This is a genomic window from Paraburkholderia sp. J10-1, from assembly GCF_905220165.1.
In the GTDB taxonomy this organism is placed as follows: domain Bacteria; phylum Pseudomonadota; class Gammaproteobacteria; order Burkholderiales; family Burkholderiaceae; genus Paraburkholderia.
In genome coordinates this window covers 57,672-113,763 of record NZ_CAJMYW010000003.1, presented here as the reverse complement: position 1 = coordinate 113,763, position 56,092 = coordinate 57,672, and the positions used below count along the sequence as shown (strand labels likewise).

The 56,092-nt window shown below is 64.6% G+C and carries 53 protein-coding genes (2 of these 53 only partly in view); 23 read left to right on the top strand and 30 right to left on the bottom strand.

Going from position 1 to position 56,092, the window contains the following annotated elements; genetic code table 11:
• The 4 genes from U5A65_RS13120 to U5A65_RS13105 all read right to left on the bottom strand — a co-directional run.
• Positions 1–331, bottom strand: partial view of an MFS transporter gene (locus U5A65_RS13120; protein WP_321915472.1) — the start only. Its footprint begins 1,115 nt before the window's first position; the window shows 331 of its 1,446 coding nt (coding positions 1–331); its start codon is at positions 329–331; the stop codon falls past the left edge of the window.
• 243 nt (positions 332–574) lie between these two features.
• Entirely contained in the window at positions 575–1,852 is a 1,278-nt protein-coding gene (locus U5A65_RS13115; RefSeq protein WP_321946494.1) for an SUMF1/EgtB/PvdO family nonheme iron enzyme, read from the bottom strand.
• A gap of 134 nt (positions 1,853–1,986) precedes the next feature.
• Positions 1,987–2,742, bottom strand: a complete 756-nt coding sequence (locus U5A65_RS13110) for a helix-turn-helix domain-containing protein (RefSeq protein ID WP_415764778.1) — start codon at positions 2,740–2,742, stop codon at positions 1,987–1,989.
• Positions 2,743–2,924: 182 nt separating this feature from the next.
• Positions 2,925–3,386 carry a universal stress protein gene (locus tag U5A65_RS13105; protein ID WP_321915470.1) on the bottom strand — a complete coding sequence of 154 codons (462 nt, stop codon included), beginning with the start codon at positions 3,384–3,386 and terminating at the stop codon, positions 2,925–2,927.
• Between the two features lie 328 nt (positions 3,387–3,714).
• Here U5A65_RS13105 and U5A65_RS13100 point away from each other — a divergent pair, with 328 nt between their 5' ends.
• Positions 3,715–5,277, top strand: a complete 1,563-nt coding sequence (locus tag U5A65_RS13100) for an MFS transporter (protein WP_321937228.1) — start codon at positions 3,715–3,717, stop codon at positions 5,275–5,277.
• Between the two features lie 139 nt (positions 5,278–5,416).
• Here the strand turns inward: U5A65_RS13100 and U5A65_RS13095 are convergent, their stop codons facing one another.
• Positions 5,417–6,007, bottom strand: coding sequence for an acyl-homoserine-lactone synthase (locus tag U5A65_RS13095; protein WP_321915469.1), 591 nt, complete (start codon positions 6,005–6,007; stop codon positions 5,417–5,419).
• A gap of 168 nt (positions 6,008–6,175) precedes the next feature.
• Here U5A65_RS13095 and U5A65_RS13090 point away from each other — a divergent pair, with 168 nt between their 5' ends.
• Positions 6,176–6,490 carry an XRE family transcriptional regulator gene (locus U5A65_RS13090; protein WP_415764775.1) on the top strand — a complete coding sequence of 105 codons (315 nt, stop codon included), beginning with the start codon at positions 6,176–6,178 and terminating at the stop codon, positions 6,488–6,490.
• On the opposite strand, the gene U5A65_RS13085 is transcribed toward U5A65_RS13090, so the two are convergent.
• Together U5A65_RS13085 and U5A65_RS13080 are read right to left on the bottom strand one after the other, a co-directional pair.
• Positions 6,474–7,178: a LuxR family transcriptional regulator gene (locus U5A65_RS13085; protein WP_321946733.1), complete on the bottom strand. Its 705-nt coding sequence runs from the start codon at positions 7,176–7,178 to the stop codon at positions 6,474–6,476. The two genes, U5A65_RS13090 and U5A65_RS13085, sit on opposite strands and share 17 nt — an antisense overlap.
• A 463-nt stretch (positions 7,179–7,641) precedes the next feature.
• Positions 7,642–8,103, bottom strand: coding sequence for a DUF3005 domain-containing protein (locus tag U5A65_RS13080; protein WP_415764773.1), 462 nt, complete (start codon positions 8,101–8,103; stop codon positions 7,642–7,644).
• 306 nt (positions 8,104–8,409) lie between these two features.
• Between U5A65_RS13080 and U5A65_RS13075 the strand changes: the two genes are divergently transcribed.
• Positions 8,410–8,643, top strand: coding sequence for a hypothetical protein (locus U5A65_RS13075; protein ID WP_321915468.1), 234 nt, complete (start codon positions 8,410–8,412; stop codon positions 8,641–8,643).
• A gap of 122 nt (positions 8,644–8,765) precedes the next feature.
• Complete coding sequence (gene epsC, locus U5A65_RS13070; protein WP_321946493.1) at positions 8,766–9,695, top strand: serine O-acetyltransferase EpsC; 930 nt, start codon at positions 8,766–8,768, stop codon at positions 9,693–9,695.
• Between the two features lie 49 nt (positions 9,696–9,744).
• Here epsC and folE read toward each other — a convergent pair whose 3' ends face one another.
• Together folE and U5A65_RS13060 are read right to left on the bottom strand one after the other, a co-directional pair.
• Entirely contained in the window at positions 9,745–10,410 is a 666-nt protein-coding gene (folE, locus tag U5A65_RS13065) for a GTP cyclohydrolase I FolE (protein WP_321937146.1), read from the bottom strand.
• A gap of 93 nt (positions 10,411–10,503) precedes the next feature.
• Positions 10,504–11,427, bottom strand: a complete 924-nt coding sequence (locus U5A65_RS13060; RefSeq protein ID WP_321915465.1) for a LysR family transcriptional regulator — start codon at positions 11,425–11,427, stop codon at positions 10,504–10,506.
• Positions 11,428–11,756: 329 nt separating this feature from the next.
• On the opposite strand from U5A65_RS13060, the gene U5A65_RS13055 reads away from it, so the two are divergent.
• The 5 genes from U5A65_RS13055 to pcaC all read left to right on the top strand — a co-directional run bounded on the left by U5A65_RS13055 (position 11,757) and on the right by pcaC (position 15,848).
• On the top strand, positions 11,757–12,464 hold the full coding sequence (locus U5A65_RS13055) for a 3-oxoacid CoA-transferase subunit A (protein WP_321915464.1): 708 nt from the start codon (positions 11,757–11,759) through the stop codon (positions 12,462–12,464).
• A 17-nt stretch (positions 12,465–12,481) separates the two neighbouring features.
• Positions 12,482–13,141 carry a 3-oxoacid CoA-transferase subunit B gene (locus U5A65_RS13050; RefSeq protein WP_321946492.1) on the top strand — a complete coding sequence of 220 codons (660 nt, stop codon included), beginning with the start codon at positions 12,482–12,484 and terminating at the stop codon, positions 13,139–13,141.
• A gap of 132 nt (positions 13,142–13,273) precedes the next feature.
• A complete protein-coding gene (locus U5A65_RS13045; RefSeq protein ID WP_321946491.1) occupies positions 13,274–14,641 on the top strand; it encodes a 3-carboxy-cis,cis-muconate cycloisomerase in 1,368 nt (455 codons plus the stop codon).
• A 29-nt stretch (positions 14,642–14,670) separates the two neighbouring features.
• Entirely contained in the window at positions 14,671–15,459 is a 789-nt protein-coding gene (gene pcaD / locus U5A65_RS13040) for a 3-oxoadipate enol-lactonase (RefSeq protein WP_321937149.1), read from the top strand.
• Positions 15,459–15,848, top strand: a complete 390-nt coding sequence (gene pcaC / locus U5A65_RS13035) for a 4-carboxymuconolactone decarboxylase (RefSeq protein ID WP_321915460.1) — start codon at positions 15,459–15,461, stop codon at positions 15,846–15,848. The genes pcaD and pcaC overlap by 1 nt, the downstream gene beginning before the upstream one ends.
• A 40-nt stretch (positions 15,849–15,888) precedes the next feature.
• Here the strand turns inward: pcaC and U5A65_RS13030 are convergent, their stop codons facing one another.
• The 3 genes from U5A65_RS13030 to U5A65_RS13020 all read right to left on the bottom strand — a co-directional run bounded on the left by U5A65_RS13030 (position 15,889) and on the right by U5A65_RS13020 (position 18,836).
• Positions 15,889–16,956: an NAD(P)/FAD-dependent oxidoreductase gene (locus U5A65_RS13030; protein ID WP_321946490.1), complete on the bottom strand. Its 1,068-nt coding sequence runs from the start codon at positions 16,954–16,956 to the stop codon at positions 15,889–15,891.
• 53 nt (positions 16,957–17,009) lie between these two features.
• Complete coding sequence (locus tag U5A65_RS13025) at positions 17,010–17,258, bottom strand: hypothetical protein (RefSeq protein ID WP_201695812.1); 249 nt, start codon at positions 17,256–17,258, stop codon at positions 17,010–17,012.
• 249 nt (positions 17,259–17,507) lie between these two features.
• Positions 17,508–18,836 (bottom strand): aspartate aminotransferase family protein, encoded by a 1,329-nt coding sequence (locus U5A65_RS13020; RefSeq protein ID WP_321946489.1) that lies wholly within the window; start codon positions 18,834–18,836, stop codon positions 17,508–17,510.
• A gap of 170 nt (positions 18,837–19,006) precedes the next feature.
• Between U5A65_RS13020 and U5A65_RS13015 the strand changes: the two genes are divergently transcribed.
• On the top strand, positions 19,007–20,410 hold the full coding sequence (locus U5A65_RS13015) for a PLP-dependent aminotransferase family protein (RefSeq protein WP_321946488.1): 1,404 nt from the start codon (positions 19,007–19,009) through the stop codon (positions 20,408–20,410).
• 9 nt (positions 20,411–20,419) lie between these two features.
• On the opposite strand, the gene U5A65_RS13010 is transcribed toward U5A65_RS13015, so the two are convergent.
• Complete coding sequence (locus U5A65_RS13010; protein ID WP_321946487.1) at positions 20,420–22,795, bottom strand: DNA polymerase II; 2,376 nt, start codon at positions 22,793–22,795, stop codon at positions 20,420–20,422.
• Positions 22,796–22,876: 81 nt separating this feature from the next.
• On the bottom strand, positions 22,877–23,494 hold the full coding sequence (locus tag U5A65_RS13005; RefSeq protein WP_321915455.1) for a LysE family translocator: 618 nt from the start codon (positions 23,492–23,494) through the stop codon (positions 22,877–22,879).
• A gap of 310 nt (positions 23,495–23,804) precedes the next feature.
• Between U5A65_RS13005 and U5A65_RS13000 the strand changes: the two genes are divergently transcribed.
• Together U5A65_RS13000 and U5A65_RS12995 are read left to right on the top strand one after the other, a co-directional pair.
• Entirely contained in the window at positions 23,805–24,716 is a 912-nt protein-coding gene (locus U5A65_RS13000; protein WP_321946486.1) for a lysozyme inhibitor LprI family protein, read from the top strand.
• Positions 24,717–25,034: 318 nt separating this feature from the next.
• The gene (locus U5A65_RS12995) at positions 25,035–25,715 is read left to right on the top strand and encodes a VIT1/CCC1 transporter family protein (protein ID WP_321915453.1); all 681 of its coding nucleotides are present in this window, start codon (positions 25,035–25,037) and stop codon (positions 25,713–25,715) included.
• Between the two features lie 152 nt (positions 25,716–25,867).
• Here U5A65_RS12995 and U5A65_RS12990 read toward each other — a convergent pair whose 3' ends face one another.
• Together U5A65_RS12990 and U5A65_RS12985 are read right to left on the bottom strand one after the other, a co-directional pair.
• Positions 25,868–26,824 carry a cation diffusion facilitator family transporter gene (locus U5A65_RS12990; RefSeq protein WP_321915452.1) on the bottom strand — a complete coding sequence of 319 codons (957 nt, stop codon included), beginning with the start codon at positions 26,822–26,824 and terminating at the stop codon, positions 25,868–25,870.
• 98 nt (positions 26,825–26,922) lie between these two features.
• Entirely contained in the window at positions 26,923–28,338 is a 1,416-nt protein-coding gene (locus U5A65_RS12985) for a basic amino acid/polyamine antiporter (RefSeq protein WP_321946485.1), read from the bottom strand.
• Positions 28,339–28,630: 292 nt separating this feature from the next.
• On the opposite strand from U5A65_RS12985, the gene U5A65_RS12980 reads away from it, so the two are divergent.
• From U5A65_RS12980 to U5A65_RS12970, 3 genes are all read left to right on the top strand, one after another.
• Positions 28,631–29,092 (top strand): hypothetical protein, encoded by a 462-nt coding sequence (locus tag U5A65_RS12980; protein ID WP_321915450.1) that lies wholly within the window; start codon positions 28,631–28,633, stop codon positions 29,090–29,092.
• A 62-nt stretch (positions 29,093–29,154) separates the two neighbouring features.
• Positions 29,155–30,579, top strand: coding sequence for a basic amino acid/polyamine antiporter (locus U5A65_RS12975; RefSeq protein ID WP_321915449.1), 1,425 nt, complete (start codon positions 29,155–29,157; stop codon positions 30,577–30,579).
• Positions 30,580–30,744: 165 nt separating this feature from the next.
• Complete coding sequence (locus U5A65_RS12970; protein ID WP_233271811.1) at positions 30,745–31,935, top strand: arginine deiminase; 1,191 nt, start codon at positions 30,745–30,747, stop codon at positions 31,933–31,935.
• Between the two features lie 179 nt (positions 31,936–32,114).
• Here the strand turns inward: U5A65_RS12970 and U5A65_RS12965 are convergent, their stop codons facing one another.
• Complete coding sequence (locus tag U5A65_RS12965; RefSeq protein ID WP_321915447.1) at positions 32,115–32,885, bottom strand: IclR family transcriptional regulator domain-containing protein; 771 nt, start codon at positions 32,883–32,885, stop codon at positions 32,115–32,117.
• A 96-nt stretch (positions 32,886–32,981) separates the two neighbouring features.
• The gene (gene shiA, locus U5A65_RS12960) at positions 32,982–34,295 is read right to left on the bottom strand and encodes a shikimate transporter (protein ID WP_321915446.1); all 1,314 of its coding nucleotides are present in this window, start codon (positions 34,293–34,295) and stop codon (positions 32,982–32,984) included.
• A 291-nt stretch (positions 34,296–34,586) separates the two neighbouring features.
• On the opposite strand from shiA, the gene U5A65_RS12955 reads away from it, so the two are divergent.
• Positions 34,587–35,702 carry a 4-hydroxyphenylpyruvate dioxygenase family protein gene (locus U5A65_RS12955; protein ID WP_321915445.1) on the top strand — a complete coding sequence of 372 codons (1,116 nt, stop codon included), beginning with the start codon at positions 34,587–34,589 and terminating at the stop codon, positions 35,700–35,702.
• 55 nt (positions 35,703–35,757) lie between these two features.
• Here U5A65_RS12955 and U5A65_RS12950 read toward each other — a convergent pair whose 3' ends face one another.
• From U5A65_RS12950 to U5A65_RS12920, 7 genes are all read right to left on the bottom strand, one after another.
• Complete coding sequence (locus U5A65_RS12950; protein WP_321915444.1) at positions 35,758–36,747, bottom strand: LysR substrate-binding domain-containing protein; 990 nt, start codon at positions 36,745–36,747, stop codon at positions 35,758–35,760.
• Positions 36,748–36,830: 83 nt separating this feature from the next.
• On the bottom strand, positions 36,831–37,580 hold the full coding sequence (gene hutC, locus U5A65_RS12945; RefSeq protein ID WP_321946484.1) for a histidine utilization repressor: 750 nt from the start codon (positions 37,578–37,580) through the stop codon (positions 36,831–36,833).
• A gap of 13 nt (positions 37,581–37,593) precedes the next feature.
• Positions 37,594–39,210: a histidine ammonia-lyase gene (locus tag U5A65_RS12940; protein WP_321915442.1), complete on the bottom strand. Its 1,617-nt coding sequence runs from the start codon at positions 39,208–39,210 to the stop codon at positions 37,594–37,596.
• Between the two features lie 25 nt (positions 39,211–39,235).
• The gene (locus U5A65_RS12935; protein ID WP_321915441.1) at positions 39,236–40,027 is read right to left on the bottom strand and encodes an ABC transporter ATP-binding protein; all 792 of its coding nucleotides are present in this window, start codon (positions 40,025–40,027) and stop codon (positions 39,236–39,238) included.
• A gap of 25 nt (positions 40,028–40,052) precedes the next feature.
• Positions 40,053–40,799, bottom strand: coding sequence for an ABC transporter permease (locus U5A65_RS12930; protein WP_321915440.1), 747 nt, complete (start codon positions 40,797–40,799; stop codon positions 40,053–40,055).
• Positions 40,800–40,816: 17 nt separating this feature from the next.
• A complete protein-coding gene (locus U5A65_RS12925) occupies positions 40,817–41,548 on the bottom strand; it encodes an ABC transporter permease (protein WP_321915439.1) in 732 nt (243 codons plus the stop codon).
• Positions 41,549–41,621: 73 nt separating this feature from the next.
• Positions 41,622–42,473: a transporter substrate-binding domain-containing protein gene (locus U5A65_RS12920; protein ID WP_321915438.1), complete on the bottom strand. Its 852-nt coding sequence runs from the start codon at positions 42,471–42,473 to the stop codon at positions 41,622–41,624.
• Positions 42,474–42,894: 421 nt separating this feature from the next.
• On the opposite strand from U5A65_RS12920, the gene U5A65_RS12915 reads away from it, so the two are divergent.
• Together U5A65_RS12915 and U5A65_RS12910 are read left to right on the top strand one after the other, a co-directional pair.
• The gene (locus U5A65_RS12915) at positions 42,895–44,190 is read left to right on the top strand and encodes an MFS transporter (RefSeq protein WP_321946483.1); all 1,296 of its coding nucleotides are present in this window, start codon (positions 42,895–42,897) and stop codon (positions 44,188–44,190) included.
• 58 nt (positions 44,191–44,248) lie between these two features.
• Positions 44,249–45,460, top strand: coding sequence for a M20 aminoacylase family protein (locus tag U5A65_RS12910; RefSeq protein WP_321915436.1), 1,212 nt, complete (start codon positions 44,249–44,251; stop codon positions 45,458–45,460).
• 14 nt (positions 45,461–45,474) lie between these two features.
• On the opposite strand, the gene U5A65_RS12905 is transcribed toward U5A65_RS12910, so the two are convergent.
• Positions 45,475–46,200, bottom strand: a complete 726-nt coding sequence (locus U5A65_RS12905) for a helix-turn-helix domain-containing protein (protein ID WP_321946482.1) — start codon at positions 46,198–46,200, stop codon at positions 45,475–45,477.
• Between the two features lie 142 nt (positions 46,201–46,342).
• On the opposite strand from U5A65_RS12905, the gene U5A65_RS12900 reads away from it, so the two are divergent.
• The 3 genes from U5A65_RS12900 to U5A65_RS12890 all read left to right on the top strand — a co-directional run bounded on the left by U5A65_RS12900 (position 46,343) and on the right by U5A65_RS12890 (position 49,779).
• Positions 46,343–47,764, top strand: coding sequence for an MFS transporter (locus U5A65_RS12900; RefSeq protein WP_321915434.1), 1,422 nt, complete (start codon positions 46,343–46,345; stop codon positions 47,762–47,764).
• A 106-nt stretch (positions 47,765–47,870) separates the two neighbouring features.
• Positions 47,871–48,275 carry a DUF302 domain-containing protein gene (locus U5A65_RS12895; RefSeq protein ID WP_321915433.1) on the top strand — a complete coding sequence of 135 codons (405 nt, stop codon included), beginning with the start codon at positions 47,871–47,873 and terminating at the stop codon, positions 48,273–48,275.
• A 169-nt stretch (positions 48,276–48,444) separates the two neighbouring features.
• Positions 48,445–49,779, top strand: coding sequence for a multidrug efflux MFS transporter (locus U5A65_RS12890; protein ID WP_415764760.1), 1,335 nt, complete (start codon positions 48,445–48,447; stop codon positions 49,777–49,779).
• A 183-nt stretch (positions 49,780–49,962) separates the two neighbouring features.
• On the opposite strand, the gene U5A65_RS12885 is transcribed toward U5A65_RS12890, so the two are convergent.
• Entirely contained in the window at positions 49,963–50,220 is a 258-nt protein-coding gene (locus U5A65_RS12885; protein WP_321915432.1) for a hypothetical protein, read from the bottom strand.
• A gap of 622 nt (positions 50,221–50,842) precedes the next feature.
• On the opposite strand from U5A65_RS12885, the gene U5A65_RS12880 reads away from it, so the two are divergent.
• Together U5A65_RS12880 and U5A65_RS12875 are read left to right on the top strand one after the other, a co-directional pair.
• Positions 50,843–52,525: an alkaline phosphatase family protein gene (locus U5A65_RS12880; RefSeq protein ID WP_321915493.1), complete on the top strand. Its 1,683-nt coding sequence runs from the start codon at positions 50,843–50,845 to the stop codon at positions 52,523–52,525.
• A gap of 184 nt (positions 52,526–52,709) precedes the next feature.
• Positions 52,710–54,143 (top strand): cytochrome-c peroxidase, encoded by a 1,434-nt coding sequence (locus U5A65_RS12875; protein WP_321946481.1) that lies wholly within the window; start codon positions 52,710–52,712, stop codon positions 54,141–54,143.
• A 76-nt stretch (positions 54,144–54,219) separates the two neighbouring features.
• Here U5A65_RS12875 and U5A65_RS12870 read toward each other — a convergent pair whose 3' ends face one another.
• The 3 genes from U5A65_RS12870 to U5A65_RS12860 all read right to left on the bottom strand — a co-directional run.
• Positions 54,220–55,197 carry an alpha/beta hydrolase gene (locus U5A65_RS12870; RefSeq protein WP_321915430.1) on the bottom strand — a complete coding sequence of 326 codons (978 nt, stop codon included), beginning with the start codon at positions 55,195–55,197 and terminating at the stop codon, positions 54,220–54,222.
• A 138-nt stretch (positions 55,198–55,335) separates the two neighbouring features.
• Positions 55,336–55,674 (bottom strand): cupin domain-containing protein, encoded by a 339-nt coding sequence (locus U5A65_RS12865; RefSeq protein ID WP_321946480.1) that lies wholly within the window; start codon positions 55,672–55,674, stop codon positions 55,336–55,338.
• A gap of 9 nt (positions 55,675–55,683) precedes the next feature.
• On the bottom strand, positions 55,684–56,092 hold the 3' portion of the coding sequence (locus U5A65_RS12860) for an OsmC family protein (RefSeq protein WP_321915428.1). The gene runs 20 nt beyond the window's last position; only the last 409 of its 429 coding nucleotides appear in the window; its start codon lies beyond the right edge, outside the window; it ends in the stop codon at positions 55,684–55,686.

The following is a 56,092-nucleotide window of genomic DNA, read 5'->3' as shown; positions in this document are numbered from 1 at the left end:
CGAGACTGCCGAGAAAGAGCGAACCGAAAAACATGCCGACGAAGGCCGAGGCGAGCAGGAGCTTGAACGCGAGGCTGTGCGCATCGAGCCCATACTCGTTTTGCAGCGCGGCGCCGATCGAGCTGACGAGAAAGATCTCGTACATGTCGAAGAAAAGGCCAATGCCGATCACCCACACCACGAAGCGATGCAGCGCGCCCACGGGCATGTCGTCCATGAAGCTGCTGAGCGTGACGCCTTGGGGGCTTTGAAGCGGGGCTTGCGCGGTTAGCGGGCGGCGTGGCGCTTCGCCCGGCGCGCTGCCGCCGAGGTCCAGGGGATGGCTGTTCATGCTGTCTCCAGAATTTTTGATGCCGCGCCATGAGCCGCGGTTGGGGCGCAAATCCGTACGAACGGTACGGAAGAGGCGTGATGGCAAGTGTGGGAGATTTTCGCGAGCGCGAAAATTGAGGATGCGTGAAGCGTGCTTTCCTGCGGGGAAAGGCTAGGTGAGGGGCGGCGGTCCCATCACCCAGACCTGGACTTCGTTACGGCGCGCGCTGCTGCAGCGCTTGCGTTTGAGCAAGGGGATCGATCAATCCCGAACGCAGCGAAAACCCGCATAAACGTATTGGTAGCGCGGCTGGAACCAGTTGCGGAACGTCGGCCGCAACATGCATTGCGCGGTGCGCGGCGACCCGCCTTTCATTGCGTAGTGCTGACCGTCGAAGAAGTTAGCCGAATAGCCCTCGTAGAACGGGAACGCCTTGAAACCGGGCAGCGGCCCGAAGAGCGTGGAGGTCCATTCCCAGCCGTTGCCGTACAGGCCTTCTACGCCCCACGTGCTGGCGCTGTGGGGCGTGGCATCGACGGCCACCGGGTTCCAGTTGCGGAAATCGAAGTTGTCGGTGTGGCCGGGCAGCGCACCGTGCGCCGCACGCTGCCACTGCGCCTCGCTCGGCAGCGCCATGCCGCGCCAGCGCGCAAACGCGCTGGCTTCGGCGTGGCTCACGTACACGGGCCACGCAAGCGGCAAGGCGATGTCTTCGAACATCGTGCGCAGTCGCCAGCCTTCGTGGCCGCGCGACCAGAACACGGGGTGCGCCACACGCGTGCTTTCCTTCCAGGCCCAGTCCGCGTCGTTCCAGAGTTCGCGCCTGTTGTAGCCGCCGTCCTCGATGAATGCGAGAAACGCGCCGTTCGTCACCATGTAGCGGTCGATCTCGAATGCCGGTACGTCGACCTGCTGCTCGCCGAACTCGTTGTCCCAGCCGAATAGTCCACGCTCGGCGGTCATGCCGAGTTCCGTGCGGCCCGCGGGCACCTGCACGGTCCCAGCCTCGACCGTATGGAGCGGGTCGGCGAGTACGCCCGCGGCGGCGGGCGCCTGCTTTTGCTCGAACGGCAACTGGTGGAGCATGTAGGCGAGTGTTTCGACATGCATGAGCCGATGTTCGATTGCGACATTCAGCAACTGACCCGGCGTGTCGTGATTCGAGGCGTCGGGCGGCAAGTCGAGCGTCGCGAGCTGTGCGTCGATGCGGCTGCGGGCGTCGCGTCCGTAGGCCAGGACTTCAGCGAGGTCGGGCCAGTCGGCGGGCTTATCGGTCGGCAGGCCGCCATCGACGGGATCGATGCCGAATGCGAACAGCTGGTCGAGACGCACATCGGCGGTGGGCAGATCGAACAGACGCTTGTCGAAGAGGTTACGGTCAAATGCTTCCAGATGACCGATATAGAACACGATGCGGTGACGTTCGCGAATAGGCCGCTCGTAGAGAAACTCGGGCTTGACGACGTTGAAGAGCGCGTCGCTGGCGCTGCGCGCCGCTTCAAGGCGAGCAGCGAGCGTGGGCGATTGCGGGAGAGGCATTTCGGCGATTCTCCTTGCGTAGGCGTAGAACGAGACTTTAACGCTGCGCAGGAGTTGTGCCAACGGCGATGCCGCGCCGGTGAGGCGCGGCACGGGCAACCCGGGTGGCCGGGCCGCCCGGGGTTTGCCGCGAATTACAGGTGCCGCAGACCTTCGAGATCGATGATGCGGATCAGCTTGCCCTGTGCGTCGATCAGGCCGCGCTTTTGAAATCTCGACAGGGTGCGGCTTACCGTTTCGAGCGTCATGCCGAGATAGCTGCCCATGTCCTCACGCGTCATGCGCAGGTTGAACTCGGCGTGCGAGTAGCCGCGCTGGCCGTTGCGCTCGGACACGTCCAGCAGGAACGCGGCGACGCGTTCGTCGGCGGAGAGCGAGCCGAGCACCATCATTTGCGACGATTCGCGGATAAGCTGCTCGCTCATGAGGCGGTGCAGCCGGTCTTGCATGGCGCCGGTTTCGCGGCACAAATGCTTGAGCGCCGAGTAGGGAATGATGCAGACCGAGCTGTCTTCGAGCGCCACGGCGCTGCAGGTGTGAAAGCCCGTGCTGATGCCGTCGAGGCCGAGCGGGTCGCCGGCCAGGCGCAAGCCGGTGACCTGCTCGCGGCCGTCGCGATGCGCCATGACCGTCTTGAGCGAGCCGGAGCGCGCGACGTAGAGATTGTCGAACGCGTCGCCGGCGCGGTACACGGCTTCGCCGCGCCGTACGCTGCGCGCGGAGCAGATCAGCGCTTCGAGTTTGGGCAGGTCGTCGAGGGTGAGGCCCTGGGGCATGCACAGGTGCCGCATGGCGCAAACCGAACAGCGCGTGGACGTGCGCGGTGCCGTCACGGGCGTGCGATTGCTGCGGCGCACAGTGGTATGGGAAACGACGTTAGGATTCAGCATCGACAATGCTCCTTTGATCTCTGTCCAGGCATTGTCTACCGGGGTCGAATCTCAGATTGGTGGCAAAGTGACGCGCTTTTGAGATGCTTGGTGTTGCGCCTTGTCAGAAGGCGCTTGCGCGCCGTCTGACGGAGCGCAAGCGACTCTTCAATAACGTGCAAAACAGCGTGCACGTAATGTGACTACTGGTCGGCATTTCCCGCGGCTGACGGAATGAGGAGGACAGGCAGGGTGGACTGCCGCACGCAGCGTTCGGCAACGCTGCCGAGAATGAGGCGCTGGAAACCGCGGCGCCCGTGCGTGCCCATGACGATCAGGTCGGAGCCTTCGGTCTTCGCGGCGTTGAGCACGAGCGTCGGGACGTCGTCGAGCGAGGAGGCTTCGCCCGTGAGCATGGCGCCTTGCACGCCGCGCTCGCTCATCGCCTTGTTCATGTCCTCTGCGAGTTCGTTGCCCTGGGCGATCATCTGGTTGCGCAGGATCGAAGGATCGTAGCCGGGCGCGTCGAAATACATGGGCGTGTTCTCGATCACGTAATACGGCTGCAGGGTCGAGCCCATGGCCTTCGCCAGGTCGAGCGCGGCTTCGAACGCGCGGCGCGACGTGGCGCTGCCGTCGACGGCGACAAGAATGCGTTTATACATAAGACCTCCTCTGTGAGTGGGATCGAGAAATCGCGCGGCCTCGGGCGATGCCATGACGAGGTGGGCGCGGCGTGTCGTGACTGTCGAAAAGCTTAATGGATCGCAAGTAAAGATGCAGTCGGACTGTATGAAATGTGGAAGGAGCGGGAAGGAAGATCAAGTGGGTTGCGTCGGAATACCGCAGGGCCACCAGGATTCCATTGGCTATTTCGTCATGTTGCACGCGCACCGTCATACCGCTATCGTTGCCTCTTTTTCGCTGCGCGCAGTCTTCCCTCCCGTGAAATCTTCCTCCGCTAACCTGCCGTTTCGCGACGCGTTGCTGGCCATGCTCGGCATCGGCCTCGTCAACATGCTCGTCGCACTCGATCAAACCGTTGTCAGCACCGCTTTGCCCTCGATCGTCGCCGAACTGCACGGCTTCGAGTTCTATGCCTGGATCGCGAGCGCCTACCTGCTGGCCTCGGTCGTGACGGTGCCCGTGTTCGGCCGGCTCGGCGACTACTTCGGCCGCAAGCGCTTCGTGATTGCCGCCGTGATCGTGTTCACGGTGGCCTCCGTGCTGTGCGGACTCGCGACCGACATGCGTTTTCTCGCGGCGGCGCGCGCGTTGCAGGGCGTAGGCGGCGGGATGATGGTGGGCACGGCGTTCGCCTCGATTCCCGATCTCTTTCCCGACCCGCGCGCGCGGGTGCGCTGGCAGGTCGTCATGGCGGCCGCCTACGGCATCGGCACGGCGGCGGGGCCGTCGCTGGGTGGCTGGCTCAGTGAGCATTTTGGCTGGCGCTCGACCTTTCTCGTCAATCTGCCGGTTGGCGTGCTTGCACTTTATTTCATCTGGGCGCATCTGCCGCGCTACCAGCCGGCGCGTACCGGCGACGTGCGCATCGACTGGACGGGTGCCGCGCTCGTCGCGCTGGTGCTGGGCGCGTTCCAGACCTTGATCGAGGCGGTGCCCAAGAGCGGCCTGACGACGGGCAACGCCGCGCTGGCGGTGGCGGTACTCGCCGGCGCTGCGCTATTGCTCGCCTGCGAACGCCGCGCGACGCACCCGATCATTCCGCTCGACCTGTTCCGCGATCCGCAGCTCGTGACGCTATTTACGCTCTCGACGCTCTCGGGCTTCGTGATGTTCTCGCTGATCTTTTTCGCGCCGCTGCTCCTGCAGGGCGGCTTCGGGCTGTCGCCCCAGCAGGCGGGCCTGCTCGCCACGCCGATCGCCGCCTGTATCGCGCTAGGCAGCCTGATCAATACGCGTATCGTGATCCGGCTGCGCAAGCCCACGACGATTCTGACGGTCGGCTTCAGTCTGCTGGTCGCGGCATCCGCCGGTCTTGCCTTCGCGTCCCGAAACACGGAGCACCTCTGGCTCGAGCTGGCGATGTCGGCCGTGGGTATCGGGCTCGGCTTCATCCTGAACAATCTGAACGTGTTCGGCCAGGAGATTGCCGGGCGCGAGCGCTTCGGCATTACAACCGCCTTGCTGCAATCTACGCGCATGGTTGGCGGCATGCTCGGCACCAGCGTCGTGGCGACGATCGTCAACCATCGCTATGCGGCCGGCGTGGGGGATGCGCTGGCGGTGATCGGCGCGCCACTGCAGCAGCGCTGGCAGCCTCAGCTCGCCGATCCGCGCGTGCTGATCGACCCGTCGCTGCGCGAGGGCCTGGTTGCGCAGATGAAGGCGGCGGGGCTCGACGGCGCGGCGCTGATCGATGCCGTGCGCCACGTGCTGGTCGACGCAATCCATCTGGGAATCGGCCTGACCGGCTGCGCGGCGCTCGCAGCGGCGCTGTGCGTGGGGCGCATTTCCCACATCCGCTTCAGCCGGAGCGCCTCGGTGGCGCAGAAAAGCGGCGAGCCGAGGGCCGACGAGGTCAAAGCCGATTAAGGCCGGGCACGTTTGGGTTCAGGCGGCGCGCCAGGGTGTTTATTTTTAATTTGTCAGACAAAAACAACAGTCCACATCGCTGAGCGCGGAAATCCGCAGCACCCAGCCTGCGCGAATCCGTCTCTGCGCGGCGCCGCGCTCAAGCGGCGTGCGCCATCGCGCCGAATAGCGCGTGGTGCGTTTGCTGGCTCATCGCGATTTCCAGCGCGACGGCATTTTCCACGCCAATGCGCATCGGCGCGCCAAGCCGGGTCAGTTCGATGCCCGTGCGGCGCAGCAGGCGCTCCATGGGCGTCGTGGTGACCGTCACATAGCTGCTGATGCCCGAGCGGTCGGCGAACGAGACAACGGCGCGCATCGCGTTCATGGTCACGTCGGCGAAGCCGAAAGCCTGGTCGTTGCCCGACTCGATGGCGAAGCGGCTCAACTCCCAGATGTTGCGGGCCGTGGGCGCAGCCTTGCCCTGGAGCAGTTGCGGGAAGGTGTCGCGCAACATGTTCGGGCCCTCGGTGGGCATCATGCGCCAGCAGCCGCGCACGTGGCCCGTGCCGTCCTGAATCAGCATGTAATGGGGCCCGAGCGCGTCGTAGCCGTCGATTTCCATCCCCGCGATGGTAGGAATGTCCCAGCCCATGCGGTCGCGGAACACGCGCGCGCGCAGCCGGTACATCTCATTGATGTCCTCATTGTCGAAATCCTGTCTCTGTCCGATCCGTATCGCAGCTTGCATGACAACTCTCCCGATTTGTGTGGAAGCGCGGCAGTACGGTTCGAAAGCTATGCGTTATGAATATAAAAAAACACCTATCTAGATAGGTAGGTGCGCAGATAGGGCCTCTTAAGGAGAATCAGTTCCGCGGCAGTCACTCATCAGGCATATCTGACAGCGAGAGTCATCATGGAACTTATGGGCAATCAATGGCACTCGGGTGCGAGCACCATGTCGTCCTCCGGAGATTTGTCTTCGGTCGTCGACCGCGTCCTGATCATTGCGTATCGGAAGAAGAAGAAAGAAAGCCAGCGCCGCTTCTGGGCGCGCTTCGGCGTGACGCAGTCGCGCGGCAGCCGGTTCGAGTCGGGCGCGGAGATTCCGCCGCCGGTGTCGATCCTGCTCGGGCTGTATTTCAACAAGACGATTTCGGACGGCGACCTTGGCCGTGCCGAGCGCGTGTTGCGCGGCGAAGCACCGATGGTGCTTAGCCCGGGTCAATAAGACCCATCTGCGTCGCAATCACGGCGGCCGCCCGCCGTGAGTTGACGCCGAACTTCCCGCGAATGTTCTTCATGTGGAAGTTCACGACGGCCTCGGAGCAATTCAGGATGTGAGAAATTTCCCAAGTGGACTTGCCTAGCGCAGTCCACTTGAGGCATTCCTTTTCCCGTGGCGTGAGCTTGGGGATCAGCGACTGGGCGTGGTCGGTCAGGTGCCGCTGGCTCGTGTCCAGCACGAGGTCGCGCAGCAGCACGAGATTCGGCAACGCGCGGTTCACGTCCTCCCAGAAGTTGTCCGTGGGATTGGCGTCGTTGACGAAGCACAGCATGCCCACTTCCTGGCGCGGGCCATGGATCGGCAGCGTGATGCCTGCGCGCAGCCCGTACGAGCGGGCCTCCTCATACATCGATTGTTGCTGCTCGGTCGCGAAAAGCTCCGGCGACCAGATGAGCGGCGCCGAGCGCGTTGTGCAATGCGACACGGTAGGGTCGAAGTAGGCCATGCCGTGGTCGTTGTACGTCTGCCGCCAGGCGGCCGAATAGTTCGTGCGGATAAACGCGTCCTCGAGCCTCATGCCCGGGCGCGGCAGGATAGCCAGCATGAGCTGGCTGAATCCCCACGAACTGGCGAGCTTCGCCACCGCGTCGAACCACGCTGCCTCTTCGGGCGCGTCGAGCACGGGCGACATCTGCTCAATAAAATGTAGAGGCACGTTCAACACTCTCCATCAGCGCTGGGCGAGATCGCGGGGCAAGCCCTCAGACACTCGCTCCTCGCTTCTTATGATGTAAGAATTTATCACTAAATTCCTATCCGATCCCCCCTCGTCTGCAATCCTTCCGCCTTGTGGGGTCATTTCTGTCGGATTTCGGTGACATTGGAGAGAATTTCTGCATTTCCTGAACAAGCGCACCGGTCTGCACCAAAGCATTGCACCGGCACTGAAATAAAGCAGGGCGGCATTTCGAAAGCGGCAAAAGCGTGCATCTCGCCGCGATAATGCCGTCGATTTATCCGCTTTCATTTATTTTCAGGCTTTTCATTTCCACTTTTAACCGCACTCGACTGAATACTGGCTGAATCCGCCAGTGCGTCGATATCGCCTGGATAATCGCAAATGGTTCGCCGCACAACGGGCGGCGAACCATCGTTCAGGGCTTGCGCAGCAACTCGATCACGCGCGTCGGCCGCATGTGGTTGAGCGCGAAGTGCAGGCGCCCGGGGTTGCGGCGCACACCCGCTTCGCGCTCGGCGTCGCGCTGCCAGTCGTAGAAGTCGCTGGGCGCTTCAGGCGCGCTCATGCCGAGGTCGACGAGTTCGTATCCGGACTCGAGCGCGATCGGCAGCCGGTGCACGTCCTTGCGGCTGTCAAAGCCCGCCAGGCCGTCCCCGGCTTCGGGCACGCTGTTGACGAGCGTGGCGTTCGTGGTCGTCACTTCGTCCGGGCAGATGTAGCCATCGCCCGCGAGGCGCGCGGCTTCGCGGTTCTTGCCATCGGTGTCGACCGAGCTATCGTGCGTGCGGTCGTTGTGGAGTTCGGCGCTGCGCGGCCGCGACGGCGACGCGCTCACGTCTCCCACATTCGCTTTTTGCATGTCGTCGGGACGATTCATGATTCTTCCTCCTTGGAAGATCGGGGTGCCTGCGTTCAGCAGGCAAGTCCGCAAACGCTGTTCCGCTGCAGCGCCGCACCCTTGAATCGGGGTGAAAAGCAAGCCGGTTCGCCAGGAGAACGCCTCCAGCGATTTTGCATTTTTTTCGTTGGTTTGGCCTTTTTCCCAGGAGTATGATCCTCTTTCAACGAGTTGGCGCGCTTTCGATTAATGGGCCGGGCGAGGGCCCATGGCGTGGCTTTGCCACACGATCCTGAATGCACGCGCCACAAAAAATGGACGAGGCAGTCAGGGCGGGTGACACACATGCACTTCGACGCTGCATTTACGCATCGTGGCTATTTGCTGAATTGCGCACCGGCGCGCGCCGGTGACGGCACATATCAACCTTATGTGGTGATATCGCGATCGAGCGATGGCGAACTCGTCGCCAACCGGTTTTTCCCTGCCGATTTGCGCTTCGCCGATGAAGCGGCCGCTATCGCCCATGCGCGCGACTGGGCCGTGCGCTGGATCGACGCGAGCACGGTCACGCTGTGAACGCGCGCGCCCTGCGGGCGTCGCCCGCCGAGAGCGCTTCGGCGAACTCGCGCAAAACGCGGTAATCTCTGGGGTCGATACACTCACTCCTGCGCAGACCTTGCGTCTGCTGCCGCATCACCATGTCCAAAGCTGCTTCCCCCGACTGGGGCCTGGAACAGATCGTTGCCGATCTGCGTGCGTCGCGTGAAGAACGGCACCGCACGCGCCATCCACTCGGCATTCGCGAATTGCCGTCGCGCGACGCGGTCGTCAACATCGTGGCGGGCCTGCGCGCCGCGCTCTTTCCCACGCACTACGGCGCGCCCGACCTGACCGACGAGAGCATCGACTACTACGTCGGCCATACGCTCGACAGCACCCTGCGGCTGCTTGCCGAACAGATTCGCCGGGCGTTGCGCTTCCTGCCGGAAAACTCGCAGGCGAGCGACGACGAACTGCGCGTGCGCGCATTCGAAGTCGCGCGCGAGTTCGGCCGGCAACTACCCGATATTCGCGCGCTGCTCGTGAGCGACATTCAGGCGGCGTTCACGGGCGACCCGGCCGCGCAGCACATCACCGAGATCCTGCTGTGCTATCCGGGCGTGTGGGCCATGACGCATCACAGGCTCGCGCATGCGCTGCATCGCCTTGGCGTGCCGCTGCTCGCGCGTTTCATCAATGAGATCGCGCATTCGGCCACGGGCATCGACATTCACCCGGGCGCGCAGATCGGATCGAGCTTCTTCATCGATCACGGCACGGGCGTCGTGATCGGCGAGACGGCGATCATCGGCGAGCGCGTGCGCGTGTATCAGGCCGTGACGCTCGGTGCGAAGAGCTTCGCCGCCGACCTCGACGGGGCGCTCGTGAAGGGCAATGCGCGCCATCCGATCGTCGAGGACGACGTGGTGATCTATGCGGGCGCGACGATTCTCGGCCGCGTGACGATCGGGCGCGGCTCCGTGATTGGCGGCAACGTGTGGCTCACGCATAGCGTGCCGCCGGGCAGCAGCGTGCGCCAGGGCAAGATTCGCGAGATCGAGCGGGGCGACGAAAGCCCGATGAAGTGAGGCGGCGAACGGGACATGCCGTCCCGTTCGTTTTCCGCGTGCGGGGTATTCAGGTATTCGCGACGCTCATCGAGCTTGAATTGCCGACGATCGCGAGAAACTCGCGGCGCGTGGAAGGGTCGGTGCGGAACGTGCCGAGCATGCGCGATGTCACCATCTCCACGCCTGCCTTGTGCACCCCGCGCGTGGACATGCATTGATGCGCCGCTTCGAGTATCACGCCCACGCCCTTGGGCTGCAGGATTTCATTGAGCGTGTCGGCGATCTGCGCGGTCATCTTCTCCTGGATCTGCAGGCGCTTCGCGAATGCGTCGACGAGGCGCGCAAGCTTCGAGATGCCTACCACGCGGTGCTCCGGGAGATACGCCACGTGCGCGCGCCCGATGATCGGCACCATGTGATGCTCGCAATAGCTCTCGAAGCGAATGTCCTTCAACACGATCATTTCGTCGTAGCCGTCCACCTCCGAGAAGGTGCGCGACAGGATCTCGCGTGGATCGACCTCATAGCCCGCGAAGAACTCCTCATAGGCACGCACGACGCGGCCCGGCGTATCTATGAGCCCTTCGCGAGCGGGGTCGTCCCCGGCCCAGCGCAGCAGTACGCGCACGGCGTCCTCGGCTTCGGCGCGTGACGGGCGCGTGTTGGACGCTACGGCAGCGCTCGTTGCGCTCTTGCGTGGCTTTGCTTTTCCGGCCTTTTTTTCTTCGCTCATGCATGGGCTCCTGTCATGTGGCGCGACGCCGCTTTGGCGTGCTCCACGAGCGCCCATTGTTTCATGTTTTGTCGTGCTCGGCGCGAGGGGCCATCATTTTGGCCATTCGTCCAGGGCGTCGTTGAAGAGTTCCGCCACGACGCTGCGCAGCCATTCGCCGCGCGGCGCGTTGTGATACTTGCGATGCCAGTGCTGCTTGAGATCGAAGCGCGGCAATGGCAGCGGAGGCTCGACGAGCGTGATCGATGCATGCTCGGACACGTAGGCGAAGCCGATCGCATGAGGCACGGTCGCGATGAGGTCGGAGCGCGTGAGAATGAACGGCAAGCTCATGAAGTGAGGCGTTTCGAGCACCGCGCGGCGGCGCATGCGCCGCTTCTCCAGATACTGTTCCAGCACTTCCTGGCTGCGGCCTTCGGCGCGCACGACGGCATGGCCCATGGCGAGAAACTGCTCGATCGTCATGGCTTTGCCCGCAAGCGGATGGCCGCTGCGCATCATGCAGATGAAGCGGTGCGTGAAGAGGCGCTGCTGGAAGAAGTTGTTGCCGCCTAGATCGGGGAAATAGCCGACCGCGAGATCGATGTCGCCCGACTCGAGGCCGCGCTCGACCTGGCTTGGCGGCAACGACACCGAACGCAGGTTTGCCTTCGGTGCGCGTTGGGCGAACACCTGCAGGAGGCGTGGAAGAAACACGATCTCGCCGACATCGGACAGTGCGATGGAAAACGTGTGGGTGCTCGTGGCGGGATCGAAGTCCTGCGCTTGCAGCATGCCCTTCTCAATACGCACCAGCGCGTCGCGCGCGGCGGGAATGAGGCCGAGCGCGCGCGGCGTGGGCTCCATGCCGCGCGAGGTGCGCACGAAGAGCGGATCGCCGAAATACTCGCGCAGCTTGCCGAGCGCCGTGCTCACGCGCGGCTGGCTCACGCCGAGCCGCTCGGCGGCGCGGCTCACATTGCGCGTTTCCTCCATGGCCACGAGAAAGGGGATGAGATTCAGATCGAGGTCTTGCATGAAGGCGAGGGCGGCGCGGCACTATGTCGAAATCAGATAAAGACTAGTCGACGAATTGGAATTCTGGATATTGGGGTATGTGCCCACGGCCCAGCTACCCTGAAAGCGCGGCAAAAGTGCGTCCATGCACGAGTCCGCGCGTACCAGCGCAGACATGAAGTAGATTGCCTGTGTGGGTAGACCCGTGGGTAGACCCGCCTTGACAAGCGCTTGAATCCACTCCGATAATGCGCTGGACGTTCGCTAAACGAATCAGTGTTCGTATATAGAACTTTTCGCGATCGAGTGACGTGGACCTTCCGCGATGCGCATCGCTTTCAGGAACAGGCATGATCAACAAGATTTTCGACTCGCTTCAAGCCGCCGTGGCCGACGTGCATGACGGCGCCACGGTGATGATCGGCGGCTTCGGCACGGCCGGTATGCCCGCCGAACTGATCGACGCGCTCATCGAGCAGGGCGCGCGCGACCTCACCATCGTCAATAACAACGCAGGCAACGGCGACATTGGTCTTGCCGCGCTGCTCAAGGCGAAGCGTGTGCGCAAGATCATCTGCTCGTTCCCGCGCCAGACCGACTCGTACGTGTTCGACGCGCTCTATCGCGCCGGCGAAATCGAGCTCGAACTCGTGCCGCAGGGCAACCTGGCCGAGCGCATCCGCGCCGCGGGCGCCGGCATCGGCGGTTTCTTCACACCTACGGGCTACGGCACGAAGCTGGCCGAAGGCAAGGAAACGCGCCTGATCGACGGCCGCCACTACGTGCTCGAAGCGCCGCTGCACGCCGACTTCGCGCTCATCAAGGCGTATAAGGGCGATCGCTGGGGCAACCTCGTCTATCGCAAGACGGCGCGCAATTTCGGCCCGATCATGGCGAGCGCGGCGAAGGTCGCCATTGCCCAGGTTTCGGAAGTCGTGCCGCTCGGCGAGCTCGATCCTGAAGTGATCGTGACCCCCGGCATTTTCGTGCAGCGCGTCGTTGAGGTGCCGCAAGCGGCCCATCAAGCGCACGTGCAGCATGGCGGCCAGGCAGCCTGAAGGAACGGAGAGAGGCAATGAAACGACTGAATCGCGATGAAATGGCCAAGCGCGTGGCCGCGGACATTCCCGAAGGCGCGTATGTGAATCTCGGCATCGGCGTCCCGACGCTGGTGGCCAACCACCTCGATCCGAGCAAGGAAATTTTCCTGCACAGCGAGAACGGCCTGCTCGGCATGGGCCCGGCGCCCGCGCCCGGCCGGGAAGACGACGAACTGATCAACGCAGGCAAGCAGCACGTGACGCTGCTCACCGGCGGCGCCTACTTCCATCACGCCGACTCGTTCGCGATGATGCGCGGCGGCCACCTGGACTACTGCGTGCTCGGCGCATTCCAGGTGTCGGTGGGGGGCGACCTCGCGAACTGGCACACCGGCGCGCCCGACGCGATTCCGGCCGTGGGCGGCGCGATGGACCTCGCACTCGGCGCGAAGCAGGTGTTCGTCATGATGGAACTGCAGACCAAGCAAGGCGAAAGCAAGCTCGTGAGCGAATGCTCGTACCCGGTCACGGGCGTGGGCTGCGTGGGCCGCATCTATACGGACCTCGCCGCGTTCGACGTGACGCCCGAAGGCCTCGCCGTGCGCGAGATCTATTCGGACATCGACTTCGACGCGCTGCAGAAGCTTGCCGGCGTGCCGCTGATCGACGCGACGCAAAACCGTCGCGCAGCGTAAACTGTTTGTCGACGTGCGAATTCTTCGCACGTGCGTGGCGCGGCAACCGTCGGCATTCGTCGACGGTTGCCGCGCCCGCTTCGTTCCATCGGTACTCTCTGAACGTCTGCTTATTTCTACGCGCCACACTCCATGATTGAACGCCTCACGAGCCTGATCTGCGGGACCGAGCCGATGAATGCGGTCTGGTCTCCCGAAGCCACGCTGCAACGCATGCTGGACGTCGAGGCGGCGCTCGCGCGCGCCTCCGCTGCGCATGGCGTGATTCCGCAGTCAGCGGTGGCCGCGATCGCCCGGGCTTGCGCGGCGGACCAGCTCGACGCGCCGGCGCTCGCACGCGACGCGGCGCTGGGCGGCAATCTGGCGATCCCGCTCGTCAAGCAGCTCACGGCGCGCGTGAAGGCCGCCGACGCTGAAGCCGCCAAATACGTTCACTGGGGCGCAACGAGCCAGGACATCATCGATACGGCTACCGTGCTGCAGTTGCGCGATGCATTTGCGCTGATCGAGCGAGGTATCGATGCGCTCTGCGCGACGCTCGCGGACCTCGCGCGCGCGCATCGCGCGACGCCGGCGGTAGGCCGCACGTGGCTCCAGCAGGCGCTGCCCATCACGCTCGGAATGAAGTTCGCGCAATGGCTCGATGCCATGCTGCGCCATCGAGAACGACTCGCCGCGCTGCGCGAGCGCGCGCTCGTGCTGCAGTTCGGCGGTGCGGCCGGCACGCTCGCAAGTTTGCGCGACGCGGCGCCGAAGGTGAGCGCCGCGCTCGCGCAAGAACTCGGCCTCGCGTCGCCTGCGCTGCCGTGGCACACGCAGCGCGACCGCATTGCCGAAGCCGCGTCGTTCTTCGGCATGCTCATCGGCACGCTCGGCAAGATCGCGCGTGACATCTCCCTGCAAATGCAGACCGAAGTCAGTGAGCTGGGCGAACCGGCGGCGGCGGGCAAGGGTGGTTCTTCGACCATGCCGCACAAACGCAATCCCGTGGGTTGCGCAGCCGTCCTGACGGCTGCCACGCGCGCGCCTGGCCTTGTGGCAACGGTGTTCGCGGGCATGGTTCAGGAACACGAGCGCGCGCTCGGTGGCTGGCAAGCGGAGTGGGATGCGCTGCCCGATCTCGCGCGCCTCGCCGGCGGCGCGCTCGCGCAGATCGAACAAATCACGGCTGGACTCGAAGTGCGGCCCGAACGGCTCGCGGCGAATCTCGACATCACGCACGGACTCATTCTCGGCGAAGCCGTGATGCTCGCGCTCGGCGACCAGATCGGGCGTCTGGACGCGCATCATCTCGTTGAGCACGCATCGAAATCGGCGGTGCAAAGCGGCCGCACGTTGTATGAAGTCCTCGCGGAGGATCCCGCCGTTACGCGACATCTGGACGAAGCGCGCCTCAAGGCGCTGCTCGATCCGGCCAATTACGTGGGGCAGGCGCACGCTTTCGTCGACGCGGTAGTCGCATCGTACGAAGCGAGTGCAAAACAACGCCCGTCCCATTGATCATAGAAGACACACGAGGAGTAACACGCATGCCTTACGCAGCCGTCAACGACACGCATTTGTTCTACCGCATCGACGGTACGGAGAACCGCTCGGCGCCATGGGTGGTCCTGTCGAATTCGCTTGGTAGCGACGTGTCGATGTGGACGCCGCAAATCACGGCGTTCACGAAGCACTTCCGCGTGCTGCGCTACGACACGCGCGGCCACGGCCACTCGGCAGCGCCGCAGGGCCCGTACACGATCGAGCAACTGACCGGCGACGTGATCGGCCTGATGGACCAGCTCGGCATCGAGCGCGCGCACTTCGCGGGCGTTTCGATGGGCGGTCTGACCGGCGTCGGCCTCGGCGCGCGTTACGCCAACCGTATCGATCGCCTGGTACTCTGCAACACGGCCGCGAAAATCGGCTCGCCGGAAGTGTGGGTGCCGCGCGCAGCGAAGGCTCGCAGCGAAGGCATGCTCGCGCTCGCCGACGCCGTGCTGCCGCGCTGGTACACGCCCGAATTCATCGCGAACAACGCGCTCGTGATGTCGCAAGTGCGCGACGTGTTCGTGCATACCGACAAGGACGGCTATGCTTCGAACTGCGAAGCGATCAACGCCGCCGACCTGCGCGGCGAGGCGCCGTCGATCAAGGCGCGCACGCTCGTGATCTCCGGCACGCACGATCTGGCCGCAACACCCGCACAGGGCCGCGAACTGGCCGAGTCGGTGCCCGGTGCGCGCTATGTCGAACTCAACGCCGCGCATATCTCGAACGTCGAACTGGCGGACGAGTACAACAAGATCGTGGTCGATTTCCTGCTGGAGGCGTGATGAACGACGAAGAACGCTACGAAGCGGGCATAAAAGTGCGCCGCGCGGTGCTGGGCGACGCGCACGTCGATCGCTCGCTTGCCAACCGTACGGAAGTGACCGAGGAATTCCAGAATTTCATTTCGCGCTATGCATGGGGCGAGATCTGGACGCGCGATGGCTTGCCGCGCCACACGCGCAGCTTGCTGACGATCGCGATGATGGTGGCGCTCAACCGCAGCGAGGAACTCGCGCTGCATTTGCGCGCCGCGCGCAACAATGGCGTCACGCGCGACGAAATCAAGGAAGTGCTGCTGCAAACCGCGATCTATTGCGGCGTGCCGGCGGCGAACTCGGCGTTCCATCTGGCAGACCGCATCTTCCGCGAGCAGGACGCTGAACAGGCTTAAGCAGGCCGTTTGAACGCGACGCGGGGCACTCGCCCCGCGTTCAGTCGAACACCGGCGACTCCACGCCGAGCACCTTGTGCAGGCGCGTGCTGGTCGTTGTGTACTGCAGATGGATTTTCTTCTCGGGAAACACATGATGCGCGGCGCCGAATGCGGCGAGCGCGGCTTCGTGAAAACCTGAAAGAATTAGCTTCTTCTTGCCCGGATACGTGTTGATATCGCCGACGGCAAAGATGCCCGGCACGCTCGTTTCGAAGCGCGCCGTATCCACCGGCAACTGCTTGCGCTCGATTTCAAGGCCCCATTGCGCGATGGGCCCGAGTTGCGGCGACAAACCGTAAAACACGAGCACGTAGTCGAGTTCCAGCGAGCGCGTGACGCCGTCGCCGCCCGTCACCTTGATGCGCGTGAGCTTGCCGCCTTCGTCGTCGAAGCCGGTCAGTTGGCCGACGATCGACTGCATGCGCCATTCCTCGCATAGCGCGTGCATTTTCGCGACCGTTGCCGGCGCCGCGCGATAGCCCTCGCGCCGATGCAGCAGGATCACGCTCTGCGCGACGTCCACGAGTTGCAGCGCCCAGTCGAGCGCCGAATCCCCGCCGCCGCACACCACGATGTCCTTGTCGCGAAAGCGTTCGAGATCGCGTACGCGATAAAACAGTTGCGTGTCGCGGTATCGCTCGATGCCACTCAGCTTGAGCGTGCGCGGCTGGAACGAGCCCACGCCCGCCGCGATGAACACCGTTTTCGCAAGAAACTGCGTACCCTTGCTCGTCTGCACGAAAAAGCGGCCGTCCGCGCGCGGCTCGACGATCTGCACTTCCTGGCCAAGGTGGAACGTCGCGCCGAAAGGCTCGATCTGTTTCATCAGCGCATCCACGAGCTGTTGTCCGGTGCACATCAGCACCGCCGGAATGTCGTAGATCGGCTTGTCGGGGTAAAGCTCGGCGCACTGGCCGCCGACCACGGGCAGCGAATCCACTACGTGCGCATGTATTTCCATCAGACCGAGTTCGAACACCTGGAAGAGTCCCACCGGTCCCGCGCCGATGATGAGCGCGTCGGTTTCGATGAGCTGGGGCGAGAAGTGATCGTTGCGCTCGTTCATCGGCGCGCGCTCCTTGCGAGAAGGGGAATCGGCAGGGGCAATGCTCAAGAGTCCTATTCTTCAGGCTGCACGTCGGCGACATAGCGGCGCAGACAGGCGAGCAGGGCGGCTTCCTCGGCGCGGCTCGCAGCGTCGCTGGCCGAACCCGCGTCGCGCTCTTCGCCGAACATGGCTGCGGGCGCGGGGATCGTATCGACCACGCGGCCGTCGCGGAACACGCGGATTTGATGCGTCGCTTCCACATATTCGGCGATCCAGTGGATGCCCTCGATATGCGTGCCGATACGGACTGGCATCTTCATGAGATTCCCTCCTGGCGCAGCGCACGTCGGTCGATGCGCACGCGCCGCAATCGCGATTGCTATGGCGGATAGGGCAACAATACGCCGATGGCGTGTTCCGTGCTTGATCCCGGTCCCTCGCGCGTCCGGCTGCGGAACCTGGCGGCCGAAAAAAGAAAAGGCGGCCCGAACCCGGGCCGCCCTTGCGGCGTATTGCCAAATGAAAGCAGGCGGAAAGCCGGCGCGAGCGATGGCTCGCGCTTTAGCGCATTACTGCACCGTGGCCAGCACGTCGCGCACCGTGCCGAACAGGCGCGCGATTTCCTCTTCCGTCACGATGAGCGGCGGCGAGAACGCGAGAATGTCGCCCGTGAAGCGGATCAGCACACCTGCCTCGAAGCACTTCACGAAAACCTCGTAAGCGCGCGCGCCCGGCGCGCCGTCGCGCGAATCGAGTTCGATGCCGGCAACGAGGCCGAGATTGCGCACATCCTTGACATGCTTTTCGCCGCGCAGCGCGTGTGCGGCGGCCTCGAACTTCGGCGCGAGTGCGTTGGCGCGCTCGAACAGACCCTCACGGCGATACAGGTCCTGCGTCGCGATCGCGGCGGCGGCGGCGAGCGGGTGTGCCGAATAGGTGTAGCCGTGGAACAGCTCGATTGCGCCTTGCGCGCCGGCGTTCACGATCGTGTCGTGAATCGTGCGGCTCGCGGCCACGCCGCCCATCGGCACGGCGGCGTTGTTGATCGCCTTGGCCATTGTGATGATGTCGGGCGTGACGCCGAAGTACTCGCTGGCCGTGGCCTTGCCGAGGCGTCCGAAGCCCGTGATGACTTCGTCGAAAATCAGCAGGATGCCGTGCTTCGTGCAGATCTCGCGCAGGCGCTGCAGGTAGCCTTGCGGCGGAATCAGCACGCCGGTCGAACCCGCCACGGGCTCGACGATCACGGCGGCGATGGTCGAAGCGTCGTGCAGCGCGACGATGCGCTCGAGGTCTTCGGCGAGGTGCGCGCCCCAGCCCGGCTGGCCCTTCGAGAACGCGTTGTGTTCGAGATCGTGCGTGTGCGGCAGATGATCGACGGCCGGCAGCAGCTGGCCCGAAAACGCCTTGCGATTCGGCCCGATGCCGCCCACCGAGATGCCGCCGAAGCCCACGCCGTGATAGCCGCGCTCACGGCCGATCAGCTTGGTGCGCTGGCCTTCGCCGCGTGCGCGATGGTAGGCGAGTGCGATCTTCAACGCGGTGTCGACCGACTCCGAGCCGGAATTCGTGAAGAACACGCGGTCGAGCCCGGCCGGCATGATCTCGGCAACCTTCTGCGCGGCTTCGAACGCGAGCGGGTGGCCCATCTGGAAGGTGGGGGCGAAGTCGAGCTTGGCGGCCTGCTGGGCAATCGCCGCGACGATTTCCTCGCGCCCATGGCCCGCATTCACACACCAGAGCCCCGCGCTGCCGTCGAGCACTTCGCGGCCGTCGGTCGTGCGGTAGTACATGCCCTTGGCCGATTCGAGCAGGCGCGGTGCGGCCTTGAACTGGCGGTTGGCGGTGAAGGGCATCCAGAACGACGAGAGATCGTCGATGACGGGGCGCGAAGTCATGCGTGCTTCTCCTCAGGTGGGTTTGGCTCAACTGTAGCGCCGGGGCTTGAACCACGGCATAGACAGTCTCTATACTGATCTGCAAACCGTGCTGGACAATTCTCGCCAACTGTATTGGTCGGCGCCCGGGTCGTTCGGGTTTTCCCTCGCACTATACGCTTGCTTTTCCCATGATCGAACTCGAACTGGAGCGCGGCCGCGGCGCAGCGACTACGCTGGTCGAGCAGCTCGTACAGGGCTTCACGCGCGCAATCGATGCGCAAACGCTGCGCGCCGGCGCGCTGTTGCCCTCGGTGCGGCAGCTCGCGCAAACGCACGAGCTCTCCACCTATACAGTGACCGAGGCGTACAACCGTCTTGTTTCGATGGGCTTCGTGGTCGCGCGGCGCGGCTCGGGCTATCGCGTGGCGCAGCGCACCGAGTCGGCGCGGGCGAGCGCGGCGGGTTGGCAGCCGCCCACGCTCACGGCCACGTGGCTGCTCTCCGACGTGTTCGCCGATCATTCGGTGCCGATCAAGGCCGGCTGCGGCTGGGTGCCGGGCGAGTGGATCAACGAAAGCGGCCTGCAGCACGCCTTGCGCGCCATGAGCCGGGTGCCGGCCGTGCGTCTTGGCGACTACGGGCACCCTTACGGCTACGCGCCGCTGCGCGAGCGCATTGCGGCGCAGCTGGACCGCCAGGGGCTGCCTGTCGAGGTATCGAACGTCCTGCTTACGCAGGGCGCGACGCAGGGGCTCGATCTGATCGTGCGCACGCTCTTGCGGCCCGGCGACACGGTGCTCGTGGAAGACCCCGGCTACTGCAATCTGCTGCAGATCCTCAAGCTCGCGGGGCTCACGGTGCACGGCGTGCCGCGCACGCCCGCCGGGCTCGACATCGAGGCGCTCGAGCGCCAGGTGGCCGCGCATCAGCCCAAGGCGATCTTCGTGAACACGACGCTGCAGAATCCCACCGGCGCGACGTATGCGATGTCCAACGCGTTCCGCTTGCTGCAGATCGCCGAGCGCCAGCGCATGTGGGTCGTCGAGGACGATGTGAGCCGCGAACTCGCGCCGCCGGGCGCCCCGCTGCTCGCCGCGATGGAGGGCCTGCAGCGCGTGGTGTACGTCAGCGGCTTTTCGAAGACGGTCACGCCCTCGCTGCGTTGCGGCTACGTGGTCGCCGAGCGCGATGTGCTGCGCGAACTGGCGCGCGCGAAGATGGCGGTGGGGCTCACGTCGTCGGCGACCATCGAGCGCATGGTCGACAAGGTGCTGCTCGAAGGGCGCCACGCACGGCATGTCGAGCTGGTGAATGAGCGGCTGAAGGCCGCGCATGCGTGCGTGGAGGAGCGGCTGGATGCGCTCGGGCTCGAAATCTTCCACCGGCCGCGCGCGGGACTCTTCTTGTGGGCGCGCCTTGCGATCGAACCCGAACGGGCCGGCGCGATTGCCACGGCGGCGCTGCGCGACGGCATCTGGCTCGCGCCCGGCTCCTATTTCCGGCCCGACGACGAACCGAGCGCATGGTTTCGCTTCAACGCGCCGTATTCGACGGACGATGCGCTGTGGCGATTCATCGAGCGTGCGCGGTAGGGCGCGTGTTCAGAACAAGCTCTGCTGCCCCGACATCAGCGTGTCGAAATCCTCGCGCAGGAACGGCAGAATCGCGTCCGCAACTGGCTGTAGCTGGCGGCTCACATAGAACGCGTAGTCGAGCGGCGAGCTCAGCGTTTCGAGCGGCTCGGGCCCGGCCGTCGTCATCACGTAGCTGATCCAGCCGCCGTTCTGATACTGGAGCGGACGGCCTTTCGCGCGATTGAACTCGTCCGCGACGCGCGCGGCCCGCACGTGCGGCGGCACGTTGCGCTGGTACTCGACGAGCGGCCGGCGCAAGCGCTTGCGGTAGACGAGTTGGTCGTCCAGTTCGCCATTGAGCGTGCGCCGCACGTAGTCGCGGATGTACTCCACATAGGGCTCGCGCTGGAAAATGCGCCGGTACAGTTCGCGCTGGAACTCCTGTGCGAGCGGCGTCCAGTCGGTGCGCACGGTTTCGAGGCCCTTGAACACGACTTCTTCGCCGCCGCTCTTCGCAAGCGTGAGCCCGGCGTAGCGCTTTTTACTGCCTTCTTCCGCGCCGCGCACCGTGGGCATGAGAAAGCGCGAGTAATGGCGTTCGAACTGCAATTCCAGGGCGCTTTGGAGACCGAAGCGTTCCCGCAGTTCGGCCTTCCACCATGCATTGACGTGCTCGACGAGCTGCTTGCCGGTGCGCGTGGCGTCGGCTTCGCTGTACGCGTGCTTGAGCCAGACGAAGGTCGAGTCGGTGTCGCCGTAGATCACGTCGTAGCCCTGCGACTCGATGAGTTGACGCGTTCTGCGCATGATCTCGTGCCCGCGCATCGTAATCGAGGAGGCGAGGCGCGGGTCGAAGAAACGGCAACCGGTTGAGCCGAGCACGCCGTAGAAGGCGTTCATGATGATCTTGAGCGCCTGCGAGAGCGGGGCGTTGTGGTGCCGCTTCGCGTTTTCTCGCTCGTCCCACACCTGGCGCACGATTTCCGGCAGACAGTGCTTCTCGCGGGAAAAGCGCGCACCAAGAAAGCCGGGCACGGACACATCGTCGGCGGGATTGCTCAAACCTTCGATGAGTCCGACGGGATCGATCAGAAACGTGCGGATGATCGACGGGTAGAGGCTCTTGTAGTCGAGCACGAGCACCGAGTCGTAGATGCCGGGGCGCGAGTCCATGACGAAGCCGCCTGGGCTGTTTTCGCCCACCACGTCGCCGATGTTAGGCGCCACATAGCCGAGCCTGTGCATCTTGGGCAGATACAGGTGCGTGAACGCGGCGACCGAACCACCGCTGCGATCCACGGGCAGCCCCGTGACGGACGCGCGTTCGAGCAAAAAGGCGATCAGCTCGGTTTTCTCGAACACACGCGTGACCAGTTCGCAGTCCTTGAGGTTGTAGCGAGCCAGCGCGGGTTTGTCTTCGTCGAAGCGGCGCTGGATCTCGTCCATGCGCTGATACGGGTTGTCGATGGACTTGCCTTCACCGAGCAACGCCTGCGCGACGTATTCGAGGCTGAACGACGGAAAGCTCCAGGTGGCCGAGCGCAGCGCCTCGATGCCGTCGATGATGAGGCGGCCCGCTGCGCCTGCGAAGAAGTGATTCTCGCGCATGCCGTGCTCGCGCCACTCCATGACCTCGCCGCCACGCCCAAGTCGCAGAGGCACGCCGGTTTGCTGCGCGTGCGCGTGCAACACGCGCAAATCGAACTGCACGAGATTCCAGCCGATGATGGCGTCGGGGTCGTGCTGTGCCATCCACGCGTTCAGGCGTTCGAGCATTTGCGCGCGGCTTTCGCAGTATTCGAAATCGAAATCGATCTGGCTCGCGTCGCCGTTTGCAGGGCCGAGCATGTAGACCTGGCGTTGTCCGCAGCCTTCGAGCGCAATGGAATACAACTCGCCCTGTGCGCTCGTTTCGATGTCGAGCGACACGAGTTTCAGGCGCGGGCGATAGCCGTTGGCGGGTTTCATCTCGCCGTCGAGCAGCACGCCGCTTGCGCTGAAGTCGACGGTGTCGCCGCGAAACAGCACGGGCGCGGTGATGAAGCGCTCCATCATGTAGCGGTCCGGCGGCTGGATGTCGGCTTCGTAGACGTCGACGCCCGCTTTGGCGAGGCGTTTCGCATGCCCCGCGAGGGCGCGATATTGCGGCGAGTAGAGCCCAAGCACCGGACGGTGCTGGAAGTCGCACAGATTGAGCGGGCGAAATTCGGTGCGTGCGTCGCCCTTTAGTGCGGCGCGGGCCGCAGCTTGCTGCGAGGCCGGCACGAATGCCACAGAGGGCTGGGGGCGCAGGCGCAACTGGCGCGGCCCCGCGTCGGTCGCGAGCCAGAAGTCGACCTCGGTGTGTTCGCCCGTATCGCGCCAATGGCGGGTGAGAATAAAACCCGCTTCAAACTCAGACAAAGTGTGACTCCGCCGCCCATGTTTCCCGGTTGCGATTGTAGCGGTTGAACCGGCGTTTACATCGAAAGGCGGCGGGTCGTATTAGCGCTGCAGCAGGTGCGCGAACATCGGATACAGCGAAACGATCAGCGAGAGCGCCATGGCGACGTTGAACAGGCGCAGCCGCCGCGGGTTCGAGAGAAAACGCCGCATGCTCGTGCCGAACGCGGCCCAGATGCAGATGCACGGCAGGCCGATCACGTAGAACAGGAAGGCCATCGCCATCGTATTGGTGCCGAAGTTCGCAGAAAGGCGGATCGTGGTGGCGGCCGTGAGCACCATCATCCACGCCTTGGGATTGACCCACTGGAACGCGATGGCTTCGTGAAAGCGCATGGGCCGGTGCTCGCCGCTCTTTACCTTGAGGTCGCCAGAGGTACCGATCTTCCACGCGAGATACAGCAGGTACGCAATGCTCGCGACTTCCAGCACGACATAGAGCGACGGAATATGCCGGAACACCTGACCAAGCCCGAAACCCACCGAGAGCATGAGCACGACCACGCCTGCACTAATGCCGAGAATGTGCGGCACCGTGCGGCGAAAGCCGAAGTTGACGCCGGAAGCGAGCAACATGGTGTTATTGGGGCCGGGCGTGATGGTCGTGACCACGACGAAGAGCATGCCGGCGGGCAGCGCACTGAGCATTTCGGGCAGCATGATGGGAGGGGCTCCGGAAAGAGAAGGCAGATTCGATGGAGATCAGTTTATCGACAGTGCGCGGTACAGTACCGGTACAGTTGTGAAGACGCTGAACAGTACGGCTTGGGGCGCGATGGCGCGGTTCGGCCGAACCCTTAAAGCGCCACAGCGGATGAGACTGCTTTGGTGGACTGAAACAAGAGCCGCGGTATCGTAGACGTAGTTGAGAAGTGGACAGGCCTGAGGGGTAGCTGCCAGCGTGCAATGTTGGCTATCCACTGTCGCGTCGGGTGATGGCTGGACGACTTCTCGCACACGGGAGAGCCCGATGCGTTCTCTGGAAGCAAGGCAGACCGCGACACGAAGCTTGATCTGGCGGCTTCTTTTCTGCATGTGTCTGGTTGCTCCGATGCTTCCCGGCATTGCGCGAGGGATGGACTTCCGTATCTATTACCAACCTCAGCTCAAGCTGAAGATGATCATCGGGGAGGGGAGGATCGAGGACGGCGATGCCCGGAAATTTCGAGCGTTTGCGAGCAGGGCCGACCGCGATGGTGATGGACTGGTCGTATTCGTTTTAAGCAGTCCAGGGGGAAATGTTGAAGCGGCATTCCGTGTCGTCGATGCCATGGACAAAGTGCGCGTCCACACGCTGGTTCCGAGCGACGCCAGGTGTGCGTCCGCCTGTGCTTCCATCCTCTTTGCCTCAGGCGAACGCCGAAGTGTCCTTGGCAGCGGTCTGCTCGGGTTTCATAGTTGCTATCGGAAAGCGGGGCAAACCTATGCCGAAGACTCGCTTTGCAACGAAATAATCGCCGCGAACGCCATGCAAAGGGGCGTCAGTCACGCTGCCATCAATCGTTTCGTCAAGCAATACGGTGCGCAAGACATGGCATGGGTTCGGCGCGATGGCGCATGCCAGTCGCTTCAGGGGCTCTGCAAGCCAGGGCGGCTGGAAGCACAACCGGATGCGAAGGCCGCGTTGATGAGCAGTCTCGATTGCAGCAAGCTCATATCCATTCAGGCACAGCTTGTTTGCGGGGACGCCGAGCTTTCCCGTGTCGACAAGAGGCTCACTGAAATCTATAACCAACGGGTCAGTGTGTCGGCAAACAAGGCGCGGTTGCGAGCGGAGCAACGGACATGGCTTCGCGATGTTCGCAATGCGTGTAGCGATAAGGCCTGCTTGCTGCGCAGCTATCGACAGCGTATCGACGATCTAAAGGAGTCCCGATCTTGAGGGGTGGCGGAGACGCTGGCCGCGTGCGGGGATTTTCTCTATTGGCTTAATGCAGGACTGAAGAAAGCACCCCGTGGGACCCGCATGACGCACAACCGTCATATGGCAGAGCGTGACGTGCTTGCGAACGTCTACTCGGCATGCCATGGACGGCGCGGCCGCATCCAGACGGTCGCGGGCCTCCACCGATGGCCCCGGCGTTCCCGGTCCATCAAGATCGGGGTACCGAACTGCCGACTGTTTCATATACTTCTCGTAGCAACATCTCCCGTTGGCAGCTAGCGCAACGTCGCGTTGCCTATTTCGAGTCGAGGCCATATGAGCACGATCATGCCGGCCGGACGCGCCGAGCCCGAACAGCGCGAGCCGATTCTCAATACCGTCGACCGTGTCTGCGAAATATGTTTTGGTCTGTTCATGGCACTGACGTTCGTCGGCGCCGTCAAGGCGGTCACCGCGGGCGAAGACGAGGGGTACAAGATGTTCTTCGCCGCGCTCGGGTGCAATCTTGCGTGGGGCCTCGCCGACGCCGTGATGTATCTCGTACGAACGCTCGCCGATCGGGGGCAGCGTCTGCAACTCGCGCAGACCGTCAAGCGCGAGCAGGACCCGTCGGTTGCCGTACGGGCGCTGCGCGATGCATTGCCCGAAAAAATGGCTACGCTCGTCGAAGATGCCGACCTCGAGCGGATCCGCGTGCGCCTCGCGGCAGCCCCAACGTTGCCGCCTCGGGCGAATTTCGTGAGAGGGGATTTCGTCGGCGCGCTTGGCATTTTTCTGCTTGTGGTCCTGGGAACGTTTCCCGTCGCGTTGCCGTTTCTCGTCGTCAAGGACGTGACAACGGCGCTCATCGCCTCGCGCGTGCTCACACTCGTGATGCTTTTCATCGCCGGCTTTGCGCTGGGGCGCTACACCGGCGCAGGGGCGATGAAGGCAGGTATCGCGATGATCGCGCTCGGCATTCTGCTGACGATGGCCATTATCAAGCTGGGCGGCTAACCGTCGCGACTTTGGCCGACCTGATCCTGCCTGGCGGCGGCGCAGGCATGCCATCGTAGTGGGTGCCGGCCGCACGCCGTTTCGTACTGAAGGGCACGACGCGAGCGCGTAGCCGGGTTGAGCGCGCAGATCGCGCGCTGGTGAAGCGCGCGTCATCCAGGCTGGCGTCCGTCTTCCCAACGCGGGTCCGCGGTGATCTGCATGGTGAGCCGGTTTTCTAGCGGATTCGTGCTGAGTGTTTCCCATATCCGTTCGCGCAATCTGTCCTGCGAGGCGAGATCGCTTAACGCGGACGTTGCGCCGACAAGCACGCTGATTTCGACAAAATTACGCCGGCCCGCCTGGATGACGTGCGTGTGATGGCGCAGAATGCCAAGCTCGCGTTCGAGCTTTGAAAGCGTTTTCTCGATCTCCGAGCGCGGATTGTTCTCTTCGGGGCTCATGTGCAGCAATTCAGCAAAGCTCGTGCGCACGATTTTCACTGGCGCGGAGAGAAATATCAGCGACAGTCCCGCGGTCATTGCACTGTCGACATAGCGCGCCCATAGATAGTGAACGCTTTCGGGCAAGATCGAATAGACGAAAAAGCCGAGCAGCGTGGCCGCACTGAACGCGAATTTCATGATCCATTTCCAGCCGTCGGTTTTGAGCAGCTTGGAATTGATCTGCGCGGCCGCGCGTTTTTTATAGACCACCATGGCCAGGCAGATCACGCAACTCGCGAGGCTGATCAGCATGACGCCGCGTGCATTCACGACGTGGCCGCCCGAGCGGATCCCCTCGATCCCGTTCACGAGGCCATACACGCAAACGAGCAGCATCATGAGTCCGTTTATGCCATTCACGAGCGGCTCGAGAAACCAATATCCATATTCGAAGCGGGTCGTCGCGGGCCGGCTGACCACGGTGGCCGCGAGCAATCCGAGCGCGGAACTCACGAGGTTGAGCAGATAGAAAATGGCGGTCAGCAGCAGCGTGTCGGACTGCACGAAGAAGCCATAGCCGATGTTGGCCGCGAAACCGAGGCACACGACGTAAATGGAAACTTTCATCGCGCGCTGCTCGACCGCTGCGAGTTGCGCCTTGCGGAGCGCGTAGCTGATAGGCATGGTTCCTCGCTGTCGAACGTTGGGACGTTTGAATGGCGGCGGTGAGACGAAAAGCGGTCAGGGGACCGACGGATGCGGGCGAGCGCGACGGCGTGCGGCTAACGCCATGCAGAGGCGCTCAGCCCGAAGATCGCAACGAGTCCGCCGCCCATCACCACGAGAAATGCGCACCACTCCGGCCTGGAAAAGAGCGCCTGGCCGCGCTCGCGCCGCGCCCACATGTAGAGCAGGCTGCCGGGTCCATATAAGAGCGCGGACATGACGAGCAGTTCCACCCCGCAAGCGTAAAGCAGGAACAGCGTATAAATCGTGGCGATGCCCGCTGTGGCATAGCTCTGCATGCGCTTTCTCGCACTCATGGCCGATTGCGGGAGCGCACGGATCGCCTTGAGCCCGAAGGTCGCCACAAAAAAGTAAGGGATGAGCGCCATGGCGCTCGTGAGGCGCAGCATGAGCGAGAACGCGTCGGTGGACCAGTACGTGCTGATGACGAAGCCCTGCACCACGCTGCTCGTGAGCCATATTGCGGCGGTGGGAAGCTGCCGCGCGTTGCGGCGCGCGAAGATGGCGGGCATGGCATCCGCTTTCGCGCTGGCATACAGCACTTCCGCGCAGATCAGCGACCATGCAAGGTAAGCGCCGAGCACGGAGACGATGAGCGCGCCGCCAATGAACACCGCACCTGGCGAGCCGATCACGGCGCCAAGCACCGACGCCATGGAAGGTTGCCGCATGGCCGCGATGTCCGCGCGCATGAGATGCGCGTAGGGCAGCAGCGTGACGAGCACGAGCAGCAACAGCACGAAGGCGAAGCCGAGTATCGTGGCAGCGCCCACGTCGGAGCGTTTTTTCGCGTAGCGCGAATACACGCTCGCCCCTTCAATGCCGAGAAACACGAATACCGTGACGAGCATCGTCCCTTTAACCTGCGTGGAAAGCCGCCCGGCACTTTCCGCGAGATTGTTCGTGAATGGCTCCGCGCTTGCGTAGACACTCAAAATACCGATAAAAACGAAAATCGGCAAAATCTTCACGACAGTAAGAATCGCATTGATGAGCGTGGCCTGCTGAATGCCCCGCAAAAGCATCCAGTGAAATGCCCAAATGCCGACCGACGAAACCGCAATGGCAATCGGCGTATTGCCGTTTCCAAATGCCGGCACGAATGCGCCGAGCGTGGATTTGATCAGCACCCAATAGGAGACGTTGCCAAAGCAACCGGCCATCCAGTAGCCGAACGCGGAGAGGAAGCCGGCGTAGCCGCCAAAGCCGTCGCGTGCATAGGCAAAGATGCCGGAGTCGAGGTCGGGCCGGATTTCTGCAAGCAGCTGGAAGACGCGGGCCAGCATATACATGCCGCCTCCCGCAATGCACCATGAGACAACGGCGGCTGTTGGGCCCGCTTCGAGCGCGAAGTTGCGCGGCAGCGAATAGATGCCCGCGCCGACCATGGACCCCACGACCATGGCTGTGAGTACCGGCAGCGACAACTTCTGGTCATCCGTCGATTTCATGTTCGAGCCTTTATCCGATCTTCGATCTGTCGTAATGCGAGCGCGGGAAATCGCGGATTGAAAATGCGCGCCACATTGAATTGCTGAACGATTCTCGAGCGAATGTCACGTTGAATGCATCATGTGCGAATCGTATTCCATAATGTTCGTCAGGTGTCCGGAGGATGGATGGCAAAAGGAGCGTCGCCGGGCACGTATTGGCTGAATGTTCGCTAATGAGTGTGCATGCAATCGTTAGCAAACAGGTCGAACGAATTGGCGAATCCGCAATGCGCCGCATCAGGGGAATGTCATGCGATATCTCGCTGCAGCACTTCTTGGCTCCGTAGTTGGCTCGCTTGCGCTTTCCGGCTGCGAGGCGCCCACTTCAGGTTCCACCTTCACGCCGGCTCAGGCGCAGCAGGTGTTCGTGGTCGAACTCGGAGCGGTCGAATCCGTGCGGCCCGTCACCATCCAGCCAGGTCCGACCGGCATTGGCGCAATCACGGGTGGCGCGCTTGGCGGCATCGCGGCAGGCAGCAACATCGGGCGCGGCACGGGTTCGGTTGCGGCGGGCATAGGCGGTGCTGTGCTGGGCGGCGCGGCGGGCAATGCCGTGGAGCAGCGCGTCACACAGCGCGCGGGCCTTGAAATCGTGGTGCGCCTGGATTCGGGGCAACTGATGTCGGTGGTCCAGGATGCGGATCAGCAGTTCGTGCCGGGCGACCGTGTGCGTGTATTGCTCGGCAACAACTCGGTGCGCGTGACCCGATGAAGTGAACGCAGGTGGGGTTGGTCTCTCGATAAAGCGAAGTTCTGAACAAAGCGAGGAAACCGATGGCCGATACCGAGCAGAAGATGAGTCGCGTGCAGTTGACCGCGATGGTAGTCGGGGGCATGGTGGGCGCCGGGATCTTTTCTCTGCCGCGAACCTTCGCCAATGCAACGGGACCGGTCGGCGCGGCCATTGCGTGGCTCGTGGCGGGCGTGGGCATGTACACGCTCGCACGCGTCTTTCAGTCGCTCGCGGAGCGCAAGCCGAACCTCGACGCCGGTGTGTTCATGTACGCCAAAGAGGGCTTCGGCGACTATCCCGGCTTCCTCTCCGCGTTCGGTTACTGGATCGGCAGTTGCATTGGCAACGTCTCGTACTGGGTGCTGATCAAGTCCACGCTGGGCGCATTTTTCCCGGTTTTCGGCGACGGCAATACGGTTACAGCGATCGTCGTGGCTTCGATCGGCATCTGGCTGTTTCACTTTCTCATTCTGCGCGGCGTGAAGCAGGCCGCGTTCATCAACACGATCGTGACGTTCGCCAAGGTCATCCCGATCCTGGTGTTCGTCGTCATTCTCCTGTTCGTATTCAAGTACGGGACCTTCCAGCTGAATATCCAGTCCGCGGCGCAAGAGGGCGGGCTCATCCAGCAGGTTCGCGCGACGATGCTGGTCACCGTGTTCGTGTTCATCGGCATCGAAGGTGCGAGTGTGTATTCGCGCTACGCGAAGGAGCGCGCGGACGTTGGGCGCGCAACGATCTTCGGCTTCGCGGGCGTGACGGCGCTTATGGTGCTCGTTTCCATGCTGCCTTTCGCCGTGCTGCCGCGCGCTGACGTGGCGGGCATGCGCCAGCCCTCCATGGCGGCCGTGCTCGAAAGCGTGGTCGGACCGTGGGGCGGCATCTTTGTGAGCGTGGGTCTAATTGTTTCCGTGCTGGGCGCGTATCTGGCGTGGTCCCTCATCTGTGCCGAGGTGATGTTCGCCGCGGCGCGCAATCAGGACATGCCGGCCGTGTTCGCGCGCGAAAACGCCAACAATGTGCCGGCCAATGCGCTCTGGATCACCAATATCGTCGTGCAGTTGCTGGTGGCTAGCACGTATTTCTCGCGCGATGCGTTCTCGCTGATGCTCAACCTCACGAGTTCGATGTCGCTGATTCCGTATCTCTTCGTCGCGGCCTATGGGTTCATGGTTTCGAACCGAGGTGAAAGCTACGAATTGCGGCCCGAAGAGCGCAAGCGCGATCTCGCGCTGGCAGCGGTCGCTGTGATCTACACGTTGTTCATGATCGTTGCCGGGGGGCTCAAGTTCATCCTGCTTTCTGCGATTCTTTATGCGCCTGGCACCGTGCTGTATTTCCTCGCGCGCAGAGAACGCAAGCTGAAGGTTTTTCAGCGTACGAGCGACTGGGTCATTTTCATCGTGGCGGCTGTCGCGGCGATCGTAGGCGTCGTGGCGCTGGCCACGGGCGCCATGGCAATCTAATGAGAACGAGCGGAGATCGATATGTCCAAGGCAAAGGGCGGTGGGAAGAGTGAAAAGAGCGAGAAAGCAGATAAATTAGAAAAGGCCGCGAAGGGGGGCAAGGGCAAGGCGAAGGAAGACAGTGCGTTGGGGGTGTATTCCGAAGTCGGCCAGCTGCGCAAGGTCATGGTGTGTGCGCCCGGCATGGCGCACTCGCGTCTCACGCCGAGCAATTGCGATGAGCTGCTGTTCGACGACGTGCTGTGGGTCGACAACGCGAAGCGCGACCATTTCGACTTCGTCACGAAAATGCGCGACCGTGGTGTAGAGGTCGTGGAAATGCACAACCTGCTCGCCGAAACCGTTGCCGTGCCCGAAGGCAAGAAGTGGATTCTCGACAATCAGATCGTGCCGAACCAGGTCGGGCTGGGGTTTATCGACGAACTGCGCAGCTATCTGGAAGGGCTTGAGGATCGCAAGCTGGCCGAGACCTTGCTTGGCGGCCTGTCGATCTACGACTTCCCCGAATCGCACGGCGGCGCTGCGCTCAAGGTCGTGCGCGAAGCGGCCGGCTCTACTGAATATCTTTTGCCGCCGTTGCCGAACACGCTATACACGCGCGACACCACGTGCTGGATTTACGGCGGCGTGACGCTCAATCCGCTGTACTGGCCCGCGCGCCATGAGGAAACGATCCTGGCGGCGGCAATCTACCGTTTTCATCCGGACTTCGCAGGCAAGGTCAACGTGTGGTGGGGCGACCCCACTGAGGACCACGGCATGGCGACGCTCGAAGGCGGCGATGTCATGCCCATCGGCAACAAGACCGTGCTGATCGGCATGAGCGAGCGCACGTCGCGTCAGGCGATCAGCCAGCTCGCTGCCACGCTGTTCAAGAAGGGCGCGGCCGAGCAGGTGATCGTCGCGGCCATGCCGAAAATTCGCGCGGCCATGCACCTCGATACGGTTTTCACGTTCGCAGATCGCGATTGCGTGCTGATCGCGCCAGATTTCCTCGCGCGCACTCGCACCTTTACCTACCGGCCCAGCGATCACCCGGCGGGTGTGGAATTGCATCAGGAGAAAAAGTCCTTCGTCGAGGTCGTGAGCGCCGCGCTCGGCATCAAGAAAATGCGCGTGGTGGAAGCGGGCGGCAACGACTACCAGCGTGAACGCACGCAGTGGGACAGCGGCGCGAACCTGGTTTGCACTTCGCCTGGCGTCGTGTTCGCTTACGACCGCAACACCTATACGAACACGCTGCTGCGCAAGGCTGGCATCGAAGTCGTGAGTATCGTGGGCGCGGAGCTCGGGCGTGGGCGCGGCGGCGGCCATTGCATGACGTGCCCGATCATTCGCGATGCGGTGGACTTCTAGCGTCGAAGTGCGAGGTGACCGTTGCGGGCGCAAGCAATTGCGCCGCGATGGTGCCGAATAACAGAAGTGGGCGAAGCCGGGTTACGGGTAGGCGGACAGCTACCCGTCCGGCGGTGGCGCGCGCTTGCGGGTGCGCACATGACGCGCACCAACGCAGCGCTAGCGCACGCTAGCCCCAGTCAAAGCACGTTGAGCATGGCGAGCGCGCTTTCCTGCAGATGCGGCAGGACGCGCTGAAGCGCGGCCTCCGGGCTTTCATCGCCCATCGGCATGTTGGTGCTGAGCGCGGCGACCACTTCGCCGTTGCGATTCCTTAGCGGCACCGCAATGCCGCGCACGCCCACCTGCAACTGCTGTTCGATGAGCGCATAGCCATCCACGCGCGCCCGCCCGATCTTCTCGCGCAGGCGCGCGCCGCTCGTGATGGTATGCGGCGTGAAGGGCGTCAGCTCGACCGTATCGAGCCAGGCGGAAACCGCTTCCTGGTCGGCCTCGTGCGCGAGCAGCACCACACCGGGTGAGATGAGCGGCGCGGGCACGCGCGCGCCGAGCACGAAGCCCGTGGTCATCACGCGCGAAACACCATTGCGCGCGATCACCACGAGGTCCCAGCCATCGAGCACGCTCACATAGGCCGATTCGTTGAGCGTCGCGCTCAACTGCTGCAGATACGGCTGCACGGTGCGCGGCAGGCGCGCCGAATCGAAATACGACCAGCCCACGCGCAACACGCGCGGCGTGAGGCCGTACAGCCGGCCGTCCGTGTACACATAGCCCAGCGATTCGAGCGTGAGCAAATAGCGGCGCGCGGCGGTGCGCGAGAGGCCCGTGCGCTCCGCCGCCTGGGTGGGGGTCATGCGCGCGTGCTCGCTGTCAAAGGCTTCGAGAATCGCGAGGCCTTTTTCAAGCCCCGCAATCCAGTCGCGCGGGTCCAGTGGCGGTTTCTTCATCGGCGAACAAGACCCTCTGCCGCAAGTTGCCAAATCAATGGAAAAAGCCGCAGGCGCCAAACGCCTGCGGCTCGCCAGCCTTCGATGTGCGCGCGCTCACGCCGGCTTCATGCGCGCCGCCACGATCAGCGAGATCAGGCAGCCAATCGCCAGATACGCGGCCACGAGGTGCCACGAACCGCCGCCAACGCCCACCAGCGCCACCGCGATGAACGGCGTGAAGCCGCCGCCCACCACGCTCGCGAACTGGTAGCCCACGCCTGCGCCGCTGTAGCGGTACTCCGCGCCGAACAGTTCGGTGAAGAGCGGCTGCTGCACGCTCACGACCATGTCGTGGGCGATGTTTGCGAGCATCACCGAGAAGATCACGATCCAGACCGTGGAGCGCGCTTCGAGCGCGAGGAAGAACGGCACGGCGCTCAGCAAGCCGATGACCGCGCCGATCAGATAGATGCGGCGCAGCCCGAGGCGGTCGGCGAGCCACGCGAAGCAGGGGATCGTCACGCAGCTGAGCGCGCCCACGAAGAGGCCGATGCCGAGAAAGAGATCGCGCGACATGCCGAGGTTGCTCGTCGAATAGCTCAGCGCGAAAGCGGTCACGATATACATCGTGAAGAGTTCGGCCAGACGCAGCGCGACGATATAGAGGAAGGCCTTCGGGTGACGCGTGAGCGCCTCGATCACCGGCATCTTGAGCTTGCGATGACCGTGCTCGACCTTTTCGACGAACTCGCGCGACTCGTCCATGCTCGAGCGCACCCAGAGGCCGATCAGCACGAGCACGACGCTGAACACGAACGGCAGGCGCCAGCCCCACGAGCGGAACGACGCCTCGCCGAGCAGGTGGCTCAGGATCGCGACAATGCCCGTGGCGAGCACGAGACCCACGCCGTAGCCGACCTGCACGCCGCTGCTGTAGAACGCCTTCTTGCCGCGCGGCGCGCTTTCCACGGCCATGAGCGCAGCGCCGCCCCATTCGCCGCCCACGGCGAAGCCTTGCAGCGCGCGGAACGCGACGAGCAGCGCGGGCGCCCACAAGCCGATCGTCGCGTAGGTCGGCAGCAGGCCGATGGCCACGGTGGACAGGCCCATCATCATCACGGTGATCACGAGCATGCGTTTGCGTCCGAGCCGGTCGCCGAAGTGGCCGAACACGATCCCGCCGAGCGGGCGGAACAGGAAGCCCACGCCGAAAGTCGCAAAGGCGGCGAGGGTGCCCGTCGATTTGCTGACCTGAGGGAAGAACGCCCCGTTGAAGACCAGCGCGGCGACAATGCCGTAGAGCAGGAAGTCGTACCAGTCGACGACCGCGCCGACAAAGCTGCCGAGCGCCGCCTTGCGGGCCTGGCTGCGCGACGGCGAAAGAGGGGCGGTGTCGGGCGAGCCGGTGGTGTCGAGGCTTGGGGTCATCAGTTGTCTCCAGACTTTTGCGCATGTGCCATGCTGCGGTATGCGCTAAACGTGAGTCGCAGCATAGGGCGGCCCACGCTATCCGGCAATGCGTGGCGGCGCCGTTTTGCGCGATTATCGCCCAAGTGCGTGCGATTATCGAACGCTTTGCGGGTTTGCACCGAGATGGCGCGTGGACCGCCCGCATACGGCGGTCTTCGTCAAAATGAACGAAATGGTTAAAATCGCGCTGCTTCGCCCGTCCGTGCCGGCGAAGTGCCCGTTTCAGCGCTTGCGTCAGGAGCCTATTGCATGTCCAGCCCCTCTAATCCTCCGCCGCAGGCGGACAATCCGCTCGGCATGGCCGGCCTCGAATTCGTCGAGTTCGCCGCGCCCGAGCCGGCCGAACTCGGCCGCCGCTTCGAGCAGTTAGGCTTCAAGGCGATCGCGCGCCATGTGAGCAAGGCGGTCACGCTCTACCGGCAGGGCGAGATGAATTTCCTGCTGAACGCCGAGCCCGACTCGTTCGCCGCGCGTTACGCGCAGGAGTACGGCATGGGCATCTGCGCGATCGGCGTGCGCGTCGACAATGCGAAGCGCGCGTTCAAGCACGCGATCTCGCTCGGCGCGTGGGCGTTCGAAGGCGAGCGCCTCGGGCCTGCGGAGCTGCACATTCCTGCAATCCAGGGCATTGGCGATTCGCACCTCTATTTCATCGACCGCTGGCGCGGACGCGGCGGCCAGCGCGGGGGCGTGGGCGACATTTCGATCTTCGACATCGACTTCCGGCCCATCGACGTCGCCACGGCGCATACCGATCTCGATCACGGTGGCACGGGCCTCACGCGCGTCGATCACCTCACGCAAACGGTGGGCGAGGGGCGCATTGGGGAATGGCTCGACTTCTACCGCGACCTGCTGCATTTCCGCGAGATCCACGAGATCAACGCGAACTGGCATGTGTCCGAGGAGTCGCGCGTGATGGTGTCGCCCGACGGCGAGCTGCGCATTCCGGTGTACGAGGAAGGCACGCGGCGCACGCAGCTATTGCACGACTATCTGCCCGAGCATCCCGGCGAAGGCGTGCAGCACATTGCGCTGGCGAGCAACGACATCCTCGCGAGCGTCGACGCGCTCGTGGCCAATGGCGTGGAGTTCGTCGAGCCGCCGCCCGCTTACTACGACACCGTGGATGCGCGTTTGCCCGGCCACGGCGTGGACCTGGCGGCGTTGCGCAAGCGTCACGTGCTGATCGACGGCGAGATTGGCGAAGACGGCGTGCCGCGGCTCTTTTTCCAGACGTTTGCAAAACGCCATCCCGGCGAGATCTTTTTTGAAGTCGTGCAGCGCAGCGGCCACCACGGTTTCGGCGAGGGCAATCTCGACGTGCTCGCGCGAGCGCGCGAGGCGGGCGCGAACCAGGGCTAAAAGCAGGGCTAAAGCAGGTTAAGCCTCAGCAGGCCAAGCCGCGCAATCCGCAACGTTACGGTTCCAAACGTGATTTCGCCGCGCTGCCCGCCGTTTTGCGCGCACGCGCTGTGCCGAGCGCGGCGGCACGCGGCGGGACCATCGTGCGGCAACGATGGCGAATTTCCTTGCTGAACTCGGTGCACGCCTGGGTCATCAGGTCCGTGGACCGGTACACCATGAACACATGGAAGTCGGGCAACTCGTCGCGAATGGGCAGCGTGTGCAATGCATCGCGCCTGAGGACGAGCGGCCCGCTCATGCCGTAGAACACGAAGTCCGACCACATGCTGATCACATCCGTGCAGGTCGCGAGCTGCAAGCCAAGCAGGTTTGACACGCTGTGCACGATGCGCTTGGGCATGTCGAGGCGGTTGACGCGCATGAGGCTCGCAAGCGGGCTGCCGGGATCGTCCAGCGGGTCGAGCGTGAGCCAGTCGGCCTCGAGCAGATCGCGCAGGCGCGTCGTGTCTGCAAGCGGATGGCCGGGGCGCGCGGCGAGCACCATGCCCACGGAGAACAGCGGCTCCCACTGAAACGCGCTCGTGCTGGGGCCGCTGTTCGTCGAGATGAGCGCGAGGTCGAGGCGGCCTTCGCGCAGCCCTTCGAGTATCTGTTGCGGCCGCATTTCATAGGCGTGCACCTCCACGCCCGGAAAGCGCGCGCGAAACGCCGCGATGGATTCGGGCAGCGGCCCGCTCGACGCCACGGCGGAAAAGCCGATGTTCAGTTGCGCTTCGGCATGGCCGCGCATGCCTTCGATATCTTCGAGCGCGTGGCGTAATTCCTGTTCGACCACGCTCGCGCGCTTCGCGAGCGCGCGCCCGTAATTCGTGAGGCTGACGCCGCGCACCGAGCGCGACATGAGCGTCACGCCCAGTTCGCGCTCCAGCTCCGCAATCGCCTTGGAAAGCGCGGGCTGCGAGATGTGCAGGCTGCGCGACGCCTCGTGCATGCTGCCGTGCTGCGCGAGCGCGAGCAAAACGCGCAACTGGTGCAGTTTCATCCGTGTGCTCCAACGGTTTCCGATCGGAAGAGATTCTAAACGTTGTGCAACGCGGCGACGATGGCTGCGCGGGACCCCCGCCGTTATGTCGAGACCTTGCCGACCAGATGAAAACGCGAAGACGGATGCCAAAGCTCGACAGCCGTGGCAACGGCGCTGCCCACCCACGTACGCCGCCACATCAGCAGGCAGGGCTCGCCGATATTCATCGCAAGATGGCGCCGTATGTCCGCGTCCGGCTTTTGCGCGTAGATCCGGAACTCCGCGCGTTGAACCGGCGCGAGCCGCATCATGTAGTGATTCGGCGTTTCCAGCGTGAAATCCTGCGCCAGATATCCGGGAAACACATGCGGGTTCACATAGCGGTCCTCGTAGAGAATCGCTTCGTCCTCCTCGTAGTGGACGATGCGCGAATGGAACACGGAACCGCCGCTGAGCTCGAGCGCGGCCATCGCCTGATCGTTCGAGCTTGCTTCCAGCGTCAGCACCCGTGCGCTGTGCCGGTGACCCCGCGCGGCGATTTCGTCGGCAATATTGCGCACTTCGAGGACGGTCGATTCGACATCGCGCGACGCGACGAACGTTCCCGCGCCCTGAACGCGCTTGAGAACATGCTCGGCCGACAGTTCGCGCAGCGCGCGCGATACGGTCATTCGCGCGACGCCGAATTCCTTGACGAGCTCCGTTTCCGACGGAATGGCCTCACCGGGTTTCCATGTCCCGTCCGTGATGCGATCGACCACGTAGCGCTTGATCTGCTCATACGCTGGAGCGACCTTGTGCGCGGTAGCGGAACGCGTTGAGGTGTCGATGAGCGAAGAAGGCGCGTGCATGCCTGTCCTCGCTTCAGACGCCGACCGCGCCGGGCAGCGCGTCGTTGCTTGCCGGGGCTGCGGTACTGCGCGCCACGGAGCGCATGTCGGGTTCCGCCTCCCGCGAGATGCCAGGCGAGCGCTCATGCGCGGGGCCGGGAAGCGGCGGCGGCGCGCCGTCGGCCACGAGGCGAAACGCAAACGTCATGTCGTCGGAGAGCGGGCGGTCGTCGCGATAGGTCGGCAGCGCGGCGCGCACGCTGGCGTAGAGCGCGTCCGTGTACGGCGCACGCGCCGCATCGAGCGGCTGCAGATCGTAGGCTTGCGCCGCGGCGAGCAGTTCGATGCCGAGAATCCGGTTGCTGTTCTCGATGATCGTGAGCGCCTTGAGCGCCGCGGGCGTCGCATGGCACAAGTGGTCTTCCTGCAACCCCGAGGTCACGCCGCCGTCGAGACTCGCGGGCGCGGCCTCACGGCGGTTTTGCGCGACGAGCGAGGCGGCCGTGTACTGCGCGATCATGAAACCCGAGCGCGTGCCGCTCGCGTGAGCGAGGAAGGCCGGCAGGCCGCTCACGAGCGGGTTCACCAACCGGTCGAGACGCCGTTCGGCCATGGCGGCGACCTGTGCAATCGCGGTTGCGAGACTGTCCATCGCCAGGGCGATCGAGGCGCCGACCGCGTGCGCCTGCGAGTACACCTGCGGCGATTCCGGTGTGCCCGCAACGATCGGGTTGTCGGTCACCGAGGCAAGCTCGCGGTTCACGACTTCGACCGTCGCGGCGAGCGTGTCTCGCGCGGCGCCGTGCACGTGCGGAATCGTGCGCACGCTGAGCGGGTCCTGCGTGCGCCGCCCGAGCGACTTTTCGAGCAGCGAACTGCCGGTGAGCGCTGCGCGCAGGCGCTCGCCCACACGCGCGAGGCCCGGCGACACGCGAAACGCGAGCGAATGCGTGTCGAACGCCGCGATCTGGCCGCCCAGATTCTCGAAGCTCATCGCGGCGACGACGTCCGCCCAGTCGAGCAGCCGCTCCGCGCGCTGAAGCGCGAGCGCCGCGAGCCCGGTTACGCACGGTGTGCCGTTTACGAGGCTCAAACCCTCTTTCGCCTCGAGCGAGAGGGGCTGCAGACCGAGCCGCTGCAGGGCGTGCGCGCCGCTCAGGCGTTCGCCGTTCCAGCGCACATGTCCCGCGCCCACGCACACGAGCGCGATGTGCGCCATGTGGCTCAGATAGCCGACGGAGCCGAACGCGGGCACTTCGGGCAGGCAATTCGCATCGAGCAGCGCGGCGAGCCGCTCGACGACATCGAGCCGCACGCCCGAATGGCCATGCGCAAAGTTGTTGATGGCCGCAGCCATGATCGCGCGCGTTTCCTCGGCGCCGAGCGGCTCGCCCACGCCCACGGCGTGGCTCATCAGGATGTTGTGCGACAGGTCGTGCTGTTCGTCTTGCGAGACGACCACGTCGCACAGCGCGCCGACGCCCGTGTTCACGCCATAGGCGCGGATGCTGCGCGCGACGATCTGTTCGACGAGGGCACGGGCGCTGCGAATGCTCGCCTGTGCGTGCGCGCCGAGCATCAGCGGTTCGCCCGCGGCAATGGCGGCGATTTCGCGCCAGTCGAGCGGATTCTGGGTACGTGTGATTGCCATGAGAGAGCTTGTGCGTTGCGCGGGTTCAGTGAGCGTTGCGATCCTGGTGACTCGAGACGAACTGGCGGAAGCGTTCGGATTTCAGCTCGCCGAAGACCTCGTCTGGCGTGCCGTCCGAATCCACCTGGCCCTGGTGCAGGAACATCACGCGATTCGAAACGTGGCGCGCGAAACCCATCTCGTGCGTGACGACGAGCATCGTGCGGCCTTCTGCGGCGAGCGTGCGCATCACGCGCAGCACTTCGCCGACCAGTTCGGGATCGAGCGCCGAAGTCGGCTCGTCGAACAGCATTACCTTCGGATGCATGGCGAGCGCGCGCGCAATGGCGACGCGCTGCTGCTGACCGCCCGACAGATGCGCCGGATAGTAGCCGCGCTTGTCCGCGAGACCGACCTTGGCGAGCAGCGCTTCGGCTTCTTCGACCGACTCGGCGCGGCTGCGCTTGAGCACGCGCATGGGCCCTTCGATCAGGTTCTCGAGCACGGTCATGTGCGACCACAGGTTGAAGTTCTGAAACACCATGCCGAGCTGCGAGCGCACGCGGTCGACCTGGCGGCGGTCGCCCGGATGCAGCTTGCCGTCGCGGCGGCGCTTCATCTTGAGCTCTTCGCCCGCGAGCGCGACCGAACCGTCGTCGGGCGTCTCGAGCAGGTTCAGGCAGCGCAGCAACGTGCTTTTGCCCGAGCCGCTCGCGCCGAGAATCGAAATGACGTCGCCTTCGTGTGCGTCGAGCGAAATGCCCTTCAGGACGTGATGGTCGCCGAACGATTTGTGGATGTTGCGTACCGACAGTGCAACGGGTGCAGATGGGTTCATCAATCTCTCCGGATAGGGCGGCGGGTCACGATACGGCGCGGCTGGCTTCGAGCGGCGCGGCGGGCTTGCGTACGGCGGGCGGCGCCGCGCGCAGATGGCGCGAGAGCCGTTGCTCGAGGAAGCCGATCACGCGCACGACGACGAAGTTCAGGAACAGGTAAATGAGCGCCGCGCACGTGAACACCTCGGTCGTGCGATAGGTCTGCTGGATGATCTGCTGCGCGACTCCCGTCACTTCCCACACGGTGACGAGGCTTGCCAGCGCCGTCGACTTGACGAGCAGCACGGCTTCCGTCGAATACGCGGGCAGGCACTGACGCAGCGCGATGGGTCCGATCACGCGGCGCAGCAGGGCGAAACCGGAAAGGCCGATCGAGTACCCGGCTTCGATCTGCCCGACGGGCACGGCCATGAGGCCGCCGCGAATGATCTCGGCCGTATATCCCGCCGTGCACAGCGCGAGCGACAGGACGGCGCAAACATAGGGTTCGCGCAGCACCGGCCACAGAAAGCTCTCGCGAATCACGCCGAACTGCCCGAGGCCGTAATAGACGAGGAACATCTGGATCAGCAGCGGGGAGCCGCGAAATACGAGGATGTATGCGCGCGCAAAGCGGTTCGGCAGCCAGTGCGGCGACACCCGCATCGTGACGATCACGAGCGAGAGCAGGCCGCCCAGCACGAGCGAGGCGAAGAAAAGGCCCAGCGTTGTCGGCACGGCGCCGATGAGCTGGCGCAAGGTGTCGAGCAGGAACGCGAAATCGATGGTCATGATTGAGCGCTCCGTGATCAGTTGCGCGCGAAGTTGCGCTTGAATGAGCGGCCGACGATCGCTTCGGCACGCCCGAAGACACGGTTCGACACGCCCGTCATGGCGAGATACAGCACGCCGCCGGCGACGAAGAAGAGGAAGTACTGGTGGGTCGAGCCCGCCGCGATCTGGCTCGAACGCAGCAGCTCGGCGAGCCCGGTCACCGATATCAGCGCGGAATCCTTGAGGCTCAGTTGCCAGACGTTGCCGATGCCGGGCAGCGCGTAGCGCAGCACCTGCGGGATCAGGATGCGGCGGAACATCGTGAGCGTCGGCATGCCGATCGCGCGAGCGGCTTCGATTTCGCCGCGCGCAACCGCGAGCACGGCGGCGCGATAGACCTCGGCCTGATAGGCGCCCGAAATCATGCCGACCGCGAACGCGCCAACGGCGAAGGGCGGCACGCCGACGAAACCGTCTGCGCCGAACCACTGGCCAACGGTGGTGACGAGCGAGGAGCCGCCGAAGTAGAACAAATAGATGACGAGCAGTTCGGGCACGCCGCGAAACACGGTCGTGTAGAAGTCGCCGAATACGCGCAGCACGCGCCAGCGCGAGAGTTTCGCGGCGGCAATGAGCGCACCGAACACCGCGCCGATCGCGAGTGCGGCAAGCGTCAGGACGACAGTCATCAACGCGCCGAGCAGCAGTACGCTACCCCAGCCGTCCGGCCCGAGGCCGAGTGTGTTGAAGATCGATAACAGAGACATGGCTTGGATCCACGCGGGTCGGGAAACAAAGGCGCGCGCCGGAAGTGGCGCGCGCGTGGCCTGGATGCGGCGCTTATGGCGTCACGTCGGTCTTGAACCACTTCAGGGCGAGTTTCTTCACGGTGCCGTCGGCAAGCGCCGCGGCGATCGCGGTGTCGAACTTCGCCTTCAGGTCGGCGTCCTGCTTGCGGAATGCAAGGCCTTCGCCGGGACCCCAGATCGGACCGGAGATCATCGTGCCGGCAATCACCACAGGCGACTTGTCGGAGTTGGCGGTGTAGTACGTCACGTCGTCGAAGGTGGCGTCGATGCGGCCGTTTGCGAGGTCGAGGTCTCGCTCGGGCGCGGTCTTGTACACGCGCACCGAGGCGACGTCCTTGAAGTTCGCGTTGATGAAACCCGTATAGACAGTGCCCGACTGGATGCCGATGGTCTTGCCCTTCAGCGCGTGGCGCATCGACTCGATGGCGGGCGCGTTGCTGCGCGAGTCGGCGTCGAGCTTCAGAGGCGGCGTGTTCGGGCCGCCCTTGGGCAGAACCTTCGTATCGGACACGGCGAACGTTGCCGGCGTGGATGCATAGGGCTTCGAGAAGGCGATGATCTTCTCACGCTCGGGCGTGATCGAGATCGCATCCATCAGGACATCGAACTTTCCGGCCTGGAGACCCGGAATCATGCCATCCCAGTCCTGAGCGACGAGCTTGCACTGGATCTGTGCACGCGCGCACAAGTTTTCGACCAGTTCCGGTTCGAAGCCACCGAGTTTGCCGCCGGGCAGCGTCAGGTTCCAGGGGGCATAGCTGCCGTCGAGCGCGATCGTCACGCTTTTCCATTCCTTCGCGCCGGCACTGCCGCTTCCAAGCAGCGTGACGCCGAGTGCTGCGCCGATCAGCGCTTTTGCCAGCCGGGTGTACTTCGCCTGCATGACCATGCTCCTTTGTCGGTGGGTACTGTGGACCCGTGGGTACGTTATTTCGCTCGCGTGACTTGCATAGACAAGAATGGCGAGAAAAGAATTTGAGTGCAAGAGAATTTCAGAAATACGGGCTCATGGAAAACCCTGTAAATCCGCGTGTAATGGCGCTAAATCCATGCGCTTGCGCGCGACGTTGCGTTGCCGGGCGGGCGGCGCTGGTGCTCAGGCACGTTCCTTACAAATTTGTCTAGTCATGTCGATAGCCGGGAAATCGGGCCCCGGCGCGATGGCCGTTGCATTTCGCTGCGATTCCATCCGGTTATCAAGATGAAAATTTGTGACTTCTTTCAAAAATGAGAGCGGCCTGAATATCGTTCGGCCAGTTCCCATTCCCGCTGTCCCACCGCACCACCGCTCGCGGAGATCTGCCATGAATGACGCAACGCTCAGCGCCGCCGCCCCGATTGCACCGCCCGCGGCCACTCGCCAGAGCCAGTTCCGCCTGATCGCCGCGTGTTCGATCGGCAATGCGCTCGAAATGTACGACTTCACGGTGTACAGCTTTTTCGCGCTCCTGATCGGCCGGCTCTTTTTCCCCTCAGACAGCCCTTACGGCTCGCTGCTGCTTGCCGTGGCGACGTTCGGCATCGGCTTCGTCATGCGCCCGCTGGGCGGTCTCGTGATCGGCAGCTACGCCGACCGGCGCGGGCGCAAGGCCGCCATGACGCTGACCATCGCACTGATGGTGGCGGGTACGCTGTGCATTGCGTTCGCGCCCACCTACGCGCAGGCCGGCGTGATGGGCTCGCTCGTGATCCTCGCGGGGCGGCTCCTGCAAGGCTTTTCGCTCGGCGGCGAAATCGGCGCGTCCACGGCCATGCTGATGGAGTCCGGCGAAGTGGGGCAGCGCGGCTTTCGCGTGAGCTGGCAACTGGGCAGCCAGGGCATCTCGGCGCTCATCGGCGCGCTCACGGGGGCCGTGCTCTACGCCACGCTTTCGCCGCAGGCGCTGGAGAGCTGGGGCTGGCGTCTGCCGTTTCTCGGCGGTCTGCTGATCGCGCCGGTGGGCCTCTATATCCGCTCGAAACTCGACGAAACGCACGAAGCCGAACCCGACGCACCGAGCCCGCTCGGCACGCTCATGCGCGAGTACGGCGCAAAGGTGGGACTCGGCATTCTCTCGATCACGGCGGGCACGGTGGGCATGTATCTCGTGGTGTTCTTCATGCCGACCTACATGATCCGCGTGCTCAAGATGCCGCCGTCGCTCTCGCTGCTGTCGGGCTGCGCCACGGGCTTCACCATGCTCGTCGCCTCGCTCGTTTCGGGGCGGCTGGCCGACCGGCTCGCGCGCCGCAAGCGGCTCGTGATGGGGGCGCTCCTCTTCAATATCGTGGCCATCGTGCCCGCGTTCTGGCTGATGACGCGCATGCCGAGCGTGCCGCTCGTGCTCGCGCTCTCGGTCATGATCACCGCCGCCGCGAATCTCGGCTCCACGCCCATGCTGCTGATGCTCATGGAAATGCTCCCCGCCAGCGTGCGAGCAAGCGGTCTTTCGGTCATCTATAGCGTGGGCGTGACGGTGTTCGGCGGCAGCTCGCAATTCATCGTCACGTGGCTGCTCGCGAAGACCGGCAATCCGCTTTCGCCTGCGTTCTATCTCGTTGTTTGCGGGCTCATCTCGCTGTGCGCCATCGGCGCGATTCGCGAGCAGCGCGTCGGCTAACGCTGCGTTGCGCGTGGTCGCAAGCCTTTTGATCCTTCACACGAATAACGGAATCCTCATGAAACGTGAACCGTCGCTCACCCCGTTCCAGTTGCTGCCGACCTTGCTGCCCGAGATCGAGATCGACGCCGAGACTTTCATCGGCATTCGCCGCCAGATTCATTCGCAGCCCGAACTAGGATTCGAAGTGGGCGCCACGGCGAAGCTCGTCGCGATGCTGCTGGAGAAGTGGGGTTACGAAGTGCATACGGGCATCGGCAAGAGCGGCGTTGTGGGGCAGCTCAAAGTGGGCGAGGGTAAGCGGCGCCTGGGCATTCGCGCCGACATGGATGCGCTGCCGATCGTCGAGAACACGGGCCTGCCATACGCGAGCCAGACGCCCGGCAAGATGCACGCATGCGGCCACGACGGCCACACGGCGATCCTGCTTGCCGCTGCGAAAACGCTGGCGGAGCGCCGCGACTTCGACGGCACGCTCAACCTGATTTTCCAGCCCGATGAAGAAAATCTGTGCGGCGCGAAGGCGATGATCGAAGACGGTCTCTTCGAGCGCTTTCCCTGCGATGCCGTCTACGCGTTGCACAACATGCCGGGCGTGCCGGCCGGGACGTTCCGCGTGCTGCCGGGGTCGGTGAGCCTTTCATCGGATGTGGCCGACGTGACGCTCAAGGGCGTGGGCGGCCATGGCGCGATGCCGCACCGCGTGAAGGACCCCATCGTGGCCGCGGCGGCGCTCGTGACGGCGCTGCAAACCATCGTGGCGCGCAACGTGGCGCCCGACGAATCCGCGGTGGTGTCCGTGGGCTACATTCGCGGCGGCGCGACCCACAACGTGATACCGGAGACGGTCACGCTCGGCCTGAACATCCGCGCGGCGCGCCCCGAAACGCGTGCGCTCGTGGAAGCGCGCGTGCGCGAGATCGTGACGCTCACGGCGCAGGCGCACGGCGTAGAGGCGCAGATCGACTACCGGCAGCTCACGCCGCCGATGGTCAATACGCCGGAAGAAACCACACTCGCGCAGCAGGTTTGCGCGGAGCTGGTGGGGGAGGACAAGGTGGTCATGCAGGCGCCGAAGGGCTTGAACGGCAGCGAGGACTTCGCGTGGATGCTGAACGCGGTGCCCGGTTGCTACCTGCTGCTCGGCAACGGCGAAGGGGAATTCGGCGGCTGCATGGTGCACAACCCCGGCTACGACTTCAACGACCAGGTGCTGCCACTCGGCGCGGCGTGCTGGGTGCGGCTCGCGCAGCGGTTCCTCGTGGCGTGACGAGGCGCGATTAGTTAGTCATTCGAATCATCTGCGTGGGTGCTCAGCAACTCGGGCGTCAGGCCCAGCCGCTCGCGCAGATCGATCCAGCCGCGCGGCGTGACCTGCACCGCGCGCGACGTATTCGTGCGCCGCATCCAGCCGCGTTCGCAGAGCAGCGTGAGAAAGGCCACGCCGAGCGGCCCGGCCAGATGATGCTGGCGCTCGGTCCAGTCGAGACATTGGCGGGCGATGCCGTGACGCCCCGGCTTGAGCGCGGCGACGTCGAGCCCGAGTTCGCCGAACCATGCCGCGCCTGCGGGCGTCACCGCGAAGCGCTTGTCGGCTTCGGCGGTGATGAGGCCGGCATGCGCGAGACGCGTCGTTAGCGCCACGCCGACCTGGCCCGCGAGATGGTCGTAACAGCAGCGCGCGAAACGCAGGTTCTGCGCTTCGCGGCCGAGCGGCTTGCGGCGCACCGGCACGCGCGCGCCGACTGTCGCGAGGTTTTCGAGCAAGGCGGCGACCTGCGCATCCGCGAGCCGGTAGTAGCGGTGGCGGCCTTCCTTTTCCACGGCAAGCAGCCCGCCGTCCAGCAGTTTCGCCAGGTGGCTGCTCGCGGTTTGCGCGGTCACGCCGGCCGCGTAAGCCAGTTCGCCGGCGGGCAGGGCGCGGCCGTTGGCGAGCGCCATTAGCATCGCGGCCCGCGCGGGGTCGGCGATCAGGAATGCCGTGGCGGACACCCTCGGGTGCAGGTTCATGCGTTTCTCCAGGACATACCCATAGCGTAACGCGCGAGCAGGGTCGCATGTTTCGATACGCATCGAAGCATCGCCGCTGCCGTGCAACTGATACTGGGCTCATGGCCGGTGCCCAACGCGCGCCGGCGTTGCAGGAGAGCCCATGCAGACGCACGAATCACACAGCATCGAACAGCCACGCCGCGTGCTTTGGGCCACGAGCATCAGCTATGTCGTGGTGATCCTCGACACCTCGATCGTCAACGTCGCGCTGGAGCGTATCGGCGCGAGTCTTGCGGGCGGCGTGTCCGGGCTGCAGTGGGTCGTGAACGCCTATACGCTCACGTTCGCGAGTCTGCTGCTTTCAGGCGGCACACTCGGCGACCGGCTCGGCGCGCGCCCTGTCTATATGGCCGGCCTCGCGGTCTTCACCGCGGCCTCGGTGTTGTGTGGCGCCGCGCCGAGCCTCGCGCTCCTCACGCTCGGACGCGTGCTGCAAGGCATGGGCGCGGCGCTGCTCGTGCCCGCTTCGATGTCGCTCATCAACGGCGCGTGCGCCAACGCGCGCGAGCGCGCCGCCGCCTTCGGCGTGTGGGCCGGGATGGGTGGCATCGCGATGGCGGCGGGTCCGGTGCTGGGCGGCGTGCTGATCGGGCTCGTCGGCTGGCGCAGCATTTTCCTGCTCAACGTGCCGGTGTGCCTTGCAGGCATCGTCATGGCCGCGCGCGTGGCGCCGCAACCGCGAGGAGGCGTGCCGCGCAGGCTCGATCTCGCGGGCCAGACGGCGGCCATCGCGGCGCTGGCGCTGCTCAATGCGGCCATCATCGAGGCGCCTGCGTACGGCTGGCATGCACCGATCGTCGCGGGCGGTCTCGTGCTGGCGCTTGTGGCGGCGATCGCCTTCGTCGCGCTCGAAAAGCATCACGCGCAGCCGATGCTGCCGCTCGGCTTCTTCCGCGAGCCCGTGTTCAGCGCCGCCGTGCTGGTGTCGATGATTTCGGCGTTCACGTTCTACGGTCTGCTATTCGGACTGAGCCTCTATCTGCAGCAGGAGCGCGGCTATGCGCCGTTGCGCGCGGGCCTCGCTTTCTTGCCGCTCACGGTGATGGTGCCGCTCGGCAGTCTGCTTTCGCGGCGCGCAGTCGCGTGGCTTGGGCCGCGCGCGCTAGTTGCGCTCGCGTGCCTGCTCGCGGCAGCGGGCTACCTCAGTGCGGCCATCGGCGGCTCGACGGCGCGATACGGCTTGCTGGCCGTGCCGCTGCCGGCCATTGGTTTCGCCGCGAGCCTGATGATGCCCGCGTGCACGGCGGCGCTCATGGCGACAGTCGATCAGGGCCGCGCGTGCATCGCGGCTGGCGTGCTCAATGCCGCCCGGCAGACGGGCGCGGCGCTCGGCGTGGCCGTTGCGGGCGCGATGATCGCACGGCGCGCGTCGATCGGTGCGGGCATGCGTGTGAATCTGCTGATCGCCGCCGTGCTCTCGGCGGGCGCCGCGTGGGTGTGGTGGCGTGCGTGGTCCCACCGCGCCCATGCCGCCCAGCCGGGCGACGAAGCAAAGACGCGTGCCGCCAGGCAGGGAGCCTGAGTCCTCCCTGCGCGCGCCCCGAATCATTCGCTGTGAATTCTGGGATAAAGTGCCGTTGCATGCATCGCGCATTCGCGCGGGCCGTGCGCCATAGGAGGAGTTTGTCATGGCCGAGTACGGGCAACATCCCTCGTCGGTGCTGTCGCTCAAGAGCGCGCACGACTTCGACACGACGATCGCGCGCCTGAAGGCGGCGCTCGCCAAGGCGGGCGCGGATATCTTCGCCGACGTCGACCAGCGCGAAGCCGCCGAGACCGCCGGGCTGAGCCTGCGCCGCACGCGTCTGATCCTGTTCGGCAATCCGAAGGCCGGTACGCCCGTCATGGCGGCCAACCCGCACGCGGCGGTGGAACTGCCCCTGCGCATGGTGATCTGGGAAGACAACGAAGGGCACACGCGGCTCGACTATCGCGACGTCTCGCAGACGCTCGGCCCGCTCTACGGCATCGACACCGAAGTGCTCGTGCCGCTGCAGCGCGTGGTGGGGCTGCTGCAGGTTGCCGTGCAATAAACGGCCAACGCGACGCCGGCAAGTGAGCAAACCGGGCGAACTGGGCACCCATCTTCGGCGGATGCTTAACAAATTGACAGACGCGGCGCGCTTCGCTTAACGTAGGCGCCTTGCAGCTTCACCCGGCAAGCGGGTGAAGCGCGTTGCCCGCCGCTGCCTCGATCCGCCGATGACCTCCCGCGCAGAAGACCCCGACGATCCGCCACGCGATCGCGCCGGGGCGTCCGCTTCGACTTCCGTTTCTTCATCCACGCCTTCGCCCGCCGTATCCGGCGCGAAGCCAGCGCGACCCGAAAATCCGCACGATGCGGCGGTTGCGCAACACTGGCGGCGCAATCTCGCGGTCTGCGTGGTGGGATCGTTCACGACGCTCGTCGCCATGACCCTGATGCTGCCGTTCCTGCCGCTCTACGTGGAGGAGCTGGGCGTGCGCGGCCACGCAGCGATCGTGCAGTGGTCGGGCATCGCGTACAGCGCGACGTTCTTCACGGCCGCGCTCGTCGCGCCGGTGTGGGGGCGCCTTGGCGACCGCTACGGCCGCAAGCCCATGCTCGTGCGCGCGAGCCTCGGCATGGCGATCGCGATGTCGCTCATTGGCATGTCGCGCAACATCTGGCAGCTTGTCGCGCTGCGTCTGCTCGCGGGTTTCGCAGGCGGCTATTCGTCGGGTTCGACCATCCTCGTTGCGACACAAACGCCGCGTCACCGGTCGGCGTGGGCGCTCGGCGTGCTGTCGTCGGGCATCATGGCCGGCAATCTCATCGGGCCGCTGCTGGGCGGCGCACTGCCGCCGCTCATCGGCTTGCGCGCCACGTTCTGGGTGGCGGGCGCAACGATCTTCGCGGCCTTCATCGCGACCTGCGTGTTCGTGAAGGAAGCGCCGCGCCCCGCGCGCGTAGCGCATGCCGCGCACAAGGGCGGCTGGTCGGCGCTGCCCGACAAGCGCCCGATCGCCGCCATGCTCGTGACCGGCATGCTGCTCATGCTGGCCAACATGTCGATCGAACCCATCATCACCGTGTACGTGGCGACGCTCGTGCACGACCCCGCGCGCGTGACTTTCGTCGCGGGCCTCGCGATGTCGGCGGCGGCGCTCGGCAGCATCGTCGCGGCTTCTCGCCTCGGGCGCGTCGCGGACCGCGTGGGGCACGCGAAGGTGATCGTCGGCGCGCTCGCGGTCTCGGCCGTGCTGCTCGTGCCGCAGGCGTTCGTCACGGCGGGCTGGCAGCTCGTCGCGCTGCGCTTTCTCATGGGCGTGTCGCTCGCGGCGCTCCTGCCGTGCATCGCGACGGTCATTCGTCACAACGCGCCGGACCATGCCGCGGGCAGTGTGCTCGGCTATTCGGTGTCGGCGCAATTTGCGGGGCAGGTGCTCGGGCCGCTGATCGGCGGCTTCGTCGGCGGACATCTGGGCATGCGCGCCGTGTTCCTCGGCACGAGCCTGCTGATGCTGGCGGGCGCGCTGTTTACCTGGCGCGCCGTGGGTTTCGCCCGGCGCGCGTAAAGCGGCCCAGGCGGCGACTGCGGCGGCGACCACGCCGCGCGCAGGCATTCAACGATCGAAAGACGAGGGCGGCGGATCGTGCACGCCGCCGCTTCGGGCGTGCCGGCGCTCGATTAGCGGGCGCGGCCCAGTGGCCCAACAGCAGTGGCCCAACAGCAGTGGCCAAACCTCGGCAGCCAGATTTCAGTGACCGAAAAACACGTCGCAATCGGGACGCGGCCAGCACATCTTGCCCGTGCGGTGGCCCGAGGCGCTGTGCGTTTCGGGCGTGCCGCCGTACGACATGTCGGTGCTGGCCTGAGCCGAAGCGTCGGCGTCATCGGTCATCGTCTGATGGGCGCGCTCCTGCGAGGCAGGGTCTTCCTTCGCGCGCGCCGTGCCGGGCGCAACGGCGGCCACGGCCGCCACGCATATGGCGATCAATGCCAGGCGTAATGTCATATCAACCTCCTTTCTCGAGTTCGTGAGTGCGCCTTCGCGGCAATGACGAAGTCACTGCGGGATAACTGCGGAGCAACTCCGCGGCGAAGGTGCGCGCGAGCAAGAGGCCAAGCCTGAAGTCGCACACTCATCTGGAAAGTCGGGATGCCTGCGCGCAGCGCACGGCTGCCGAACGTCTTAGCTCACTACTCACGTAAGAAGCGCGCCCACGCATTCGGGGGCGGCACAGCGCGGCGCGACGCAAGAAGAAGGGGCGAGCGGGCGCGCAGAGAACATCCGCACTGTATTTCCAGTTATAGCTCGCGCCGCACGGAGTGCAATGGACCGAACCGGACCTCGCGCGCAGCCGCAATCCGGGGCCGAATCCACAGCTCAGCGCACACGGCTGCTTGCGCGATTCTTTCGGCGGTGAAATCCGATGAAAGTATTCGGAAATTAAACGTTCGCCGTGTAGTCATCTTGCGATGTTGTAATGCGCTCGCTCTGATGTAAGGCGCATGGGGGCCCGTGCGCAGAATCGATCGGGCCTCACTGAAGGCGTGGCGGCAGGGCGCACTTGTGCGCGCCGCGTCGGCAGGACTCTAAAAAGCAACTCAAACAATCGATGGAGCCTAACTACATGTTGTATCGCCGAGCATTACTCGCCCTGCCTTGTGCGGGCCTCGCTGCCGCGCTGTTTGCATGCGGCAGCAGCAATTCGAATCCGGGGACCTCTGCCGCCGCCGCGTCGGCGCAAGACACGTTGACGACGGCCACGCCGATCAAGCATCTCGTCGTGATCTACGGCGAGAACGTTTCGTTCGACCACTACTTCGCCACCTACCCGAACGCCACGAACCCGGGCGGCGAGCCGGCCTTCACGGCTGCTTCGGGCACGCCGACGGTCAACGGCCTCACGGGCGCGCTGCTCACGGCGAACCCGAACTCGAACACGACGCTCAACGGCACGGACGCCGCCAATCCGTTCCGCCTCGACCGCACCCAGGCCGCCACGGCCGACCAGAATCACGCCTACACGGCCGAGCAGCAGGCCGGCGACAACGGCGCACTCGACCTGTTCCCGAAGTACACGGGTAAGGGCACGAGCGGCGGCGCGGGCGCCTTCGGCACGAAGGGCCAGGTGATGGGCTATTACGACGGCAACACCGTCACGGCAATGTGGAACTATGCGCAGAAGTTCGCCATGAGCGATAACGCATGGACCACGACCTACGGTCCGTCGACGCCGGGCGCGCTCGAAGTCGTGTCGGGCCAGACCAACGGTCTCGAACTCGTGAACACGTCGAAGCAGCCTTCGACGGTTGCCACGCCCACGTACTACATCGAAGACGGCGCAGGCGGCCTGACGCTGATGGGCGACGTGGACCCGGGCTACGACACGTGCTCGAGCAAGACCGACCAGGGCATGATCAACGCGCAGAACATCGGCGACCTGCTGAACGCGCAGAAGATCACGTGGGGCGGCTTCATGGGCGGCTTCAACCTGCAGACGGTCAACGCGAACGGCACGACGGGCTGCCTGCGCAGCACGGTCGCGACGGCCGTGAATGCGGCGACTGCCGACTACAGCCCGCACCACAACTGGTTCCAGTACTTCAAGACGACGGCAAACCCGCAGCACTTGCGCCCGAGCTCGACGGCGGCCATTGGCTCGACGCTCGAAACGGACGGCAAGACGCTCGACCCGGCCAACCACCAGTACGACTCGGACGACTTCTTCGCGGCCGTGAAGGCGGGCAATTTCCCGTCGGTGAGCTTCCTGAAGGCGCCGGCTGCCCAGGACGCGCACGCGGGCTATTCGGACCCGCTCGACGAGCAGCAGTTCGTGACCAAGGTCGTGAACTTCCTGATGCAGCAGCCCGACTGGAAGAACACGGCAGTCGTCGTGACCTATGACGACTCGGACGGCTGGTACGACCACCAGTACATGGCGCCGGTGCATTCGTCGCTGAACGCGGCCGACCAGCTCAACGGCAACGCCGTGTGCGGCACGGGCACGCAGCCCACGGGTATCGCGGGCGCGCCGGTCAACGGCCGTTGCGGTCCGGGCACGCGCATTCCGTTCCTCGTGATCTCGCCGTGGGCGAAGGCCAACTACGTCGACCACACGTTCATCGATCAAGCATCGGTGGTGCGCTTCATCGAAGACAACTGGCTCGGCGGCGCACGCCTTGGCGGCGGTTCGTTCGACTCAGCCGCTGGCGACATGCGCGCGCTGTTCAACTTTGGCGGTACGGGTAATTTGCCGGTGTTGTATCTCGACGGCACGCTGGGCACGCAGTTGAGCTCCGCGCCGTCGATCTGAACGACGTCCGGCGCGAGTCCTGGCCGCCCGCACGCATAAGTCTCACGCGTGCAGGGCGGCCGGCCTCGCGCCGTTGTCACGTCGTGTGGCTCTCGCCGCGTTGCACGCCAGCTTTGATGTTCGCTGGCTGCTCGCGGCGTTCGGCTTTTCCTTCTCGTGGTATTACGCAAAGAAAGATCGAATCATGTCCGAGCTTTCCACTTCGCCTGGCTCCTCCTCACCCAAACCGCGCAGCGCGTCGAGCCCCGTGCGGCTCGTTCTGCGCGCCGTAGCCGCCGTGATCGCGCTCGGCGCACTGGGCTTTTGCGCCTACGCCGTGGCGTTTCCGGCCAACGTGCCGGACGCCGTGGGCGAGGTCGTCGAGAACCTGACCGGCGCGAATCCGCACCCCGTGGTGCTGCAGCGCCCGCCAGTCGCGCCGCTTTCGGCGATGGCGCAGCTCGGCAAGCAGCTTTTCTTCGACCCGGCGCTCTCGGGCTCCGGTCAGCAGTCCTGTGCTTCGTGCCATAGCCCCGAGCGTTCCTACGGTCCGCCCAACGGACACGACGTGCAGATGGGCGGCCTCGCGATGAACCAGCAGGGTTATCGCCCGCCGCCTTCGCTGATGTACCTGTACCGTCAGCCGAACTTCAGCATCGGTCCCGATCAGGGCGAAAACGACGACGCGCCGACGGTCGCGCAGCAGGCCACGGCCGCAGCCGATGTCGTGAAGTCGCAGAAGGTGGCGGGTGGCGCATCGACCTCCGTGGAGATGGTGCCGCAGGGCGGCCTCTTCTGGGACGGCCGCGCCGACACGCTGCAGCAGCAGGCGTACGGCCCGCTGCTCAATCCCGTGGAAATGGCGAACACGAGCATCGAACAGGTGGCGACGAAGCTCGCCAAAGCGCCGTACGCAAAGCACTTCACGGAGTTGTTCGGAGACCGAATCTTCAGCGACCCGAAGATGGCCGTGGCGGAGGCCATGTTCGCGATCTCGCGCTACCAGGTGGAAGATCAGTCGTTCCATCCGTATAACAGCAAGTACGACCGCTGGCTCGAAGGCCACGCGCGCCTCTCGCAAGCGGAGCTGCGCGGCCTGCGTCTGTTCAACGACCCGAACAAGGCGAACTGCGCGGGCTGCCACCTTTCGAAGCCCGGCAAGGACGGTCTGCCGCCCATGTTCACGGACTACCAGTACGAGGCGCTCGGCGTGCCGCGCAACAACAAGCTCGCGCAGAACCAGGACCCGCACTTCTTCGATCTGGGGGTATGCGGCCCGTTCCGTTCGGACTTCAAGGACCAGACGCAGTACTGCGGCATGTTCCTTACGCCCACGCTGCGCAACACGGCCACGCGCACGGTGTTCTTCCACAACGGCGTGTATCACAACCTCGACGACGTGATGGCGTTCTACAACGATCGCAACACGGACCCGGGCAAGTTCTATCCGCGCGGACCCGACGGCAAGATCGACAAGTACGACGATATTCCGCCGCCGTTCCAGAAGAACGTGGACGTGACCGATGCGCCGTTCGACCGCAAGTTCGGCGACAAGCCCGCGATGACGCAAAGCGACATTCAGGACATCATCGCGTTCCTCAAGACGCTCAACGACGATCCGGTGCCGTCGAAGCAGTGAGCGCGGGTGCGGGCCGCTACTTCGGCAAGCCGGCCGGGTAGCCGCCCGCATCCGTCACTGCGTGCCACCTCGCGCTTCAACGCGCACCCGTGCCGCCGACGAACCGCTCGATCGCAGCGATTGTCGGTCCCGGCGCTTCTTCCATGAGCCAGTGCCCCGCGCCCGGGATGACCACGCCTTGCACGTTCGTATCGACGAGCCGGGCCTGATCGATGAGGAACGTGCCGGAGGCCTTCTCCCCGGCCAGCACGAGCATGGGCATCGTGAGCGGCGTTTGCGCGAACGCCGCGAAATCGGCGGCGTCCTGCGGGAACGCGTGGAAGTATTCGAAGCCGGCCTTCATGCGGCCTGGTCGGGCGTAGGCAGCGGCATAGCGCTCGCGGTCCGCTTCGGGTACCGAGTGCTTCGGGTCCGCGGCGAAGTCATTCCAGAAGTGCTCGAAGTAGATGCGCTCGCGGCCGTCCACGAGCGCAAGCGGCGTGGACCCGTAGAAGTTGAAGTGCCACTTGTCGCGCAGCAGCCAGACCTTTTGCCAGTCGCCAACGCCGGGCAGGAAGGCGTCCATCAGTGTGATGCTCTCGACTTCGTCCGGATATTGCGCGGCGTACGCATACGCGACCATTAGCCCGATGTCGTGACCCACGAGCTTGACCTTGCGATAACCGAGGGCCTGGACCATTGCGTGGATGTCCTGCGCGAGCGTCTTTTTGTCGTAGCCGCTCGCCGGGATTGCCGAATTGCCCGCGCCGGGCAGATCCGGCGCGATCACGACGCGCTGCTCGCCCAGTTGCGTCATGAGCGGTTGCCACATATGGCTGGTCTCGGCATAGCCGTGCAGCAGCAGAACCGGGGTCGCGTCGTTCTGCGGGTTGCCCGCCTGCAGATAATGCAGGCGCAGGCCGTTCGCTTCGATGTCGTGTTGCGTAATGGCAGCGGCAACGCCAGCGGCAGCGGGTTGCGGGACGGTTGCCGACATCGAGGGCATGGCCGGCGCCAGCGCGGCAGCGCAGAAGAGGGCGGCGCCAAGCCGCTTGAGCAAGCGTAAGGGTTTCATCGCGGAACTCCGTGGGTTGTCTGAACGCGTTTGCGTTGGAACCCATGATCGTTCCGCTGGCACGGTTTGCCGTGCCACGGGGCTGATGCAGACGTTCGAAAGTATCGAACGAGTTAGCGGCGCGGCCCCAACGCGCGGCTACTTGCCCCCATGCGCAAGATGAATCGTGACGATCACCGCAGCGTCGTCGAGCGCTTCCAGCGCGTGCTTTTCGCCGCCGCCGAGCAGCAGCATGTCGCCGGCGTGCATGGTGCGCGGGTCGCCGTTCACGAAGAAGCGGATCACGCCTTCCACGCACTGCACCGTGATCTCGCCGGGCACGCTGTGCTCGGGCAGGCGCTTGCCTGCCGGCAGCACGATGCGCATGACTTCGAGTTGCTGCGCGCGGATCAGCGTCGTCGACTTCGCGTTCTTGAGCGCGCCGCCTAGCGGCCGTACGTCGAAGACTTCACCCGGCGCGGCATGGGGGATCGCCATGAGCGTCTCTCAAACGAGCTTCGCGTTGAGCGTGATCGTCGCGTTGTTGGCGAACAGCTTCGACACCGGGCAGTTCTCCTTGGCGCCCTTCGAAAGCTCGTCGAACTTCGCTTGATCGATGCCCGGAATCTTCGCGGTCATGTCGAGCTGGCAGCTCGTGATGGCGAAGCCTTCACCGACCTTGTCGAGCGTAACGGTCGATTTCGTCTCGATGCTCTCGGCCGTGAAGCCCGCCTGGGTCAGGAAGAGCGAGAAGGCCATGGTGAAGCAGCCCGCGTGGGCCGCGCCGATCAGCTCCTCGGGGTTGGTGCCGGGACCGCCTTCGAAGCGCGAGGCGAAGCCATAGGGTGCCTCTTTGAGCACGCCGGTTTGCGTCGAGATCGTGCCCTGACCGTCCTTGATGCCGCCGTGCCATTTT

Coding starts and splice junctions, on each gene's coding strand:
- U5A65_RS13115 (WP_321946494.1), bottom strand. CDS start 1,852: ATGCCTCTCCCGCAATCGCCCACGCTCGCTGCTCGCCTTGAAGCGGCG.
- U5A65_RS13110 (WP_415764778.1), bottom strand. CDS start 2,742: ATGCTGAATCCTAACGTCGTTTCCCATACCACTGTGCGCCGCAGCAAT.
- U5A65_RS13105 (WP_321915470.1), bottom strand. CDS start 3,386: ATGTATAAACGCATTCTTGTCGCCGTCGACGGCAGCGCCACGTCGCGC.
- U5A65_RS13100 (WP_321937228.1), top strand. CDS start 3,715: ATGCTCGGCATCGGCCTCGTCAACATGCTCGTCGCACTCGATCAAACC.
- U5A65_RS13095 (WP_321915469.1), bottom strand. CDS start 6,007: ATGCAAGCTGCGATACGGATCGGACAGAGACAGGATTTCGACAATGAG.
- U5A65_RS13090 (WP_415764775.1), top strand. CDS start 6,176: ATGGAACTTATGGGCAATCAATGGCACTCGGGTGCGAGCACCATGTCG.
- U5A65_RS13085 (WP_321946733.1), bottom strand. CDS start 7,178: ATGTCGCCCGTGCTCGACGCGCCCGAAGAGGCAGCGTGGTTCGACGCG.
- U5A65_RS13080 (WP_415764773.1), bottom strand. CDS start 8,103: ATGAATCGTCCCGACGACATGCAAAAAGCGAATGTGGGAGACGTGAGC.
- U5A65_RS13075 (WP_321915468.1), top strand. CDS start 8,410: ATGCACTTCGACGCTGCATTTACGCATCGTGGCTATTTGCTGAATTGC.
- epsC (WP_321946493.1), top strand. CDS start 8,766: ATGTCCAAAGCTGCTTCCCCCGACTGGGGCCTGGAACAGATCGTTGCC.
- folE (WP_321937146.1), bottom strand. CDS start 10,410: ATGAGCGAAGAAAAAAAGGCCGGAAAAGCAAAGCCACGCAAGAGCGCA.
- U5A65_RS13060 (WP_321915465.1), bottom strand. CDS start 11,427: ATGCAAGACCTCGATCTGAATCTCATCCCCTTTCTCGTGGCCATGGAG.
- U5A65_RS13055 (WP_321915464.1), top strand. CDS start 11,757: ATGATCAACAAGATTTTCGACTCGCTTCAAGCCGCCGTGGCCGACGTG.
- U5A65_RS13050 (WP_321946492.1), top strand. CDS start 12,482: ATGAAACGACTGAATCGCGATGAAATGGCCAAGCGCGTGGCCGCGGAC.
- U5A65_RS13045 (WP_321946491.1), top strand. CDS start 13,274: ATGATTGAACGCCTCACGAGCCTGATCTGCGGGACCGAGCCGATGAAT.
- pcaD (WP_321937149.1), top strand. CDS start 14,671: ATGCCTTACGCAGCCGTCAACGACACGCATTTGTTCTACCGCATCGAC.
- pcaC (WP_321915460.1), top strand. CDS start 15,459: ATGAACGACGAAGAACGCTACGAAGCGGGCATAAAAGTGCGCCGCGCG.
- U5A65_RS13030 (WP_321946490.1), bottom strand. CDS start 16,956: ATGAACGAGCGCAACGATCACTTCTCGCCCCAGCTCATCGAAACCGAC.
- U5A65_RS13025 (WP_201695812.1), bottom strand. CDS start 17,258: ATGAAGATGCCAGTCCGTATCGGCACGCATATCGAGGGCATCCACTGG.
- U5A65_RS13020 (WP_321946489.1), bottom strand. CDS start 18,836: ATGACTTCGCGCCCCGTCATCGACGATCTCTCGTCGTTCTGGATGCCC.
- U5A65_RS13015 (WP_321946488.1), top strand. CDS start 19,007: ATGATCGAACTCGAACTGGAGCGCGGCCGCGGCGCAGCGACTACGCTG.
- U5A65_RS13005 (WP_321915455.1), bottom strand. CDS start 23,494: ATGCTGCCCGAAATGCTCAGTGCGCTGCCCGCCGGCATGCTCTTCGTC.
- U5A65_RS13000 (WP_321946486.1), top strand. CDS start 23,805: ATGCGTTCTCTGGAAGCAAGGCAGACCGCGACACGAAGCTTGATCTGG.
- U5A65_RS12995 (WP_321915453.1), top strand. CDS start 25,035: ATGAGCACGATCATGCCGGCCGGACGCGCCGAGCCCGAACAGCGCGAG.
- U5A65_RS12990 (WP_321915452.1), bottom strand. CDS start 26,824: ATGCCTATCAGCTACGCGCTCCGCAAGGCGCAACTCGCAGCGGTCGAG.
- U5A65_RS12985 (WP_321946485.1), bottom strand. CDS start 28,338: ATGAAATCGACGGATGACCAGAAGTTGTCGCTGCCGGTACTCACAGCC.
- U5A65_RS12980 (WP_321915450.1), top strand. CDS start 28,631: ATGCGATATCTCGCTGCAGCACTTCTTGGCTCCGTAGTTGGCTCGCTT.
- U5A65_RS12975 (WP_321915449.1), top strand. CDS start 29,155: ATGGCCGATACCGAGCAGAAGATGAGTCGCGTGCAGTTGACCGCGATG.
- U5A65_RS12970 (WP_233271811.1), top strand. CDS start 30,745: ATGGTGTGTGCGCCCGGCATGGCGCACTCGCGTCTCACGCCGAGCAAT.
- U5A65_RS12965 (WP_321915447.1), bottom strand. CDS start 32,885: ATGAAGAAACCGCCACTGGACCCGCGCGACTGGATTGCGGGGCTTGAA.
- shiA (WP_321915446.1), bottom strand. CDS start 34,295: ATGACCCCAAGCCTCGACACCACCGGCTCGCCCGACACCGCCCCTCTT.
- U5A65_RS12955 (WP_321915445.1), top strand. CDS start 34,587: ATGTCCAGCCCCTCTAATCCTCCGCCGCAGGCGGACAATCCGCTCGGC.
- U5A65_RS12950 (WP_321915444.1), bottom strand. CDS start 36,747: ATGAAACTGCACCAGTTGCGCGTTTTGCTCGCGCTCGCGCAGCACGGC.
- hutC (WP_321946484.1), bottom strand. CDS start 37,580: ATGCACGCGCCTTCTTCGCTCATCGACACCTCAACGCGTTCCGCTACC.
- U5A65_RS12940 (WP_321915442.1), bottom strand. CDS start 39,210: ATGGCAATCACACGTACCCAGAATCCGCTCGACTGGCGCGAAATCGCC.
- U5A65_RS12935 (WP_321915441.1), bottom strand. CDS start 40,027: ATGAACCCATCTGCACCCGTTGCACTGTCGGTACGCAACATCCACAAA.
- U5A65_RS12930 (WP_321915440.1), bottom strand. CDS start 40,799: ATGACCATCGATTTCGCGTTCCTGCTCGACACCTTGCGCCAGCTCATC.
- U5A65_RS12925 (WP_321915439.1), bottom strand. CDS start 41,548: ATGTCTCTGTTATCGATCTTCAACACACTCGGCCTCGGGCCGGACGGC.
- U5A65_RS12920 (WP_321915438.1), bottom strand. CDS start 42,473: ATGCAGGCGAAGTACACCCGGCTGGCAAAAGCGCTGATCGGCGCAGCA.
- U5A65_RS12915 (WP_321946483.1), top strand. CDS start 42,895: ATGAATGACGCAACGCTCAGCGCCGCCGCCCCGATTGCACCGCCCGCG.
- U5A65_RS12910 (WP_321915436.1), top strand. CDS start 44,249: ATGAAACGTGAACCGTCGCTCACCCCGTTCCAGTTGCTGCCGACCTTG.
- U5A65_RS12905 (WP_321946482.1), bottom strand. CDS start 46,200: ATGAACCTGCACCCGAGGGTGTCCGCCACGGCATTCCTGATCGCCGAC.
- U5A65_RS12900 (WP_321915434.1), top strand. CDS start 46,343: ATGCAGACGCACGAATCACACAGCATCGAACAGCCACGCCGCGTGCTT.
- U5A65_RS12895 (WP_321915433.1), top strand. CDS start 47,871: ATGGCCGAGTACGGGCAACATCCCTCGTCGGTGCTGTCGCTCAAGAGC.
- U5A65_RS12890 (WP_415764760.1), top strand. CDS start 48,445: ATGACCTCCCGCGCAGAAGACCCCGACGATCCGCCACGCGATCGCGCC.
- U5A65_RS12885 (WP_321915432.1), bottom strand. CDS start 50,220: ATGACATTACGCCTGGCATTGATCGCCATATGCGTGGCGGCCGTGGCC.
- U5A65_RS12875 (WP_321946481.1), top strand. CDS start 52,710: ATGTCCGAGCTTTCCACTTCGCCTGGCTCCTCCTCACCCAAACCGCGC.
- U5A65_RS12870 (WP_321915430.1), bottom strand. CDS start 55,197: ATGAAACCCTTACGCTTGCTCAAGCGGCTTGGCGCCGCCCTCTTCTGC.
- U5A65_RS12865 (WP_321946480.1), bottom strand. CDS start 55,674: ATGGCGATCCCCCATGCCGCGCCGGGTGAAGTCTTCGACGTACGGCCG.